71 protein-coding genes are annotated in these 56,568 nt (G+C 35.4%); 15 read left to right on the top strand and 56 right to left on the bottom strand.

Annotation, left to right across the window (positions count from 1 at the left end; all coding sequences use genetic code 11):
* Positions 1-369: 369 nt before the first annotated feature.
* Positions 370-825, top strand: coding sequence for a MerR family transcriptional regulator (locus tag A6755_RS05255; RefSeq protein WP_063589973.1), 456 nt, complete (start codon positions 370-372; stop codon positions 823-825).
* 344 nt (positions 826-1,169) lie between these two features.
* Here A6755_RS05255 and A6755_RS05250 read toward each other — a convergent pair whose 3' ends face one another.
* Genes A6755_RS05250 through A6755_RS05240 form a run of 3 tightly spaced genes read right to left on the bottom strand, consistent with a single transcriptional unit; the run spans position 1,170 to position 2,818 of the window.
* Positions 1,170-1,619, bottom strand: a complete 450-nt coding sequence (locus tag A6755_RS05250; protein ID WP_063589972.1) for a MarR family winged helix-turn-helix transcriptional regulator — start codon at positions 1,617-1,619, stop codon at positions 1,170-1,172.
* A gap of 44 nt (positions 1,620-1,663) precedes the next feature.
* The gene (locus tag A6755_RS05245; protein WP_063589971.1) at positions 1,664-2,431 is read right to left on the bottom strand and encodes a pirin family protein; all 768 of its coding nucleotides are present in this window, start codon (positions 2,429-2,431) and stop codon (positions 1,664-1,666) included.
* Between the two features lie 30 nt (positions 2,432-2,461).
* On the bottom strand, positions 2,462-2,818 hold the full coding sequence (locus tag A6755_RS05240) for a DoxX family protein (protein WP_063589970.1): 357 nt from the start codon (positions 2,816-2,818) through the stop codon (positions 2,462-2,464).
* Between the two features lie 540 nt (positions 2,819-3,358).
* Here A6755_RS05240 and A6755_RS05235 point away from each other — a divergent pair.
* On the top strand, positions 3,359-4,429 hold the full coding sequence (locus tag A6755_RS05235; protein ID WP_063589969.1) for an SDR family oxidoreductase: 1,071 nt from the start codon (positions 3,359-3,361) through the stop codon (positions 4,427-4,429).
* Positions 4,430-4,463: 34 nt separating this feature from the next.
* Here the strand turns inward: A6755_RS05235 and A6755_RS05230 are convergent, their stop codons facing one another.
* From A6755_RS05230 to yeiL, 8 genes are all read right to left on the bottom strand, one after another.
* Positions 4,464-4,844, bottom strand: coding sequence for a winged helix-turn-helix transcriptional regulator (locus A6755_RS05230; RefSeq protein ID WP_063592441.1), 381 nt, complete (start codon positions 4,842-4,844; stop codon positions 4,464-4,466).
* A gap of 185 nt (positions 4,845-5,029) precedes the next feature.
* Positions 5,030-5,179, bottom strand: coding sequence for a hypothetical protein (locus A6755_RS28200; protein WP_377307429.1), 150 nt, complete (start codon positions 5,177-5,179; stop codon positions 5,030-5,032).
* Between the two features lie 293 nt (positions 5,180-5,472).
* The gene (locus A6755_RS05225) at positions 5,473-6,702 is read right to left on the bottom strand and encodes an NAD(P)/FAD-dependent oxidoreductase (RefSeq protein ID WP_063589968.1); all 1,230 of its coding nucleotides are present in this window, start codon (positions 6,700-6,702) and stop codon (positions 5,473-5,475) included.
* A 478-nt stretch (positions 6,703-7,180) separates the two neighbouring features.
* Positions 7,181-8,173: an NADP-dependent oxidoreductase gene (locus A6755_RS05220; protein ID WP_063589967.1), complete on the bottom strand. Its 993-nt coding sequence runs from the start codon at positions 8,171-8,173 to the stop codon at positions 7,181-7,183.
* Between the two features lie 103 nt (positions 8,174-8,276).
* Positions 8,277-9,335 (bottom strand): alkene reductase, encoded by a 1,059-nt coding sequence (locus tag A6755_RS05215; RefSeq protein ID WP_063589966.1) that lies wholly within the window; start codon positions 9,333-9,335, stop codon positions 8,277-8,279.
* A gap of 14 nt (positions 9,336-9,349) precedes the next feature.
* Positions 9,350-10,198 carry an alpha/beta fold hydrolase gene (locus tag A6755_RS05210; RefSeq protein ID WP_063589965.1) on the bottom strand — a complete coding sequence of 283 codons (849 nt, stop codon included), beginning with the start codon at positions 10,196-10,198 and terminating at the stop codon, positions 9,350-9,352.
* A gap of 111 nt (positions 10,199-10,309) precedes the next feature.
* On the bottom strand, positions 10,310-10,885 hold the full coding sequence (locus tag A6755_RS05205) for a TetR/AcrR family transcriptional regulator (RefSeq protein ID WP_034310982.1): 576 nt from the start codon (positions 10,883-10,885) through the stop codon (positions 10,310-10,312).
* Between the two features lie 682 nt (positions 10,886-11,567).
* Entirely contained in the window at positions 11,568-12,239 is a 672-nt protein-coding gene (yeiL, locus tag A6755_RS05200; RefSeq protein ID WP_084737441.1) for a transcriptional regulator YeiL, read from the bottom strand.
* A 77-nt stretch (positions 12,240-12,316) separates the two neighbouring features.
* Here yeiL and A6755_RS05195 point away from each other — a divergent pair, with 77 nt between their 5' ends.
* Together A6755_RS05195 and A6755_RS05190 are read left to right on the top strand one after the other, a co-directional pair.
* Positions 12,317-13,012 carry a YjjG family noncanonical pyrimidine nucleotidase gene (locus tag A6755_RS05195; RefSeq protein ID WP_063589964.1) on the top strand — a complete coding sequence of 232 codons (696 nt, stop codon included), beginning with the start codon at positions 12,317-12,319 and terminating at the stop codon, positions 13,010-13,012.
* Between the two features lie 2 nt (positions 13,013-13,014).
* A complete protein-coding gene (locus tag A6755_RS05190; RefSeq protein ID WP_084737433.1) occupies positions 13,015-13,662 on the top strand; it encodes a YczE/YyaS/YitT family protein in 648 nt (215 codons plus the stop codon).
* A gap of 185 nt (positions 13,663-13,847) precedes the next feature.
* Here the strand turns inward: A6755_RS05190 and A6755_RS05185 are convergent, their stop codons facing one another.
* The 7 genes from A6755_RS05185 to A6755_RS05160 form a co-directional block, all read right to left on the bottom strand.
* Positions 13,848-14,336, bottom strand: coding sequence for a GNAT family N-acetyltransferase (locus A6755_RS05185; RefSeq protein ID WP_063589962.1), 489 nt, complete (start codon positions 14,334-14,336; stop codon positions 13,848-13,850).
* Between the two features lie 141 nt (positions 14,337-14,477).
* On the bottom strand, positions 14,478-14,786 hold the full coding sequence (locus A6755_RS05180; protein ID WP_063589961.1) for a hypothetical protein: 309 nt from the start codon (positions 14,784-14,786) through the stop codon (positions 14,478-14,480).
* Between the two features lie 175 nt (positions 14,787-14,961).
* On the bottom strand, positions 14,962-15,390 hold the full coding sequence (locus A6755_RS05175) for a hypothetical protein (protein ID WP_063589960.1): 429 nt from the start codon (positions 15,388-15,390) through the stop codon (positions 14,962-14,964).
* A gap of 196 nt (positions 15,391-15,586) precedes the next feature.
* The gene (locus tag A6755_RS27510; RefSeq protein WP_221408526.1) at positions 15,587-15,718 is read right to left on the bottom strand and encodes a DUF6254 family protein; all 132 of its coding nucleotides are present in this window, start codon (positions 15,716-15,718) and stop codon (positions 15,587-15,589) included.
* Positions 15,719-15,786: 68 nt separating this feature from the next.
* Entirely contained in the window at positions 15,787-15,969 is a 183-nt protein-coding gene (locus A6755_RS05170) for a hypothetical protein (protein WP_034310968.1), read from the bottom strand.
* Positions 15,970-16,268: 299 nt separating this feature from the next.
* Positions 16,269-16,787, bottom strand: coding sequence for a spermidine/spermine N(1)-acetyltransferase (gene paiA, locus A6755_RS05165; RefSeq protein ID WP_034310964.1), 519 nt, complete (start codon positions 16,785-16,787; stop codon positions 16,269-16,271).
* A gap of 26 nt (positions 16,788-16,813) precedes the next feature.
* Positions 16,814-17,266, bottom strand: a complete 453-nt coding sequence (locus A6755_RS05160; RefSeq protein ID WP_063589959.1) for a MarR family winged helix-turn-helix transcriptional regulator — start codon at positions 17,264-17,266, stop codon at positions 16,814-16,816.
* A 106-nt stretch (positions 17,267-17,372) separates the two neighbouring features.
* Between A6755_RS05160 and A6755_RS05155 the strand changes: the two genes are divergently transcribed.
* Positions 17,373-18,017, top strand: coding sequence for a YczE/YyaS/YitT family protein (locus A6755_RS05155; RefSeq protein WP_063589958.1), 645 nt, complete (start codon positions 17,373-17,375; stop codon positions 18,015-18,017).
* Between the two features lie 137 nt (positions 18,018-18,154).
* On the opposite strand, the gene A6755_RS05150 is transcribed toward A6755_RS05155, so the two are convergent.
* From A6755_RS05150 to A6755_RS05130, 5 genes are all read right to left on the bottom strand, one after another.
* Entirely contained in the window at positions 18,155-18,646 is a 492-nt protein-coding gene (locus A6755_RS05150) for a DUF6584 family protein (protein ID WP_063589957.1), read from the bottom strand.
* Positions 18,647-18,804: 158 nt separating this feature from the next.
* Positions 18,805-19,437 (bottom strand): DUF3885 domain-containing protein, encoded by a 633-nt coding sequence (locus A6755_RS05145; RefSeq protein ID WP_063589956.1) that lies wholly within the window; start codon positions 19,435-19,437, stop codon positions 18,805-18,807.
* Between the two features lie 36 nt (positions 19,438-19,473).
* Positions 19,474-19,635, bottom strand: a complete 162-nt coding sequence (locus A6755_RS05140) for a DUF3953 domain-containing protein (RefSeq protein WP_244889726.1) — start codon at positions 19,633-19,635, stop codon at positions 19,474-19,476.
* 238 nt (positions 19,636-19,873) lie between these two features.
* Positions 19,874-20,326, bottom strand: coding sequence for a hypothetical protein (locus A6755_RS05135; protein ID WP_063589955.1), 453 nt, complete (start codon positions 20,324-20,326; stop codon positions 19,874-19,876).
* A 64-nt stretch (positions 20,327-20,390) separates the two neighbouring features.
* Positions 20,391-21,065 (bottom strand): VOC family protein, encoded by a 675-nt coding sequence (locus A6755_RS05130; RefSeq protein WP_063589954.1) that lies wholly within the window; start codon positions 21,063-21,065, stop codon positions 20,391-20,393.
* 612 nt (positions 21,066-21,677) lie between these two features.
* On the opposite strand from A6755_RS05130, the gene A6755_RS26910 reads away from it, so the two are divergent.
* A complete protein-coding gene (locus tag A6755_RS26910; protein WP_164468811.1) occupies positions 21,678-21,836 on the top strand; it encodes a hypothetical protein in 159 nt (52 codons plus the stop codon).
* A gap of 159 nt (positions 21,837-21,995) precedes the next feature.
* Here the strand turns inward: A6755_RS26910 and A6755_RS05120 are convergent, their stop codons facing one another.
* The 4 genes from A6755_RS05120 to A6755_RS05105 all read right to left on the bottom strand — a co-directional run bounded on the left by A6755_RS05120 (position 21,996) and on the right by A6755_RS05105 (position 24,204).
* Positions 21,996-22,277 (bottom strand): hypothetical protein, encoded by a 282-nt coding sequence (locus tag A6755_RS05120; RefSeq protein WP_054399329.1) that lies wholly within the window; start codon positions 22,275-22,277, stop codon positions 21,996-21,998.
* 10 nt (positions 22,278-22,287) lie between these two features.
* Positions 22,288-22,677 (bottom strand): SHOCT-like domain-containing protein, encoded by a 390-nt coding sequence (locus A6755_RS05115; RefSeq protein ID WP_034310941.1) that lies wholly within the window; start codon positions 22,675-22,677, stop codon positions 22,288-22,290.
* A 13-nt stretch (positions 22,678-22,690) separates the two neighbouring features.
* Positions 22,691-23,056, bottom strand: a complete 366-nt coding sequence (locus A6755_RS05110; protein ID WP_034310939.1) for a DUF2089 domain-containing protein — start codon at positions 23,054-23,056, stop codon at positions 22,691-22,693.
* A 287-nt stretch (positions 23,057-23,343) separates the two neighbouring features.
* On the bottom strand, positions 23,344-24,204 hold the full coding sequence (locus A6755_RS05105) for a transporter substrate-binding domain-containing protein (RefSeq protein ID WP_057279067.1): 861 nt from the start codon (positions 24,202-24,204) through the stop codon (positions 23,344-23,346).
* Between the two features lie 210 nt (positions 24,205-24,414).
* On the opposite strand from A6755_RS05105, the gene A6755_RS26535 reads away from it, so the two are divergent.
* The gene (locus A6755_RS26535; RefSeq protein WP_134402085.1) at positions 24,415-24,612 is read left to right on the top strand and encodes a hypothetical protein; all 198 of its coding nucleotides are present in this window, start codon (positions 24,415-24,417) and stop codon (positions 24,610-24,612) included.
* 282 nt (positions 24,613-24,894) lie between these two features.
* Here the strand turns inward: A6755_RS26535 and A6755_RS05095 are convergent, their stop codons facing one another.
* Positions 24,895-25,281, bottom strand: a complete 387-nt coding sequence (locus A6755_RS05095) for a DUF1259 domain-containing protein (RefSeq protein ID WP_063589951.1) — start codon at positions 25,279-25,281, stop codon at positions 24,895-24,897.
* Positions 25,282-25,573: 292 nt separating this feature from the next.
* Here A6755_RS05095 and A6755_RS05090 point away from each other — a divergent pair, with 292 nt between their 5' ends.
* On the top strand, positions 25,574-25,819 hold the full coding sequence (locus A6755_RS05090; protein WP_063589950.1) for a hypothetical protein: 246 nt from the start codon (positions 25,574-25,576) through the stop codon (positions 25,817-25,819).
* A gap of 232 nt (positions 25,820-26,051) precedes the next feature.
* On the opposite strand, the gene A6755_RS05085 is transcribed toward A6755_RS05090, so the two are convergent.
* The 3 genes from A6755_RS05085 to A6755_RS05075 form a co-directional block, all read right to left on the bottom strand.
* Positions 26,052-26,471, bottom strand: a complete 420-nt coding sequence (locus A6755_RS05085) for a VOC family protein (RefSeq protein ID WP_063592439.1) — start codon at positions 26,469-26,471, stop codon at positions 26,052-26,054.
* Between the two features lie 115 nt (positions 26,472-26,586).
* Entirely contained in the window at positions 26,587-27,033 is a 447-nt protein-coding gene (locus tag A6755_RS05080) for a GyrI-like domain-containing protein (protein WP_063589949.1), read from the bottom strand.
* 236 nt (positions 27,034-27,269) lie between these two features.
* The gene (locus A6755_RS05075; RefSeq protein WP_063576585.1) at positions 27,270-27,680 is read right to left on the bottom strand and encodes an Lrp/AsnC family transcriptional regulator; all 411 of its coding nucleotides are present in this window, start codon (positions 27,678-27,680) and stop codon (positions 27,270-27,272) included.
* Positions 27,681-27,797: 117 nt separating this feature from the next.
* On the opposite strand from A6755_RS05075, the gene A6755_RS05070 reads away from it, so the two are divergent.
* From A6755_RS05070 to A6755_RS05060, 4 genes are all read left to right on the top strand, one after another.
* Entirely contained in the window at positions 27,798-28,559 is a 762-nt protein-coding gene (locus tag A6755_RS05070; protein WP_063589948.1) for an MBL fold metallo-hydrolase, read from the top strand.
* 48 nt (positions 28,560-28,607) lie between these two features.
* Complete coding sequence (locus A6755_RS27505) at positions 28,608-28,745, top strand: nuclear transport factor 2-like protein (protein WP_244889636.1); 138 nt, start codon at positions 28,608-28,610, stop codon at positions 28,743-28,745.
* A 53-nt stretch (positions 28,746-28,798) separates the two neighbouring features.
* A complete protein-coding gene (locus tag A6755_RS27500; RefSeq protein WP_244889635.1) occupies positions 28,799-29,011 on the top strand; it encodes an ester cyclase in 213 nt (70 codons plus the stop codon).
* A 434-nt stretch (positions 29,012-29,445) separates the two neighbouring features.
* Positions 29,446-29,760, top strand: coding sequence for a hypothetical protein (locus A6755_RS05060; protein ID WP_063589946.1), 315 nt, complete (start codon positions 29,446-29,448; stop codon positions 29,758-29,760).
* A gap of 218 nt (positions 29,761-29,978) precedes the next feature.
* Here A6755_RS05060 and A6755_RS05055 read toward each other — a convergent pair whose 3' ends face one another.
* The 18 genes from A6755_RS05055 to A6755_RS04965 form a co-directional block, all read right to left on the bottom strand.
* Positions 29,979-30,452 (bottom strand): DUF4367 domain-containing protein, encoded by a 474-nt coding sequence (locus tag A6755_RS05055; RefSeq protein WP_063589945.1) that lies wholly within the window; start codon positions 30,450-30,452, stop codon positions 29,979-29,981.
* Positions 30,453-30,636: 184 nt separating this feature from the next.
* Positions 30,637-30,993: a hypothetical protein gene (locus A6755_RS05050; RefSeq protein ID WP_134402084.1), complete on the bottom strand. Its 357-nt coding sequence runs from the start codon at positions 30,991-30,993 to the stop codon at positions 30,637-30,639.
* Between the two features lie 513 nt (positions 30,994-31,506).
* Positions 31,507-31,947 (bottom strand): cell wall hydrolase, encoded by a 441-nt coding sequence (locus A6755_RS05045; RefSeq protein ID WP_034310898.1) that lies wholly within the window; start codon positions 31,945-31,947, stop codon positions 31,507-31,509.
* 357 nt (positions 31,948-32,304) lie between these two features.
* Positions 32,305-32,919, bottom strand: a complete 615-nt coding sequence (locus A6755_RS05040) for an undecaprenyl-diphosphatase (RefSeq protein ID WP_034310895.1) — start codon at positions 32,917-32,919, stop codon at positions 32,305-32,307.
* 1,044 nt (positions 32,920-33,963) lie between these two features.
* A complete protein-coding gene (locus tag A6755_RS05030; RefSeq protein ID WP_034310892.1) occupies positions 33,964-34,632 on the bottom strand; it encodes a DNA alkylation repair protein in 669 nt (222 codons plus the stop codon).
* Between the two features lie 456 nt (positions 34,633-35,088).
* Positions 35,089-35,466: a hypothetical protein gene (locus A6755_RS05025; protein WP_063589943.1), complete on the bottom strand. Its 378-nt coding sequence runs from the start codon at positions 35,464-35,466 to the stop codon at positions 35,089-35,091.
* A gap of 326 nt (positions 35,467-35,792) precedes the next feature.
* Positions 35,793-36,548: an SDR family NAD(P)-dependent oxidoreductase gene (locus A6755_RS05020; RefSeq protein WP_063589942.1), complete on the bottom strand. Its 756-nt coding sequence runs from the start codon at positions 36,546-36,548 to the stop codon at positions 35,793-35,795.
* A gap of 54 nt (positions 36,549-36,602) precedes the next feature.
* On the bottom strand, positions 36,603-37,385 hold the full coding sequence (locus A6755_RS05015) for a MerR family transcriptional regulator (protein WP_053536470.1): 783 nt from the start codon (positions 37,383-37,385) through the stop codon (positions 36,603-36,605).
* A gap of 566 nt (positions 37,386-37,951) precedes the next feature.
* Positions 37,952-38,584: a type 1 glutamine amidotransferase family protein gene (locus A6755_RS05010; protein ID WP_053536498.1), complete on the bottom strand. Its 633-nt coding sequence runs from the start codon at positions 38,582-38,584 to the stop codon at positions 37,952-37,954.
* A gap of 214 nt (positions 38,585-38,798) precedes the next feature.
* Positions 38,799-39,083 (bottom strand): DUF3784 domain-containing protein, encoded by a 285-nt coding sequence (locus A6755_RS05005; RefSeq protein ID WP_034306279.1) that lies wholly within the window; start codon positions 39,081-39,083, stop codon positions 38,799-38,801.
* 178 nt (positions 39,084-39,261) lie between these two features.
* Positions 39,262-39,741: a VOC family protein gene (locus A6755_RS05000; protein ID WP_063589941.1), complete on the bottom strand. Its 480-nt coding sequence runs from the start codon at positions 39,739-39,741 to the stop codon at positions 39,262-39,264.
* A 167-nt stretch (positions 39,742-39,908) separates the two neighbouring features.
* Complete coding sequence (locus A6755_RS04995; RefSeq protein WP_063589940.1) at positions 39,909-40,118, bottom strand: hypothetical protein; 210 nt, start codon at positions 40,116-40,118, stop codon at positions 39,909-39,911.
* Between the two features lie 335 nt (positions 40,119-40,453).
* Positions 40,454-41,098 carry a YczE/YyaS/YitT family protein gene (locus A6755_RS04990; protein ID WP_063589939.1) on the bottom strand — a complete coding sequence of 215 codons (645 nt, stop codon included), beginning with the start codon at positions 41,096-41,098 and terminating at the stop codon, positions 40,454-40,456.
* 317 nt (positions 41,099-41,415) lie between these two features.
* The gene (locus A6755_RS04985) at positions 41,416-42,555 is read right to left on the bottom strand and encodes an FtsW/RodA/SpoVE family cell cycle protein (RefSeq protein ID WP_034310882.1); all 1,140 of its coding nucleotides are present in this window, start codon (positions 42,553-42,555) and stop codon (positions 41,416-41,418) included.
* Positions 42,556-42,806: 251 nt separating this feature from the next.
* Positions 42,807-43,514 carry a cytochrome c biogenesis CcdA family protein gene (locus tag A6755_RS04980; RefSeq protein ID WP_063589938.1) on the bottom strand — a complete coding sequence of 236 codons (708 nt, stop codon included), beginning with the start codon at positions 43,512-43,514 and terminating at the stop codon, positions 42,807-42,809.
* Between the two features lie 161 nt (positions 43,515-43,675).
* Complete coding sequence (locus tag A6755_RS04975) at positions 43,676-44,116, bottom strand: SRPBCC domain-containing protein (protein WP_063589937.1); 441 nt, start codon at positions 44,114-44,116, stop codon at positions 43,676-43,678.
* Positions 44,117-44,150: 34 nt separating this feature from the next.
* Positions 44,151-44,498 (bottom strand): VOC family protein, encoded by a 348-nt coding sequence (locus A6755_RS04970; protein WP_034310877.1) that lies wholly within the window; start codon positions 44,496-44,498, stop codon positions 44,151-44,153.
* 210 nt (positions 44,499-44,708) lie between these two features.
* Positions 44,709-46,283 (bottom strand): bifunctional metallophosphatase/5'-nucleotidase, encoded by a 1,575-nt coding sequence (locus A6755_RS04965; RefSeq protein ID WP_063589936.1) that lies wholly within the window; start codon positions 46,281-46,283, stop codon positions 44,709-44,711.
* 429 nt (positions 46,284-46,712) lie between these two features.
* On the opposite strand from A6755_RS04965, the gene A6755_RS04960 reads away from it, so the two are divergent.
* Positions 46,713-47,075, top strand: coding sequence for a hypothetical protein (locus A6755_RS04960; protein ID WP_063574941.1), 363 nt, complete (start codon positions 46,713-46,715; stop codon positions 47,073-47,075).
* 129 nt (positions 47,076-47,204) lie between these two features.
* On the opposite strand, the gene A6755_RS04955 is transcribed toward A6755_RS04960, so the two are convergent.
* Positions 47,205-47,390 (bottom strand): hypothetical protein, encoded by a 186-nt coding sequence (locus A6755_RS04955; protein WP_237752101.1) that lies wholly within the window; start codon positions 47,388-47,390, stop codon positions 47,205-47,207.
* 123 nt (positions 47,391-47,513) lie between these two features.
* Positions 47,514-47,957: a cell wall hydrolase gene (locus A6755_RS04950; protein ID WP_034310870.1), complete on the bottom strand. Its 444-nt coding sequence runs from the start codon at positions 47,955-47,957 to the stop codon at positions 47,514-47,516.
* A 400-nt stretch (positions 47,958-48,357) separates the two neighbouring features.
* Between A6755_RS04950 and A6755_RS04945 the strand changes: the two genes are divergently transcribed.
* Positions 48,358-49,539, top strand: coding sequence for a YhgE/Pip domain-containing protein (locus A6755_RS04945; protein ID WP_063589935.1), 1,182 nt, complete (start codon positions 48,358-48,360; stop codon positions 49,537-49,539).
* Positions 49,540-49,585: 46 nt separating this feature from the next.
* Positions 49,586-50,116 (top strand): PadR family transcriptional regulator, encoded by a 531-nt coding sequence (locus A6755_RS04940; protein WP_063589934.1) that lies wholly within the window; start codon positions 49,586-49,588, stop codon positions 50,114-50,116.
* Between the two features lie 582 nt (positions 50,117-50,698).
* Here the strand turns inward: A6755_RS04940 and A6755_RS04930 are convergent.
* The 5 genes from A6755_RS04930 to speB all read right to left on the bottom strand — a co-directional run bounded on the left by A6755_RS04930 (position 50,699) and on the right by speB (position 56,411).
* Positions 50,699-51,193, bottom strand: a complete 495-nt coding sequence (locus tag A6755_RS04930) for a DinB family protein (RefSeq protein WP_063589932.1) — start codon at positions 51,191-51,193, stop codon at positions 50,699-50,701.
* Positions 51,194-51,671: 478 nt separating this feature from the next.
* A complete protein-coding gene (locus A6755_RS04925) occupies positions 51,672-52,250 on the bottom strand; it encodes a TetR/AcrR family transcriptional regulator (protein WP_063589931.1) in 579 nt (192 codons plus the stop codon).
* Between the two features lie 111 nt (positions 52,251-52,361).
* The gene (locus tag A6755_RS04920) at positions 52,362-54,005 is read right to left on the bottom strand and encodes an amidohydrolase (RefSeq protein WP_063589930.1); all 1,644 of its coding nucleotides are present in this window, start codon (positions 54,003-54,005) and stop codon (positions 52,362-52,364) included.
* Between the two features lie 43 nt (positions 54,006-54,048).
* The gene (locus tag A6755_RS04915) at positions 54,049-55,416 is read right to left on the bottom strand and encodes an APC family permease (RefSeq protein WP_063589929.1); all 1,368 of its coding nucleotides are present in this window, start codon (positions 55,414-55,416) and stop codon (positions 54,049-54,051) included.
* A gap of 56 nt (positions 55,417-55,472) precedes the next feature.
* Positions 55,473-56,411, bottom strand: a complete 939-nt coding sequence (gene speB / locus A6755_RS04910; protein WP_054399163.1) for an agmatinase — start codon at positions 56,409-56,411, stop codon at positions 55,473-55,475.
* Between the last annotated feature and the right edge of the window lie 157 nt (positions 56,412-56,568).

Genomic DNA, 56,568 nt, shown 5'->3' with positions numbered 1-56,568 from the left:
CTTCCTCTGAGCTGAGAAGCTATGTTTCCACATGAAAACACAGCATCAATAAATACCACATTTAATGCCATGTCATTTTCCTTTAATTGGTATGGATATTTCAACGCCCTCATTTAAAATAACTTTTATATATGCAACCCTCCTTTTCATAGACCTCATTCCTGAAATTAAAGCCTTCTTGCTTTACAAATGATAAATATATAACCTTCGAGTAACACGAAGTCAATAGTTTAAAATCAATTTTTTTATGTTCTGCATTGATGTTTACAAATATAGGCAATTTAAAGTAAGATTAGAAAACCATGTTCGAGTAACACGAAGTTAATGATTTTATGTAAATTTATACAAAATAAAAAGAGGTGTGTTTACGTGTATACTGTGAAAGAAGTAGCTAAACTGCTTGATCTAACTGAACATACTGTTCGTTTCTATACTGATAAAGGATTAGTTCCAAATTTACAGCGTGATAAAAATAATAAACGTATCTTTAATGATGACTCCTTAAACTGGCTTAGGGGCGCAAAAAAATTAAAAAAATGTGGTATGTCAGTGGAAGATATAAAAAAATATGTAGACCTAAGTTTGGAAGGCCATCCAACAATTGAGGAACGTTATGAAATGATACTAAAACAAAAAGAATTGGTTCTAGCTCAATTAGAAGAAATGAAATTAATGGCAGAATATATTACTAATAAAGAAAAACACTACCGTGACATTAAAGATCAAATGATTCCGGATGATACTAATCCTGCCCATTGGAAAAATGGTGAAAATGTAAATTCTTCCTGCTCATTAGGAAAAGATATTGTGCCGATTTCTCATTAATTATTGCCAATTGAAATGGTTCACTATTATGATCCCTATGAAATTGTTCTTTCTCACTGAAGAAAAGTCGATGATCCTTATTGGAAGATCAGCTTTTTTAACTTTGTGAAGAAATATACTTAAACTACCTTGCCCCTTTAGTTCCATAAGAAAAAGCTGCCTTAAAGACAGCTCCGATCTTCAGCTAACGCACCGCTTAGTTGAAGTGCAATGTTTCACAATTTTTTATTATAGAGAGCATTCTGGAAATTGGTCTTATTTCGTTAAAATCAAAAAAACGAATATCAAACACTTTATTTTTAGTGTCTGATATTCGGATTACAGTATACTCTAATCATTTGTAATTATTTAATCTGAATAGCACCTAGTCCAAGCCTTTTGAGAAGATCCATTAATTGTATTTTTTCCTCATTACTTATAAAAGACAAATTTTCAGATATGACTTCAACGTGTTGAGGAAAGATTTCTTTAAATAAAATTTGACCTTTGTCAGTTAGAACTACATTTGAAGCACGACGGTCTGCTGGATTTGGTTCCCTCTTAACAAATTCTTTTTTCTCAAGTTTATCAACAACGTAAGTGATGCTTCCACTAGGAATAGATAATTTTTCACTAATTTTTTGAATGGAGTGGGGGCCCTTATTATAAAGAAGTTCCAGAATCATAAAATTCTCTGAACTAATTCCGTGTCTTTCAATATCTTTAACAACATGACCAAAAATAGTTTTACTTGCCTTAAGCCAGATGCGGAAAAGACGTAAATCAATCTGGCTTTGTTCATCTCCTTGATACATTCACCGAACCTCCTATTACGACTAACTTTTGAAATTACAATTGGTTATTTTGGTTTTCTGTATAAAGGATAATCAACTTCAGTCGGAACTTCAATTAGGAAGATTCTAAAGTCTTTATCTAATGCTTGAATTGTTACGTCTCCACCCTGTTCTGATTGAACGATGGAAAAATCTTTTTCTGCTAAACGAGTGGGTCCATTCGTGTCTAATGAAAAATCCCCATCGCCTCTGATGGCTAAACCGGCTAATGTACGATTCGATGAAAGGCTATGATTATATACCGTTCCCTTTGGAATGAGTACATCCCACATCTGAGCATCTGTCACGATTTTCATTGGTGAATCATTTCCTAGTATTGTTTTAATTTTCACACCATCTTCATACGTTAAAGAAAAATCATTGGAATCGTATTGTGAATAAGAGGGTGTACGTTTTACAGCTTGACTTAAATGTGGTTCAAACCAGATTTGAAAGATTTCCGATGGTTCTTTTAATGCTTCTGCATGATACACACCGGAGCCTGTTTGCATGAGCTGGACTCCCCCTTCTTCTACAACACTTTCCGTACCAAGTGTATCCCGATGATAAGCATTACCCTTTATCACATAGGTGATGATTTCAAAGCCTTGATGTGGATGCAGTCCAATTTCTGCTGGTTCCTGAGAATGACCCCAAGCCCAGTAAAATAATGGTCCTAGTCGATTTATTAGAGACCCTTCTCCAGAAAAGCCAATCGGTTTTTGCTCTTTAATTTTACCGTCATCAAACTGCCCGTTCGCTTGATACTGCGGTTTAATAATTTTAATTTCCATTTGTATCCCTCCCTATAGATAATTGTCTACTTATCCAAGCAAAGATCCGAAATTTATAAGTAATACTACTAATCCAAGAATTAATAAAATGATCGGCATCATCATTTGTTTTACATTATCTTTTATTTTAATATGAGTAAAAACGGCACCAACCATCGTTACTACAATGAATAAACCTCCCCATGCAGCTAACCTCTCGTTCCAAATACCTGCGATAACCAATACCGCTGAAACGACTTCTGCCAATCCTGTAAACACTCTAAACCATCCTGGGTACCCATAATGCTTAAACCCTTCCACCATTTGCTTTGATCCGAACTTCATAAATCCAAACATCAGGAATCCTAATCCTAATATAACTTGAAGAATAATTGATAAAACACCCATTAATTTTCTCTCCCTTTATTCTAATATTATTTATCCTAAGATGATATATCCTAACTTCAGGATAAATATATCCTAACATTAGGATATATTTTATGTCAACAAAAAACAACCCAATTTAGTTATTGAGTTGCTGTGTAGTTATTTACTATTCATGTTTATTCTTATTAAACTAAACAGCCCTGATAGTTTAAGTACATTTATTCAAAATCTCAAAACGTGCTTTTCAATTAAATGGCCCGATTGCGGAAGATTGAAAAATATGAAAGACCCGCAAAAATGGCTTCTAAGTTATTTTACTAACCTTCCCGTTAGCGCAAGAACGAATAAGAGAAGTGATAGGGTTATATAATAATTTAGTAAATTATCATTATTATAAAATGATGGCTTTTTTGATGTTATTCATACAAAATATTTGTCTTATAAGCACTCCTGGATTACAAAAAAGTGCTTATGGTACTTCAAAGTGCGTACTTCTCAAGTGTGGTTTTTTGACGCAAAATAACAGTGAACAAAGCACAAAACAGAAGGAGCTGAAACACTATAAATAATGAATCTCAACCAACACGCAAAGTCGCCTTGGTCGTAGGCGCAAATGGTGTTATCGGACGCAACCTTATTGATCACCTCATTACTCTCCCTGACTGGGACGTAATCGGCGTATCGCGTCGAGGCGGAGAATCTGTCGGCCGTGTCCGGTATGTGGCTGCGGATCTACTCAATATAGACGACACCCGCGAGAAGCTAAACAGTTTAACTGAGGTAACACACATCTTCTATGCCGCCTATCAGGACCGTCCAACTTGGGCCGAACTTGTTCCTCCCAACCTCGCCATGCTGGTGAATACCGTAGAAACGATAGAACCAATCGCGCCGGGTTTAAAACATGTCAGTTTGATGCAGGGATACAAGGTATACGGCGCACATCTCGGCCCGTTCAAGACCCCTGCCCGTGAGACAGACGCTAACCATATGCCACCCGAATTCAATATTGATCAGCAAGATTTCTTAGAACAAAGGCAAAAAGGAAAGGCTTGGACTTGGTCGGCGCTCCGTCCTTCTGTAGTCTGCGGTTTCTCGCTTGGAAATCCGATGAACCTCGCCATGGTTATTGCGATTTACGCCTCAATTTCGAAGGAGCTTGGAATTCCGCTACGGTTTCCGGGCAAACCAGGTGCCTATGACAGCCTCTTGGAGATGACAGATGCGGGGCTTCTCGCGAAGGCAACAGTATGGGCGGCGACTGAAGAGCGTTGTGCTAATCAGGCATTTAACATCACGAACGGCGATTTGTTCCGTTGGAATGAACTATGGCCGAAGATCGCTCACTACTTCGGCTTGGAGACGGCGCCTCCGCTGCAGATGTCACTGGACGTTGTCATGGCGGATAAGGAGCAACTCTGGAACAAAATGGTCAAGAACCATGGGCTTGCTCGGCACTCCTATCAAGACGTATCCTCCTGGCGATTCGGTGATTTCGTGTTCTCTTGGGATTACGATTTCTTCGCCGACGGAACTAAGGCCCGCCGCTTAGGTTTTCACGAATACGTCGATACCGAAGCGATGTTCATGAATATCTTCGACGACTTCCGCAAACGTAAAGTTATCCCATAAACAAAAAGCCGGCCTTGTATATTAGGTCGGCTCCTTATATGTTATGTACGTCTTCAAGCTGTGGATTGGCTAGGACGGTAGCTCTTCCCCCGTACTTTCTCTCTATATGCGAATCCCCCCACCTACACATCAGATGCAGGATCTCCTTTAGACTCCAGCCGTAGTCTGTTAACTCATATTCGACTTTTGGTGGAACCTGATTGTAAGAAATGCGCAGGATGACGCCTTCCTCTTCAAGCTCCCGAAGTTGCTGCGTTAACATTTTTTGAGTAATTGCGGGTATTAAGCTTTTCAATTCATTGTTACGTTTCTTTCCAAATGTTAGATGAAAGAGAATTACGGGTTTCCACTTTCCTCCAATCACCACCAAAGTTGCCTCTACCGCAGTGTTGTAAATCTTACTAGGATCCTCCATTACACACCTTACCTTCCTTTTAAGAATATTCCGACACAGGTAACTGGTATACATCATATGAATTGGAGCCATTAAATATCCGTTTTTGAACATTATAACTGCAAGCAAAATATTGCGCCATCCTGCTCCCGTAAAGGCTGCCACAGCAGCCTTCAAGGCCCGTTAGTTGAAGAACAAAGTATTAGTTATACAAAGTATACTAATCCAGAAATACCCAAACGGATTACAGCTATGAGACCTGAGATTAATGCTATTTTCGTTCTAAAGCTTCGATTTTTTGTCATTTCCGAATGAAAATTTGCTCTTTGTTGTTGTCCATCGGTCCATGCTCCGATAAAAACACCTAAATAACAATACTTACTATCCCAACAATAAGAAAAACGGAAACATTAATAACTCCCCCTTGTTAGGCTCTTATGTATTTACATTACATATTATACAGTGGGATTAATTCGGTTTATCATTGAAATTTCTTGCCCCGTTAGTTGCATAAACAAAAGAAGCTGCCCGATGTCAGCCGGATCATCAATTAAGCACCCGTTAGTAAAATAAGTACCTTATGGATTGCAATGCACCTATTTGTCATATTATTTTTGTACTTGAATCACTTTATTTCTAAAAATCATTGCTAGAACGACTGCATAATTCGTGCGATTTCTTTCTCTAAAACAACAGGCTCGTTTGCGTAATTGTAAATCCCTAAAAACTTCTCTATAGCCTCTGGATGGGAACTGATTAGCTTGTTGACAGCATCCTGTTGTTCAGATATGCGTTCATTCTTCGAAATTTGGCATCCCATGTGAAACCGAACCATAAACTCATCTTCTATTGCCTTTTGATATTCTTCAGACATTTGATTTGATTGATTGGATTGTCCCTTATACTTCAATAGAATATTGGATAATAACCGTGCTCCACATATAGCATCATGGATACCCTGCGCCATGCCAGGATCTTTAAAACAAACTGCATCCCCAACCAACGCCCATCCTTTTCCCATTCCTTTATACCAGTAATTATCATATCCTAGAATGCCTTTGACCGGTTCTACTAGGTCTGCATTTTTCAAGCGCGCCCCAATTGTTGTATTCGGAAAGTTATCCGTTAAGAAATTGCGTAGACAGCTCTCCGGATTTAATTTCAACCGTTCTATCAATTCCTTATTTTCTAATGGGAAAATGCCGACAATAACATATAAATCATCATTCGTCGGAAAGAGAATGGCTGTGTTATCTTTTATCTTGTATACTTCAAATTTAGGGACATTATCGTGGCGAAATCCAGAGAAATACCCGAAATAGATGCCGACTGGTGCCGGAATACTTATTTTGAGTTCACTTTTTACCAGCTTGCGAATAATAGAGGAACGGCCGTCTGCTCCGACTACCAGGCGAGCTAAAAATTCTAGTTTCTCGTTGTTGCCGCCTAAACCTTTCACGCCTATTACTGTTTCGTCATCACGAATGACATCCGTCACACGAAATCCTTCTAAAACGGTTACATTCATTTGAGATTTGGCTTTTTCAAGTAGGATATGATCGAGATAAGTTCTTCTAATACAATAACAACTGTTCTCTCCGTAGACCTCGGGGATGAGACCTTCTATCACGGTATCCTCAAATTGAAATTTAATATCCCGTACCGGTGGTGCTTTTGTTTCCAATAACTTGTCCATGACACCTATTTCTCGAAAAAGAGCGACAGTATTATTGAAAAAGGTATGGGTTGATAATGTGTCCCTTGGAAAAGTCGATCGGTCCACTAACAACACATGGAAACCTGACTTAGCAAGATAGATTGCCAGGGTAGAGCCGGCACATCTAGCACCGGTAATGATGACATCATAAGTCTTATTCATCGTATCACTCCATTTTTAAGTACAATTATTAACTTGCTTATCCATTACCAGACTTCTAAAGTTAATGCTCCTATGAATTAAAGTAATGAGGGAAATTGATAAGAATATACTACATATATAAATTATGGAAGTTAAAACCAAATAAGTAAAGAGAATTCCAACCCAAAAAGTCGATCTCCTCTACGTTAAGGAATCGACTTTTTTTACTTCTTCTTATAGAACTCCCTCAGTTAATTAAGTATTTCTTACGATTGCTCGCTTATTCTTTTTTCTTTTTATCCCCCTCTCACTAGAGAATCAAAAGGAAAGTAGTGAAATTATAGCATGACTTATTCAATCTGCCCGTTAGTTGCATAAGAAATGAGCTGCTGATCAGCTCCTGTTAAAGAAGTAAAGCACCCGTTAGTTATATAAGCAACCTCGATAAGTAAAAAACAAACACTTTCTACCTAAGGAAAGGTTTGTTAGATAAGACTGATTATTTCAATTTAAGTATTATTTTCCCTTTTGCTCTTCCCGTCTCTGCATACTCCATTGCTTTTTGGGCATCTTCGAAAATAAAAATTTTATCAAGTGTAGGCTCAATTACTTCTGACTCTAACATTTCTGTTAAAATTTCCAACTGCTCTCCACTATGCTTCATAAAAAGAAACGTGTATTGGACATTATGCTTTTTTTCTAACTTCGTAAGCTTATAACTTGCAATGGAAAATAAGGTTTTTTTAAATGAGCTAAATCCGTTTTCTTTAGCAAAGCGACCATTCGGGATTCCAGATATAGAAACAATCTTTCCTCCTTTTTTTAATGTTACAAATGATTTCTCTAATGTCGCCCCCCCAATGGTATCAAGAACTGCGTTGTAGTCACGAATCGAATGTTCGAACTTTTCCTTCTTGTAATTAATAACTTCGTCAGCGCCAAGAGATTTCACCAAATCAGTACCATCACTAGCTGTAGTTGCGACAAAAGCACCCATATGTTTTGCAAGTTGGATAGCAAATGTTCCTACTCCCCCTGAACCTGCATGTATTAATATTTTATGTCCTTTTTCAATTCGCAGAATATCATGTAAAGCTTGGTAGGATGTCAATCCGACTAGAGGGATGGAGGCGGCTTCTTCAAAACTTAAATTTTTAGGTTTTAATGCAATATCTTCTTGGTTAACAGAGAGATATTCAGTAAAAGTTCCCATTTTATTTGCTCTAGGTCGACCATATACCTCATCACCGACTTTAAACTTCGTGACACTAGTACCTACTTCAACAATTTTTCCAGAAAAATCGTTTCCTAAAATTAAAGGCATCTTATATTTCAATAATAATTTTAATTCACCCTTACGAATTTTTGTATCAAGAGGATTTATACTTGCCGCATATATCTCAACTAAGACCTCGTCATTATTTATTTTGGGCATAGGAAAGTCTAAAAAATTTGGATTTTTACCGTAGTTTTCAATTGCTAAAGCTTTCATTATAATCCTCCACATTTTTATTTAACGTACATGTATCTTTTCATAACGAACCTAAGAAAAAAGATTATGAATATCCCTAGATGGGATATTCATATTAAATAAATTATTTTAAGAAAGGATAATCTGTATAACCTTCTTTTCCTCCTGCATAGAGCGTGTTTTTATCAGGTTCGTTTAGGCGAGCACCTGATTGAATTCGTTCTGCAAAGTCTGGATTAGCTAGTACCCAAGTGCCTACTGTGACAACATCTGCAAGATTATTATCTACATCAGACGAAAGTTGATCTAGAGGACGACCTGGACGGTTAACAAGAAGTGATTGATCCCAAAGTTGACGCACATCTTTTAGGAATTGCTCGTTTCCAAAGTGCATTAAATGCAGATATGCAAGGTTAAGCTTATTTAATTCACTTATTAAATAACGATACATCTCAAGGCTATTTTCCCCCTCATCAATGCCTTGCAGTGTTCCTTGAGGAGAAAAACGGATGCCTGTTCTTTCTGCTCCTATTTCATCAACAACTGCTTTAGCTACTTCGATAGCGAATCGAGAACGCCCCTCAATCGTACCACCGTATGCATCTTGACGATGGTTGGAGTTTTCACTAAGGAATTGTTGGATCAGATAACCATTCGCTCCGTGAATTTCAACTCCGTCCGCACCAGCTTCAATTGCTGAACGTGCTGCTATACGAAACTCATGGATAACATCTTTTATCTCAAGCTTACTCAATTCTCTTGGTGTTGGAATTTCTTTCATTCCTTCTGCCGTGAAAATTTCTACACCAGGTGCAATAGCTGACGGTGCAACTGCTTGGCGGTGGTGAGGTGTGTTATCAGGGTGTGATACACGTCCCACATGCATAAGCTGAACAAAAATATGACCGCCTTCACCATGAACTTTAGAAGTTACTTTTTTCCACCCTTTAATATGATTTTCTGTATAAATACCAGGTGTATTAGTGTAACCTTGCCCATCATCTGAAGGTTGGGTTCCTTCGCTTATAATTAAACCGACTGAAGCACGCTGACCATAGTACTCTGCTAATAAATCGCTCGGTGTACCATCTGGTAAAGCTCTACTTCTAGTCATCGGAGCCATTCCTATACGATTTTTCAAGTCAATGTTTCCGATACGAACTGTTTCAAATAATCTGCTCATATGAATACTCCTTTTTAATAAGAATTAGAATCAAGGAATGAATTTACGTGTTCTGCAAATAGTTCTGGAAATTGAAACAGGTGCCCGTGACCAGAATCAGGATATATAATCAGCTGTGCTTTCGGTAATTTCTCTGTTAAGATATAACTGTTTTTAGTCGGTACCATCACATCATTGACACCATTAGTAACAAGTACAGGGTGTTTGATGTTTTGTAACCATTCATAATCATGATTGGACTTTTGTTTAGCCCATTTTGCAATGGCTTGTAATTGTGCCTCTTTTACTTGTTCCGAACTGTTTACTTTTTTCTGATTAAAAATTCTTTGTAGTGAAGCCATTCCTGCAGATTTACTTGTTTCGGTTTGTCCGTAGAAAAAGAACATAAAATCATTTATTCCATCTTCTTCCGTTCCGCCGTGACGATTCATTCTTTCAAAAATCTCCGGATTTGGATTAATACCAGATTCAGGCGAAGTACCTGCCATAATAATTTTTCTTACTAAATCTCCCTCTTGTAAAGCTAGCTCTTGTGCAACCATGCCACCAATGGAAAAACCAAGAATGTCAACTTGTTCTAATCCAAGAGCTTTTATAAATGTTGCTGTATCTTTTGCCATATCAGCAATTGTAGTAGGCGTTAGTCCATCGGTCTCACCGACCCCTTTATTGTCAAACAAGATTACTGGGCGTGTATTTGCAATAGGTTCAAGCATGTTTGGATCCCAGTTTTCCATCGTTCCTCTATAGTGAACAAGAAATACTACTGGTATACCATCTTGTGTACCAAATTTTCTATATGCGTAACGAGTTCCATCTGCTTCAATAAATTCTGATTCTGTTGGTATTTTAAAGTTAGTCATTATTGTGTTCCTCCTTAGAAATAAAAAACGGTTTTATAAGCATGCATGATGATGGTTTGTTTCATGTTCACTTTTTAGAATGAACGTTCTAGAAAGGGTAAAAAAAGAAAGCTAGTCCAACACTGAAAGTGCTAGAGTGATGATGCCTTCTAATTCTTTTTTATTGTAATTAGTTTTTATTAGTACTCTTATACCTACCAAATTGTTGTGTAAGAAACGGGATGTGTTATCAGAATCGATTTCTTTTGATAGCTCTCCACTAGTCTGGCCCCGTTTTATAAGGTTATTAAACATATCTTCAGTACGGTTAAACATTTTTGTAACTATGCGTCCAATTTCTTTGTCCAGTAAAGATAATTCTATGGCTGCATTTACTGATAGACAACCTTTTGGGTATTGTTCAATGGAATTCAGTACGAAAATAAAAACATCACGTATCGTCTGTTTAATGGATGGAGTGCTACTAATTATCCTTTCCATCTCATTGACGATGAGCTCTTCATAGTGATTAAGGGAAGCTAAAAACAATGAACGCTTGTCACCAAATGTATCATATATACTCCTGCGGTGTATTCCCATATGATCCACCAAATCTTGCATGGATGTTTTTTCATAACCCTGTTCCCAGAAAAGCTCCATTGCTTTTCTTAATACAGCTTTTTCGTCAAACTCTTTACTTCTAGCCATTTTATTTCTCCTTTAAAAAATCCATGAACCAATACTAACAAAAACAAACGTCATAATCCATTATAGAATGAACGTTCTAAAATAAACACATGAATTTCAAACCATGATTAAACAATACCCTTTTTAGAACGATTAGTAAAGAATTATAAATACCCAATAATCCCCAACACATTTGCTACATACCACAATGTTATCCTTTAACTTTCACCTAGGGGTACCGCCAAGCATTTCTTTATTCGTTTAGTTTCTTCAGGATTGTTTTCTTCCACTGTACAATTAATGGATCAAAATCTTTTACAGATGCACTCATACCAAATAAACAAGAAACAGCAATTAGAAAAAAACATCTGAGCCCTTACTCAACCAAACTGCCCTGTTAGTTACCAAAAGAATAAGCTGCCTTAAAGACAGCCCCGATCTTCAGCTAACGCGCTAGTTAGTTAAAGTGAGGGACATCACAAACAGAATATTAATTCATCTTATCAATATTTTATTTTATTAGGCTATGTTAAAAACTTTGGTTGAATAAAAAAATGCAAAAGATTTGGTTAATTTTAAATTTAAATGGTGGTAGTAAATATTCCATTAGCTATTTTTTAATTTGAAAACGAATACGGTATTCGTTTCTGTGATAAAAAGTGTAACAACTTGTTTATATTTCAAGTTATCAAATCATACTAAATTAATCCTTTTTTGAACTTAATCTTTCTAACTTTTCTTTATTAATGATATAATATCCTCTTCCTTTTTTTTCTAATAATCCTTCTTCTTGGAATTGGTTAAGTGTGTATAATAAATGTCGATAGCTTCCCCCCACGTATTCTGCTGTTTCGGTATGCTTCTCTTGAAAGCATCCATCGTTTTCTATTTGAAGAATATATTTGGCCAATCGATTTTTGAACTCATAATCCTGCATATCTGTGTAATGATCCGTTCTTTTAAGTAATTTATCACCTAAATATTTTGATAAATTATGGAGGAAACGATTGTCATTTAACAGATGCTTTTTCGATGAAGCCAGTGGAACCGCTAAGCAAGTGCAGTTATTTATAGCCACAACATCTTTTAAATTCTTTTCCACCTCAATCAAGGATAATTCACCAATAAAATCATCTTTCTTTAGAAACTGAATCAGCGCACGTTTTCCATTTTCGTGTACTATATATATTTTTGCCCGCCCATCCAATAATAAAAATAAGTACTGAATATCTTCATCAAAGCGCACTATATATTCATTAGAAGAAAACTTACAAATAAAAGCCTGATGTAAAACTGCTTTCGGAAAAGTTTCTTGAATATCATTATATATATCCACAAAATTTTCAGCGTAATCCTTCAAATTGATTTTTTCCATTTTACCACCTCAATATGAGATATCTCCTATTATTATATTGTTCCTTTCGATATATTACTACCAAGAGGTGGATTGGGATGAACAAATACAAACATATTATTTTTGACTTAGATGATACGATACTTGATTTTCAAGATTCAGAAGAAAAGGCTTTAAAACAAATTATTACGCTGTACGAGTTGCCCTATAACAAACAAACAATTGCATGTTATAAGCGCATTAATGATGGATTATGGCATCAATTAGAGGAAGGCTTGATTTCTCGTGAAGAAGTGCTGACAACGCGTTTTTCACTTTTTTTGAAGGAATTTCAAATAGATGAAAACGGAGCAAAAGTTGAAGCTATGTACCGTGAGCATTTAAACCAAGGACATAAGGCCATCACCCATGCACATGAATTATTAAATGCTTTAAGTAAGCAAGATTATAAATTATATATTGGAACAAACGGTGTAGGAAAGACTCAAAGAAAAAGATTATTAGGTGCCAAGCTACAAGGATATTTTGAACAACTTTTTATCTCCGAAGAAATTGGTTATGAAAAACCGAATCCCCATTTCTTTTACTATATTTTTGATGCCCTGCATACAAGCAGTAAAGAAGAATTTTTAATGATAGGTGATCGTTTAACATCGGATATTCAAGGAGCTATCAATGTCGGAATTGATTGTGTATGGTTTAACCCTAAGAGAAGCATGCCTAAATCATGTTCACCTAAGAGCACATATACGATACCAAATTTAATGCAAATAATGGACTTATTAGAGGAATAATCATGAAAAAAGTAATTCAATCGATTCTACTCTATATAGTAAGTGCTATTGGCATCAGTCTTACATTAAAAGCTGATGTTGGTGTCAGCAGTTTTAATGCGATGAATTTATCAATATCTGAATGGACTTCCATCAAAGTTGGCACAATTACATTCATTGCAAATCTCATTTTTCTATTCGGTTATATCTGCCTATGCGAAAAAAAGGATTTTAGAAAATTCACTTTGATGTTCATTTCCAGCTTGTTCTTTGGAATGGTTATTAATTTTTTCCTCTATACTATTTTCGGTACGATTTACGTAGAGAATTATTTAGTAAGAATCGGACTATTTATTTTCGGTGCGATACTAGCCGGTGGAACAACAGGCATTATTTTATCATTAGATATTATTCCTTTTCCTATTGAAAGTTTATGTTTACGAATAGCTGAATTAACAAAACGCCCTTTCTCTCAATACAGATATTGTGTCGATTTATTCTCCATAATTCTATCAATAACAATATCACTACTATACAATTTACCAATCAATATTCGTGAAGGAACGATTATCAGCTTCTTCTTATTGTCCGGCATTATTTCATATACACGATTGAAATTTAAAAACTATCAACAGAAACCACAAACCAAAAATAGCATAACTAAAAAATAACCTCTTACGGTGGAGAATTCAAAGAGGTTATTTTTATCAAACTTTAATAAAAATTTTCGAACTTGATTCTAAATGATAATCTTTTTTGTAACACTACATTACACTAACCTGCCCCTTTAGTTGCCAAAAGAAAATGCCTAAAAGACAGCTCTGATCTTCAGCCAACGCACCAGTTGTTTATCTGTTTAAATTTGAAAGGATTGAACCAAACATTCTTCATTATCGACAATTTGCTTTTTTTCTTCAAAATCTATACTTAGCTCACTGAAAATCTTTATCCAAAATATAACAGCAGGGATATTATTGGCTAATTGAACAACAAAGTAACTACCTTTTTTTTGTTTAAACAATTCCTTTAATAATGATATTGCAGTACCTTTTCTTCTATATTTTTTCAAAATGAAAATATCATTAACGCTGTAATCATAGTCCTTATTTAAAAATGGCCTTTCTAACAGTAATAAAAACCCTGCAATTTTCATATCTTTTTTCAAAAAGTATGGGGTTAATCCTTCCTCCTTCCAAATTAATTCAAATGAATCAAATTCAAATAAGCCATCTGTTGATATGTCTAAACCCTCGGTAAACTCCGAAAGGTCATGTAAATAAAGGGAATATAAATTCTGAAGAATATGCTTTTCATCTTTGGAAACGGGGTTGAATGAAACAGTCATCGTTATCCCTCTTTTACGATTTATTAAGCTCTTACTTCATTAATTTCGATATAAACTTCCATTTGTCCTTCATGAACTCCCCTGCCCCGTTAGTTGCATAAAGAAAAAGCTGCCTTTAAAGACAGCTCCGAGGAATAAGGGTTAATGATTTTTATTTGCATACATTCTTGCCATTGTCGAAGGTGAAAATTTAATTCTATATTTCCCTTCAAGTTCTTTCTTAATTTTATCCGTTAAAGTTAAGCCTTGTTTATTGTGTTCTTCTTCAAGTTCAATCCCATTAGGAAGCAATTTATCTTCATCCCATTCAATCAATTCATTTGTTAACGTATTTGAAATTAGACCTATATCCAAGTTACAACCACATTTATTGCACCATATAGGATCCGCCCCAATATCCCCTTCAACTTTCAACTCATATGTTTCTTTTTGTTCACAAAAACATTCCATATTATTTTCTGACTCCTCTACTACACGCTTTTTTATTATATTTTACATGACTTTTGTTAAAGTAACCTATCCTATTAGTCCAATAAGAAAAGCGATTCTTATTAAAGAATCGCTGAGTTTGTAGATAACTATCATCCGAAAAATTGAGGGAACCTCAGGCCTTATCCCTTATCCCTTATCCCTTATCCCTTATCCCTTTTCGATCATGTAAAATTTCTTGAATGATTTCAATATGAACAAAAGACCATGATCTTTCATGAAAGTGAAGAAACACACTAATCGAAAGAATGGAAATATATATTATACTAAAGACTACCCAAAGCAAACTCCCATCTTTAAAAAGGAAATCTTGCAATTGATTTGAAAACAGAAGAAAAAGCCAAGGCCCAGAGGATATTATAATAGGAATGATCCCCGATCCGTTTTTCTCTTTTATCATACAATAATAAACTTTTTTTAACGTATCGCTATCAATCGAACTATAAAAATTTTGAATTTCTTCCACTTCAATCAGTTTCTTCATCCCTTTGAAAGATCGGTCTTTGTATGAAGCTTTTTTTAATTGAAGATAAATTTTATGAGCATCTCCCCGTAATGAAAACATATATCTGATCTTTCCCCCCCTTCCAAAAAACTCCTTACTGAAAGGTTTTGTAATACTCCGCATTTTTATGTAGTCTTTGTCTTTTACAGTATCTACTTAAGGGGATGACACCCCATAAAAAAGCCAGCTCGTATATAACCAAAAAGACCATAATCATCGATGATTATGGCCTTTAAGTAACGAAAAGAGAACCGTTTTACTTAGTTTCAGATTCATTTTTGCCCGTATCTTCAGCTAATTGTTCAAATGAAGGGACCTTACCATGTGGATTCTGAGATTGTTTACGATCCTTCCATTGGCGTTCTTGTTGTCGCTTAGATTGAGTCATCTAAATAAGCTCCTTTACATAAAGTTAAGTAAAAAGTTTGAAGCACGATAAGCGTACTCGAGCAGGCATCAATGCATGCCTTTCCACTCACCTTGATTTTTAGATGCTTTTTCTTTTTTTGCTTTATTTTTATGTGCTTGATTGGCATTTGCACTGCCGAATTCTTTAGAGAATTCAGAATCGGTTTTGCTTGAATCAAACCCTTGTTTGTTTTTTTGATCTGCATCATTTTTCTTTGTTCGTTTTGCCATGTATACCCCTCCTTCTTATCTTTAGTATGAGATCTGAAAGAAGAAATATACTCCGAATAAAACCGGCAGTAGCATGTATCCGTCATGTAATTCGGGTAAATAATAAAGTGAATAATGCGTTCGAATTCGTATTTAACCGCTCGTGCAGTACCATCCAAAAATTATTGAATTTGAGGGTTAAATAATTTTGGGCTTATAGGTGGTTTTTTACTCTCTTTTCCATCATCAGCTCTGCCATTTGTTTCGAATTTGGATTTCCTTCATTTTGTATTTATGAATGATGTACCTTTCAAGATAAGTTATATGATTGTTTTGGTCATTATAAAGTCCGTTTGTTCTTCATCACCCATATAAAAAGAATGGGCTCCAGTTTGAACAAACCCAATTTTCTTATAAAAACCAATGGCGTTTTCATTTTTTTCCCATACGCCCAGCCAGATTTTCTTTTTATTACGTTCCATCGCCATGTCCATTGCTTTATTTAGCAGATATTTACCAAGCCCATGTTTTTGGTATTTGTTCTTTATATAAATCCGCTCGACTTCAAGTGAATCATCACCCATTTCTTCAGTCTGAGCATCATTGGTATTGACCTTTAAATATCCTGCGACTTCATTATTAAAATAAACAAAAAAGAATTGCGAAGAAATATTGGCTAATTCTTTTTCTAATTGGTTTAAGTTAAATGCCCTTTCCAAATAGGCATTCATATTTTCGGGTGAATTCTGATGCTTAAATGTCTCATTAAATGTTTCATAACTAATTTCTTGAAGAATGCGCGAATCGTCTAGGGTACACTTTTTAATATTTGTAGTCATTTAAATATGCCGCTCCTTTATAATAATCAATAATTTCTCTTGTTTCCCTTTTTTACAAATTCCCAGTCTTTCTCTACATTTTTTCTTACTCTTTGAAGAAGATCGGAAATGATTTCTACTTCTCTTTCCGAAAGTCCCTCTAATGCAACGGTATTGGAATAATCATTTTCTCTTTTTATAAAAGGATAAATACTTTTTCCTTTCTCCGTTGGAAAGAGCTTTTTAATTTTTTTGTTGTGTTTATCTTCTTTCTTTTCAATAAAGCCATTGATTTCAAGTTTTTTTATAGCACGAGCTGCTGTTGTTCGATCTACTTTTATCATCTCAGCTAACTTTTCCTGAATCATTCCTGGATTTTCACATATTCGCACAAGGTACAAATACTGCCCTTTTGTAAGGTTATGTTCTTTAAATTCGATATTGCTTATGGAATCTAATGCCCTTGCTATCATTCCAATTTCACGAAGAATTTCCTTCATAATGAACTCCTTAACACATATTTTTGTTGCAAATGCAATAAAAATAACCTATATTAAATTTAACGTAATTTTGTTGCGTTTGCAACAAAAAAAGGGGGGCGGTATAGTGAAATATGTTTTTTATGTATTAGGAATTTTAATATTAACCCTTGGTATTTCTTTCACTATACAATCAGATCTTGGGACTTCACCTTTTGATGCACTTTTGGTGGGACTATCCATAAATGCGGGGCTTACTGTGGGAAGTTGGGAAATCATAATAGCTTTGATCTTGATATGTTTTAATTCATTTTTAAAAAGGCAAAGACCAGAAGTTTTGGGGTTATTAACAGCATTTATAACGGGTATCGGGATTGATATGTGGCTTTTTTTATTGCACAATTTGATAACACCTGAACTATGGTACAGCAAAGTTATTTGTTTTGGAATCGGCTTGGTCGTTATAGGATTAGGAACGGCAACATATTTACACACAAATTTTGCACCGATTCCAGTTGACCGATTAACATTAATCATACAAGAATTAACGAAAACAAATATATTTTTTTCGAGAACAGCCATTTACCTCGCATTCTTGATAATGGCAATGATATCAAATGGACCAATTGGCGTTGGAACTTTATTAACCGTTTGTTTAGGTGGGCTAATACTCAATTACTTTATGCCATTTACTGAAAAAATATTAGACCGCATATTAACACACCCTAGTACATCACCGAATAATGATAAAGATAAAAAACATTCAATATAGAATGATTTTTATCTTTATTGCTCAATTAACCTGCCCCTATAAAGACTGCCAGCGATGGCAGCCAGATTTTAAAAGTAACGCACCCGTTAGGTAAAGAACAAGTACTATAAAACTCTTTTATAAAGCAAGATTACGGATCAAAAAATCCAGGTGAACAGAGCGTAAACTCCGATTAATGCAAAGAGAATTGTTAATATGATTATTGAGAAGCAACCCAAACTAACCAAATTATCTTTCAATACATCGTCAGGTTGTTCCAGCAGACTCTCTTTCACTTTATTTTGTATAGGTGAAATTACCTGATCCAATTCCAGTTCTATTAAAATTTCACTATCACCTTTAAATTTCAGAGCTCGTGCTATTCTGAAAGGATCGTTTCCCATAGATTTTTCGAACAAAATACACGCTTTTACCATCTCTGATGTCTTATTCTTCTCTAAATACCAGTAACGACCTGCCATTGAAGGGTATTTCAATGCAAAATAGATGTCCCCCAGCTTTCTGCGCAGTTCTAACTCATTAGGATAGGTCGAAATTAACCCGTGTAGCCTATCCCTTGCTTTCCCTAAATCATTTTTTTCAATGTCCTCTTCTATCTTCTTAATCGTGTTAACAGGTATCTTTTCTATATAAACACCCCATTATCTTTTCTTTATATTCTTTATTTCTAGATCGTTCAAAATAGTTCCTTCTCCAACATCCTGCCCCTTTCTGCCATAAGAAAAAGCTGCCTTAAAGACAGCTACGATCTTCAGCTAACGCACTGATATTTCACCAAAGACATCCATTATTTGAATATCTCTTCTATTTCATTTCTGTCGTAATCCAATATCCAATCGTTGTATTTGTCATAAACATCCCTTATTGTTTCGGGTGTGGTCGCCAATAAATCACAACCCCTGTCATCATAAACGTGAAATATAGTTTTCCTGTTGATGTTGATAAAATAGACTCTATTAAAAATACTTGGTTTTATACCCATATCATTATTGCAGATTGCTTTTAACATAGGAATGTATTTGAAGTCAGATGTTTTACATTTTAAAGTAAATCTATGTGTTTTATATGTTCCTTCATCATCGTCAGGAAAAATATAAGGAATTGTTTTTTGGTTTAACCCATATAAGACCGATTTCTCTTTAATATAACGAGGAAAAGTTTTTGATTTATGTTTATAACCATCTGCATGATCGTTTACGTCAATTACTATATACATATCATCGTTAAGAGAATGCAAGGACTTAAATAAAGTGATAGCCCTTTTATATACTCCTTGTATATATGGGCTATTTTCATAATCATTATCTCTATCATAGTCCACACCTAATTCAAATCGGATACCAATTTCCCAACTATAAAACAAGGCTGGCCTAAGTTCTAAGTTCGGGAAATTATCATTCATAAAGTCGTTTAAAAGCATTTTGCACCTCGTTATTTTCCTTCATTGTACCATTCCTTAAGGAACCAACCTGCCCCGATAGTTCAGTAAGAAACCCTGTATGGAAACAAAGAAAATAAATAAAGAGATAACAATGTTCATATATCCCCAAAAGCCTTTTCTGTCTTTTTGAAGTTCGGATAATCCTGTCACCAATATAAGTGCCCCTAGGAAAAACATATAATACGGCATTAACTCGGTTTCAGTTATTCGATTATATCCTGTTAGAACAATAACAACCATTGCTAATATAACTCAAACCATTTTCAAGAAAATATTTCCCCCTATTAAGTTCTGTACAATTTTATTGGCATACTAATTCTACTATCCTACCCCTCCATAAGAAAAAGCTACCTATTACCAGTTAATTTCATTCAATAAAAAGAAATAACATTCTGTTGACGAAATTGTTGTATGGTCAATGTTTTTGGTTCTCTTTATTAGATAGGTATTCCGCTACATTTTTTGGAACTTTAAAATACAAATCCAGTTTCTTGGTTCTAAGTTCGATATAAGGGCTTTCTTTATATGTAATAATTGTAGCGATTTGTTTAAGTCCCTTTTCATCTGTATTTGGCTCTCCAAGTTTGACTGTATCTTCTTGGTACATCTTATAAATATACCCTTTAGTTGAATTTGGAGGAGTATCTACAATTCGCCAATTATCAACTTCAAGTGTATTAACAAATTCACCTACTTCATCTTGATTGTCTATAACGCTTAAAACCAATTCTGGATTTTCTTCTGACGATACTTCTATCTTTTCGGATTCATAAAGCCCAGGGTCTTCTTTCAGATCTTGTTTTTCATTACTACACCCAAATAAAAGTACAGAAACAAATATAAGTAACATACAAACTTTTTTCATCATTGCCTTTCCCCCTATAAGAATCAAAACCATACACTCACTAAATCAAGAAAATTTTTCACCTGTCTCAATATATCTGAAATTCATTATCGGAATTGATGATTATTTTATTGTTATTTATTAATGTAATCTCAAGAGGATATATGGCAGATGTTTTATCAGAGAATATCCACCTTCTCCCAGTTTGGGCTAATATAATAAATACTCCATTCCTTCTTTCACCCATGAAATTAAGGGATTTTTTACTTATTGTATGATTGTCGCGCTCGTACACACCAATTTCCTTTAATTTTTCGCTCACACTTATAGTGTCTTCTACAATTAAACCTATTTCACTTATGTTTAAAATGCTTTTAACCGAAAAAGGCTCCATACTATCTTCAGCAATTTCATATCTTGAAATAAATTCTACTATATTACCAGAAGGATCATAGAAATATAGAGCATGGGCAGGTAAATGTGCAAAATCAGCTTCATCTTCCCCATCTTCAACAAGTAAACTCACTCTTTCTTTTGCCCATGATTTTGCCTCATTAAATTTGTTAGCCGGTATGTTAAAAGCAAAGTGATAATAGGGGTCACCTTTTACTTCTTTTGTTGTAAACTCCATTTCACCTGTACCAATACCCATTCGGAAGCTATTCTTATCTTCATTAATTAAAGAAAAACCTAACGTTCCAATATAGAAATTTTTCATTTGCATTAAATTTTCAGTCTGTAAAACAATCGATTTAATTTCCATTGAGAATAACACCTTCCTTGTATATCTAATTATTAAGTAAGTCATCTATAAAACGTACTGACATTCTGATTAAATCATAATTATCATTCCAAGTAAATTTATTCTATTTTTACCTACATATCCCAAACCAACTCACTTTTGCTTTTGCAATCTCGCTTATTGATTGTTTGCAGGCACTGCCCCTTTAGCTGCATACGAAAAGGAGCTGATGACAGCTCCTTTATAATGTAGTAAAGCATCTGTTAGTTCATTAAGAAAAGCATTTCTTATTAAGGAATTGCTGAGACTGTAGACAAATTTGAAGAAATCGAGTTTGCCTCCCGTTTTTTTTATGGCTTGTACAATTTGCAGCGGATTTCCGCTACAGGCACTCGCTTTCCGCGGGCGGTCAGGGAGCCTCCTCGGCTTCCGCCTGCGGGGTCCCCCTAGACTCGCTTTTCCCGCAGGAGTCTCGCACCTTTCTCTCCAATCAACTTTGTTAGAGCATTTATATAGAAACCATACCTGATGAGTTGAAGGTGTTAGTTTGGGAACTTCATTTAAAATCATTTAGTACTCTTGAACCTTTTTGTAAATGATAAGAGTGTTAAACATAAATTGAGGAGGAATTGTATGCAGCAGAATCAACCAGCTAAAGGGAACTCGGGCTCCATTATGAAACCGGAATTTGCCGGAACTGATGCACAAAAAGTAAAACAACAAATTCAAAAAGATGTAAGCGAAGGACAAGGTGCAATGACTTCCCGAGAGGCAGGAGCAATGCGCGATTAAAAAAGCGCCCGTCAACAATCGGGCGCAACAACATATTTTTAACCCCGTCCTATAGAACGGGGTTATGCTTGTTTAATCTTTTAAAATTAAATAACTTTGTGAGAAATTAGGATTTTCCTTCAAAATGCCAGGCAGTGGTCGGTGTATTCTATAATAAAATTATAGTCTAACCTTAACCTCAGTACCGTCCTTAGCTCTGACATCAACTAGCACGATCCCTTTATAATTTTTCAGTTCCTTGACGATAGGCTTTAGCATATTTTTGTCTATATGCGGAAAGGTAAAGTCCAGTTTTTTTCTTTCGAAGTGCTCTTTTGTCCATTTGTTTACATTTTGCTGAAGAAATTTTGAAGATAAAATGGAAATAACAATATTTAAAATGGCATATGGAACTGGGATGGTAAACCGAACGTCTTTTGCTTTCACTTTTACATGCATCATAAACAACTCACTAATCAATGATGACTGAAACGGTATCCCCGTTTGCCGATTTAATATCAACAATTTGGCCATCTAATTCGTTTTCGATTGCTTCCATAATAAGGCTTATGTCTACATCCTTAACGTATTTTTCCGATTGAGGAATACTCGCTGCGATGCTGTGTCCAGCCATTAATACTACCTTGACCAGTTTTATAGGCAAGTTGACCGTGACGTTATCATTTTCAGCTGATACAACACGAATTTTTAATGTTTTATCTAAATATTTTGTCGGTTTTTCCAAAAGCTTATTACCTGTCTCTTCTTTCTCTTTTAAGACTTGAATCAGTTCAGATCCCTTATCTGCGTCAATTTTCCCTTCTTGAACCATTGTTAACACTCTTGTAATTTCCTCTTTCATGATAAATTCCCCCCTATTCCTCTTTTAAGAGCTTAATGGCTTCTTCTGGTGTGATTTCGCCATTTTCCAACATGGTGACAACCTTTTTCTCGTCTACTTCATTTTTCTTCTTCTGCACATATCCAAGGGATGAAATGATGTCTGTTAGCTTGCCGCGAACCGTGGGATACGAAATCCCCAGCTCCTTTTCAACTTCTTTGATATTCCCTCTGCATGTTAAAAATACTTCCACAAAATGAAGCTGATCCTTCGATAAGGATGCCAGCTTAGATAATTCAAACTCATTTTCAATCGTAGTGTGGCAATGAGAGCACTGCAACTTTGTAATTTTCAATGTTTTACTGCAGACAGGACACTCTGTGATTACTTTATAAGCCATAATGGAATGCAATTCCTCCCTTTTAGTTGAATCGATTATATAACAATAAATCAAAAATATAAATACTAAAATTAAATTATTAAACCAAAAAAATCAATAATATTAATTTGTTATTTAACATTATTGATTTTATATATTCAACCCAAGTATTATATTTACCATAATGGTCAAATTGAACAAGCGTAACCCCGCCCAAAGTTTAAACGGGGTTACGCTTGTTTTCAAATGATGGCCTTTTTTAAGGTACTAACACAGGTGTTGCAATAAATGGGCAGCACCTCAATATTCTATTCCACCCACTTTTTGTAGAGGGCATCAAATTTACCCTGGAGCTTCATTTCATCCATCCACATTTCCAAGTAGCTTGCATAAATGAAATCACCTCTTGGGATCATATAACCTTTTTCACTGTTTGTGAAAGGCTTGTCGGTTTGAGCCGCATGCAATCTTGAATCAGCTTTTGCATACAGCATTGCTTCTACTGTGTCAGTGATCATAACATCATACGTACCTTCTGCTACAAGATGTGGGATATCAAGGTTGTTTTCTACAACCGTTATGTTAGCATCGCTTAGATACTGACGGACAAATTCTTCGTTTGTTCCGCCTGGGTTTACGCCAATGCGCACAGAAGGCTTGTTGATATCTTCAATGGTCAGATACTTGTCTTTATCTTCCTTGCGAATCAAAGGCACCTTACCGAATGAAAGGTAACCTTGGGACACATAAGCGCTTTTTTGTCTGGCAGTGTTGCGGGTCACACCGCCCACAGCGATATCAAATTTGTCCGCTTGCAGGTCTTTCATCATCGTAGGCCATGTGGTCGCGACAAATTTCACCTCTACACCAAGATCTTTGCCAAGCTCTTTGGCAGCGTCCGCGTCAAAGCCTTCATACTCATTCGTTTCCGGGTTCAAATAGGTAAATGGTTTGTAGTCCCCCGTCATTCCTACCCGGATGTATCCACGTTTGATAATTTCATCAAGCTGGGAAGACTCCGCTTTTTTCAAATGCCCTGGTGCATTATTAGCTGCCGGTTCAGCCGAGACGTTTTGCGAGGAGATCAGGTCATGACTGACATACCCAGTACCTAGCAAGGATAAGCTGATCACTCCAGCCATCAGTGTTTTTTTCCAATTGTTAAACATGTGATTTCCCTCCGTTTTTTTACTGTATTTTGAATGAACCTATCAATTAGTAAAAATACAACAAAATAAGAGAATCACCTTCAAAAAACAAACATTTTTCCACAATTGATAGAAAAAGGACTACACATATTAGTCATATCTAAAATGTGCAGTCCTCATTTAATGGTATCTAGTTATGGACCATAAAAAATCATAAATAGCATGAGAAATATGTTTAATGCTAACAAAATCTTACCAAAGAGATTTTTTATAGCTAAAACAGAAAATATAATAGAAATCAAGAATGAGAAAATGGCTATTTGGGGTGTAAAATACACAAAGTCTAAAATGCCTGACATAGAAAAAAACAAAAGAAAAATGCTAATAAATAGAAATATCATTGAAAATATTAATGCTATCGTGATATAAATAAAAATCCTGAGTTTTTTCAAATGTTGTTTCTCATAACTATTATCAACCATTTTTCCCTCCTGATATTAGGTTTGTTTAATCATTAAGATCAACCTTTACCGAATACTATTCTTTAGCTGATCAATAAATTCCTTCTTCCACTATCCTGCCCCGATGGTTCCATAACAAAAGGCTGTCTTAAGGACAGCCCCAGCCAGCAGCTAACGCACCCTTCGTTCAACAAAACTCGTTTATTACCGTGTTTATGCCAGCTCCAGTTTACCAATTTGGGGAAATACGTTAGTTCCGTAGCGCTTTTCTGACTTTCTTTGCAAAAACTAATGGATCATCAACAGCTTCGATATTAACGTAAACCAAATTCGGTTTATCGAAAAGCCACTCATTGTGTATGGATGAAACTATTATTCCTTGTTTAAGAATGGAAGCAACAAAATTCTCGACTTCTTTTTGCAAGAGTGCTACCCTGCCTAGGCACAATGCCCGTCCAGTATGATTATCTCTGGATTCAAATGAGAAAGAAGAAGTTACTCTAAAACGTTTCCCTAAAATTTTCACTTTGAGTTCATTTCGATTTATGGTTGCCACACATTTGCCACCCGCAAATCCTTCTTGGCCGCCGATAATCTTAGCAAACTTTTGACAAATCAATTCATCATTAGATGCCAATCTATTCATCTCCTCCCTAGTATTAATAGGATATGAACTAATGAATAGATCCGAAACGGATATATATCTATTTTGAAATAAGAATTATGCTGATTACTCATATCTTATTCAGACTATCCTGTAAGAAAAGGGCCGATCGTCACAGCTCACTAATTAACGAACACCCGTTAGTTCTATAAGACTTATCGCAGATTTGACACAGACTGTGAATAAAAATATTTAAATAAAACAGGAAAATCAACTGCCTTTTTGAATATAATCTTTGAACTATAATGAGTAGGGAGACGGTGCAGTGAGCGATATAGACAAACGAAACAGATTAAGTGAAGAACCATTTACTTATCGAATAACGAAAAATGGAACAGTAGTAATCTATTACAAAGGTAAACAAATTAAATTTTTAAAGGATAGTGAGGCACTGCGTCTTATAGAAAGAATCAATGAAGTTGAAGATAATATAACAGAACTACAGTTATTGTTAGCTAAAATTACGGGTAACTTTAAACGGGGTAACGAGAAGTTGGGTAAAAATAATTAAACTAAGCCCTTGGTAATTCGAGTACACAACGCTTATGGAACTAACCTACCCAGATAGTTGCATAAAAACAAGCTGCCTTAAGACAGCTCCGTTATTCAGCTAACGCACCCGTTAGTTTAAGTGAAATGTTTAACAGAATTATCTTTTAAATTTATCTTCAACTAATATAGGAATACCACCATAAAAAGAAAAAAATGCAATAATCTTTTTCGATTATTGCACCAAGATATTTTTATTGGTTAATTAAGAATTTGTCTTTGAAACTTGGACTTAATTCACTCCAAACATCGAATTTGTTTCCATCTAGATCGAAGAAAACAAAGTTCCTTCCTGAGTGTCCCCTATCTTCAATTTCTCCAACTCTCATTTCTTTATTAACAAATTCATTATGTAACGATTCTAATGCACTTAATCCATTAACTTCAAATGTCATCGAGAAACGTTCCTGACCATAAACATCATAGAAATTTGAGGTTTGGTCCATATTTGATTTAACTAAGAAGATGCTTTGATTTGCAAGGTTAAGAATAGCTTTATCATCATCCTTATAACTTAACTCAGCACCTAAATTAATTACATACCATTCTGTAGAAAGTTCAACATTGGTGACTGGGATATAAGTAGTTCCTACTCTTAATAGTTTTTCCCTCATCTTCAATAACTTTCAATATTCCTTTCTATACCTTATACATATTTCCCCTTTTTATTAATGTTACTTTATTCAACTAAACTCTCTGTATGTTGAAGAAGTTTTTGATTTATCACTTTTAAGCCTGAATTGGTAAGTAAATCTGTACCTCTTCTTCTCCTTCCACCATAGGGTGATAGGTCTCTATTATATAAGAATCAAGATCTCTTTGATAATCTTGTTCTTCTGCCCAATTCAATAAATTCAAATGAAGCACTCTCAAATTCGAAATATTTCCTCTTGTTGTTACGTAACTTTTAACCGTTTCAATATAATCCATTCCTGATGGTACTTCATTTAATTTCTCACTTACGACTAGCCCTATATAATAATGACCTATCCTATGTTCCTCATTCTTTTTAGGTTCAAATAATGCAATTTCAGTTTCTATTGAATTTAGGATTTCGTTTGAGCGACTTAAAAGTTGCTTTGCAAGCAATGGGACTTCATTACCAAAGTTAACAAACTCCCCACAACCTTTTAATCCAACAAGCTTAAATTCTTTCTTAACCTTCTTAAAGGACATTTTAATCCCTCCTACTCAATCATATAGAAATTCCATAATATTCTAATTTAATCATTCAACAAAAAACCCTTACTTCCTGCATAGAAGTAAGGATTTCATACTGGTTTATTCAACTGTTATTAAACTAAACTGCTCCGTTAATTGCATAAAGAAAAAGCTGCCTTAAAGACAGCTCCAATCTTCAGCTGACGCACCCGTTAGTTTAAGTATATTTGTTCACAAACTACCCATATACACTATTTATTAATAACAATCGATAATTTATAATTTACATGCTCGTTTAAGTCTTCCAAAAATTGATTTAGAAGTTCATTTGATGGAAATTTGCATTCAAGAAGATAACAGCCATCTCCACTGATTTTATAGTTATTTATGATGTATTGTTCTTGTGTTTTTACGAACGACAGATAAGGTTGGTGATAAGTGCTTTGTGTAATGATTGTAATAAAAGCATGGATAAAACAACCTAATTTAACTTGATTAACTTTAATGGAATACCCCTCAATCACTCCATTATCTTCTAATTTGGCAACTCTGGATGCAGCTGCTTGACCGGTCAAATGGACTTTCTCCCCCAATTCTTTCATCGTGATTCGACTGTTTTTAGATAGTTCATGTAAGATACCCATATCCGTATTATCTAACATTTATTCAAATCCTTTCATTTATCAAGTCAAATACCCGAAAGACTTGATTTTATCTATGTATTTGCTAATTGGCCATAGTATAAACTATACGTAGATTAAAGAAAAGGAGCGATAAAGATGAAAATCAAACAAATTCGAAATGCAACACTTGTTGTCGAATATGCAGGCAAAAAGTTTTTAATAGATCCCATGTTAGCTGAGAAAGGTACGTACCCACCGTTCCCAAATTCACCAAGACAAGATCAAAATAATCCTTTAGTTAGTTTACCAACATCGATTGAAAATATTATTCAGAATATAGATGCTGTTATTGTCACTCATCTACATTTAGACCACTTTGATGAGGCGGCCCAAAAAATATTGCCAAAAGAAATCAAAATGTTTGTACAAAATGAAGAAGACGCTACAGAAGTGGGAAACGTTGGTTTCCAAAATGTAGAAGTGCTACAGGAAGATACAGTCTTTGAAGGTATCCAATTAATTAAAACAAAAGGTGAACACGGAAGAGGAGAAATCTTAAAACTTGCTGGTTTAGTATGTGGCGTTGTCTTCAGACACCCAAGTGAAAAAACGTTATATGTAGCTGGTGATACGGTATGGTATGACGCGGTCCAAGAAGTGATCAGTACAAATAAACCAGAAATCATTGCTGTAAATGGTGGAGATAATCAATTCTTTGAAGGTGGTTCTCTTATCATGGGGAAAGAAGATATCTATGAAGTGTACAAGGCTGCCCCTAATGCAAAAATTATTGTGAGCCACATGGAAGCCGTCAATCACTGGAACTTATCAAAAAAAGAATTAAAAAGCTTTATTGATGAAAAAGAAATCTCCTCTACTGTTTTAGTGCCAGAGGATGGCGAATCATATACATTTTAAAACAGACAAAACATTTAGGTTTCATGTTGAACGAGAGGAGAGATCATCATGTCAGTTGAAACAAATAAAAAATTAATTCGTAGTTTTTATGAAGCAATTGAACAAGAGAACTATGAGGCACTTAAAGATTTCTGCCATCAAGACTTTGTATTTTATCCACAAGTTGATACGCGTTTTATGGCGTAAAAGGTCTTATCGAATCAGAAAAGAAAAACTTTGATGCTTTCCCAGGCTTCAAAATGCAGATTAACTCTATGGTGGCTGAAGGAGATCAAGTAGCCATTTATTTCACATTTGAAGGTACGCATACAGGTATTCCATTTCATGGTGCCTCCGCAACAGGAAAAAACGTTAAATTTTCTCTTATGATGCTTTTACGAATTGCTGACGGCAAAATCATTGAGAAAAGATCTGTTGATAAGCATGATATTCTCCGGCAACTTAACTCCTAACTCCTTAAAAGATAACTATGTGATAATTTCTTAATTAGTCAATTTAGCTAATCAGACCCTTTAAGGGTCTTTTTTATTATTCTGAAAGCTATCGATGTGGTAATTAAATAATAACTACCGTGTTAGTCCGTACTCTGTGTGTCCAGCCAGCCCTAATGTCGTTTTCTTTTTTGAATTATTTAAACATCAGTTTGTTTAATTTACTTGCAACAAAAAAGTGCACAATTCCTCCTTGAATCAGCCTACTTATTAATATATCTTATACTACTATTCTGCCCTGATAGTTGCATAAAGAAAAAGCTGCCTTTTAAAGACAGCTCCGATCTTGATCTAACGAACCAAGTTACTAAACTGTAAACGGATTGTTACGCAAATAGCATTGTTGGAGGAGACTTCAATATATATAATTAAGACTCGTTAAGGAGTGATGAAAGATGATAAACGTAACAGTTGATAAGTTAAAATTCAAGAAACAATTATCGGGAATTGAACAAATCACACTGAAAGATTTTCTGTATACCTGGGTAGGTAGCTCAAGCAAGGGATTTGATGATTTTTTTCACCTTGAGTACACAGTAGATGTATTTGCCAAAATGGAAAAAACGACGAATGACACCGATTTGTTGATTTCTGATGATGATTATTTCAGATACATAACATTGACGGAAGATAATCAAATTGTGATAGGTGTTTTAGATATGAATTCAGAATTAAAACATAGAATAATTTCACTAGATAAGATGAAATAATTCTTCGTTTTCTTTAACCCATACAAAAAGAGGCAGCGTGGTTCACTGTCTTTTTTTATTTGTACACTATATGTCTTATGCGACGTTACTGAATTATCCTGCCCCATCAGTGCCATTAGAAAAAGGCTGCCTCAGCAACCTCCCTTAATGAAGTAAAGCACCCGTTAGCTTAATAGGGTTTTCGTTTATGCAGTATCAATTGTTGAGGATAAATATTATTAATCTAATTGCTTACCTTCAGCTTTAATTGATTTTGCTATTTTTATAAGTTCCTCTTTAGGCAACGACTTTTCTCCAGTGTATTCAAGTCCCAATTCTAATTCCTCTTTTTCATCCTTCCAAAATAACAGTTGTTTTCCATCATTATTTTGGTAGTAATAATTCGTTCCCGGTACGATTGTATTTTTACCCCATTTTGGGTCATCAGCCCAACTTACATAATTCGTAGCGATGACGACTAATCTTTCTTTTGAACCTTCATAAATGATATTAAGGTTATCACATCTTTTCCCACACGAACGTATAGTTGCATAGCTTTCCTCATAATCGAAAGGTATGTGATTTGGTTCTGCTTTTATACCGACCATCATATCTGTCAAACTAACTGGATATTTAATCAAATCAGTATAAAAAAACAACCATATTAAAAGAACACCTACTCCTAAAAGAAGGTACTTCCACAATTTTTTCATAACTACCCTCTCAATAATCAAAAATTCGTTTCTACAAATTAAAATAACCTAAAAAATTAAGCCAATTTCCCATAACACTCCTTTTCAAAAGGTTCCCAAATCAATATGGTTTCATACCTTCTTCAACTATCCTGCCCCAATAGTTGCATAAAGAAAAAGCTGCCTAAAAAGAATACTTCTCTAATTAGAATGCGTACTTATAGAGACCAAAATACAATGGACCGAGTAAAAGTACAAATACTACAGCAATAATGATGTATTTGACTGGAGGTGAAACACCCTCGAACTCATCCCCGTAGTCAGCTAGGAAGAAGCTGTAGATTAAGTCCCAAAATAACGCCCCCAAAAACACGATTTGCCATAAAGAAGTATTTATTATTTGGATATTTGATACGTAACCAAAAAGTCCTATCCAGGTAATAATCGAGATTACAAAATCTAGTTTTGCTGGAAAAGTCTTATATTTCCCTTTAATAAGATATCCAATAGCAACAGCACCAAGTATTCCTAAATAAATTGTCCAAAACATATTAACAAACATAATCCATTTCCTCTTTCCTCTGTTTCCCTGAATCATTAATTCAAGATTAACCCCTATTTATTATAAAAATTATAATTCAACTTGATAAATTTTGAATACGGGGGTTTTCTTCCAAACATTTAACTCTACAGAAATTTGTATAGGACCGATCTTGAAAAAGGTGCATCTCACTTTATGAAATGCGCCTGATTGCGGAGATCAAGATAATGATTATTCAACAATATGGCCCAATTGTTGAAGATCAAACAGCACTCTTCAACTAACCTGCTTAAATACATAAAGAAAGAGCTGCCCTTAAAGACAGCTCTGATCCTCAGCTAACGCACCTGTTAGTCAGACATCGCTTCGGGGCTAGTAGCAATAAATGGTTCAAAGTCAAAAATGACAAAATAACCGTTTAGACCTGCAATAAGGAAGATAAAACCTTTACTTTTTTAGATAAAACTATTATTAAAAGTTTTATTTTGTATAAATATTTTAAATATGTAAAAAAAGCTTACTCAAAGAGTAAGCTTAACCTCTATAGACACTATCACATGTTCCAGGTTTTGGTTCATAAAAACAATGGTCTTTAAATTGACCAGTATGTGGTTGATCATACCATGTTGGAGGGCATGGAGCATATGGATTAAAATACCAAAGAGCATATCTAGCCGGATGCTGTCTCCAGTGCTTCAAATTTTGTTCTGCCAATCTTCTTTCAATACCTCTCGCTCTTTGATAAAATACATTCCCTTTTTGAACAGCTTCAAAAGAATAATTTCCTCCTTGTACTTGATAAATGACTTGTGGAATTGTTCTTAAACCTTTAAAGTCTAAACAATTAGCTACAAGACGATTCACAATTACATTTCCAACATATAACATTCCTTGTTTTCCTTCACCTTCGGCTTCTGCTCTCATCATCCTTGCCATTAAGTCAACGTCTGAACTTGTGTATTTTGCTCTTGTCATTTTTCCACCCCAAAAATATTGTATGAAAAATAGCCTACAGTCATGTCATTATTTATATAATATTAATGCTTAGTTATAATACAATGAAAACTATTGCATTCTTTTTTCCCTTTATTCAACTAACCTGCCCCTTTTGTGCCATAAGAAAAAGGCTGCCTTAGCAACCTTTTGTTATACTTTCGACCTTTTAGTTGAAAAATCGTTGTTTAAAACTTACTGTTTAATAATTATTACATTTCAAGAAGTAAATCAGCTTTTGATAATTACATATTTTTTGTCCTGCTCCGTTCGGTCTTGAAACAAGACTTAAACAACAAATGTAAGTGAAGCAATGACCGATTATTAATTAACCCTTTTTTAATAGTCCTTTGACTGACCTTTCTTTTGTTTGGATAGGGCAGATAGAATGGATTGTTCGCCCACCCCTTGATTTCTCAAAAATTTCTTGGTCAGACTTAACTTAAGAACAATTTTGTAAACGATCATCGCAGAAACGATACTGATGATGGCTCCGACAAGAACATCTGCTGGATAATGGACACCTACCCAAATTCGCGAAATGCCTACTAGAACAGCCAAAATTCCCCATAAAAATCCCCAACCCCTTTTGAACAACCAGAAGGTTATGCAAAATGAAAAAAATATGATCGTATGGTCACTTGGAAATGAATTATTGACTGCTTTTTCAACTAACTTATTAACGTTGGGCAACTCAGCAAAAGGTTGATAATTCGAGTGGAATTGCCCTGCTATTTTCGCCAATATTTCCGAGATAACTAATGCAATAAATGCACAGATTACCATGATTCTATTTTTATTACTTCGAGAAAACAAAAACATCAGGACTGCCAATACTAAGAAAAAAATCATGTACTCAGCGATGAATACAAAAAAAGGATTTAAATCCGTGTATTGTTTACCTAGATTATTAATCATTCTAAACAAATTACTATTCATTTCGGACAAAGCCATTGAAAAATTCCTCCTGATTGTATTATCACTTAAACCTTCATTATGCTCCATTATGTAAATCAGATGAACTTCAATTAAACCTATATTTTACATCTTTCAGACAGAAAGTCCATCATCAACGTGGCGGTTTTAATCCTCCATTTATATTAAAATATCTCACTCACACCTTAAACTATCTTAATGGAAATATTTAGAATATGGGCTCATGTTGAGTGCGGCGAACAGATGGGTAACTGAATTTGAAAATGAAGCAACCGGATTGGCAAAGGAAATGGGATCAATTTGTGCCTATGTTTATTATGACGGAAGTTGACATCGTCCTTTTGATATATCTAACAAGGGCAGAACCTTTTGGATACTTAAAATTACCAGGAGCTATATAGTTGTAAAAAAAGCCGCCAATTGGCAGCCTTTTATAGAACGAACACACCCGTTAGCTTAAGTACATTTATTCAAAAAATTCTTTCATTTTGCTATTTAAAGCATCATGATCTTCTTTTTTAAAAGATAAAGTTACTCTAGCCAGTCTTTCCGAATTTGGAAAGAGGTAAATTTGTTGATTGAATCTTATCCCTAATGGTCCAATTATTCGGTAAATCAGATTGAAAATATTAAAACAATCTAAGTCTACTCCATCTTTTAAATGGTTCTTTATACTAATAACCATTAAGTTATCGATAACTTCAAATTTAGGTTTCTGGGGGGGATATTGTTAATTTTACAAATCCTATTTACTACTTGTTTAAAAATATCTGAACTCCCGATATTATTCGTCAAAAAAAACACGCCTTATTTTTTAACTTTTCTACTTACGCGTACCATTTTAGGGATAATTTTTCACCACTCAAATTCTGGATTAAACTCTTCCGGATCCATCGTTGCTTTAGGTGACCGGTTTTCGTTTGGCAAAGTGATAGTTAATTCTGTTCTATCCTTTTTTAACTCTAAAGTTATAAATGAAGTCCAAACCTATTACAATTTTCATATTGAGGCTTTGAATTCCTTTATTTTTGCATTAAACCCTAATAAATTTTTCAGAGGTAACTAATTATTATGTCGTTTGTTAACTTCAATTGTAATGAACTCCGGCAAATAGCTGGGAGTGCATCCTTTTGCTACTATTTCATCTTTGTAAAGACCCGTTTTCTCACCAAGTTTAATACAACGTGCACGATTCTTTTCATCATAAACGCCTATCCAGCCTGCGGTGAAATTCATAGCCCATTGAACTTCCGGTTCTTCCTGCGTAATATTAGCTTCTAATGCAGATAGCAAGTATGCGGTGTTATCAGGCGGTGTTTGTCCAGTCCATCTCAATCGCCCCTGATAATACCAGAAAGCTCGCCTTTGAAGAGCAGAAGGACTATTTTCCCATGACTCCATCAATGCAATTTTCTTCTTGTCTTTGGTGAGCTGATTAGCCATTAACCAATCCATTAAGTTATTTCGCTCATCAAAAGTGTGAGTCTGCATATCCTTATCAAGCTTATTTAGCACATCTTGTGAAAGAAGTTTTTTGTCCATAATTAAGATTGCTAATAGTCTGGGCAAAAACTCTTCGGTTGACCAAAGTTCCATAGCTAGTTCGTGATCTTTTTTAATGTCCTTCGCGATTTTTCGTAAGTCACCTAGCTTAGTTTTACTATTGATCTGAGGTAGAATGTTTTCTGCTTTTGAAAAGCGTTTTATTTCTGTACCTTTATTTTCATTCATTTTATACAACTCCTTTATTAAAGAACTGTTTCATAATATGTCCTTGACGGGATATATCAAGAACTTAATTTCGTTATAAGTCTTATTGCAGTGGTGTGCCTCCAAAGTTAATATTGTAGTATATATCGTATTAAAGCTTTCTCCACCTATGATAGAAGAGCAACCATCTTTAAAATAATAATAACATTTACTTCCTTTTAATTGGATGCGAAAAGAGCATTCCTTTTTAAAGAAACGCACCCGGTAGTTCAACATCGAAAGTTATGAATAGCTTTCAGGATAGTACAATTTTTTTGACTTGTTCTTTCGTGGATAAATTAGAGTCATTTGTACCAACTAAAAAAGAATGTCCGTGTATAATCACTTCTGTTAGAGTATCGCCTGGACCTAATTCGAATAGAGGGCACTGTGCCGGAATTTTACCCTTTAATGTTTCTCTATCAATTTTCTTAAATCTTATTTCCTTTGACGAATTAGTAATAAAAAAAAGTCTTCCAAGGTTAATTTCCACCCAACATCGTCTAGTATATGTTTTAGTTCATCTATCGAATGAACCTCGTCAATTTGGTATCTATACACTTTATCATCGTTATCTAAATCATCCATTTCCCTTACAAAGTTATGGGGCCTTTTTTTGTTATACTTTTTTCCATATTCCACTAAACATGGTCTGCATTTGCTACGCGTACCGCCTAAACCTGCCTTTAAATTAGCGAAGTGTTCCAATTCCATCATTTGCCCACAACCACTACAACGCTTTGCGGTAATTCCACCATTAGCCTCGATATATTCAGTGCCTCTTCTATTTTTCTTTAAGGCTTGATTTTCATCCACTCCGACAATCTCTCCCTTACAGTTCTCGCCAATCCCAGAATGGTACGTCCTTGATTGGATTTAAAAATTTACGTGCCGCATCCTCACGCCTTTTGACGGTTATTTTCCACATATGTAAAGCCTGACGTTCTATTGATATAAATATACGGTCTACGTAGCGTTGCAGAAAGAAAAGCTGCCTAAAGACAGCTCTGATCCTAAGCTAAAGCACCCGTTAGTTCCATAAGAAAAGCGAACCTTATTAAATAATCGCTCCCGATTTCTCTAAATATAATTGAATTAAAAATTATGAGTATATAATGTTTCTTTTTATTCCCCTTACACAATTACAAATGACTTCCTCCGGTTAAGTCCATATTATGCCCCGTAATAAAACTTCCTTTTTCACTTGCTAGAAACGAAACGGCATTTGCAATTTCTTCGGGTTGACCCTCTCTTTTTAAAGCACTCATATTTTTTGCATTTTCTTGGCCTTCTTCAGTATGTAGCCAGTTAGCAGTTGAATCCGTGTCAATGATTCCTGGCATCACTGAATTAACCGTAATTCCTTTGGCTCCTAATTCTTTGGCAAGTGTAAATGTCATTGTATTAATGGCACCTTTTGTCATGCTGTATACCATCATATGGGGAAATGCAATCCGTGTCACACCGGATGATAGGTTAATTATTCTACCACTGAACTCTAAAAATTCGATTAATGATTGCGTAATAAAATATGGAGCTTTAACATTCGCATTAAATAGTCGATCGAACTCATTATAGTCCACTTCACCAAATGCATTTGACGTAGCATGTCCTGCATTATGAACGATTGTATGCAATGATACATCATTCTCTTCAATTAACATTTTTCTAGTTTTCTCTATAAATGCTTCAATTCCTTCACTGGAATTAAAATCACCTTGAATTAATTTCACTTGTCTGCCAATTAACTCAATTTCTTTTTTAAGCTTATTAGCTTTTTCAGTGTTTTGATTGTAGTGCAACAATATATTAAATCCATCAGTTGCAAGTTGGATTGCGACTGACTTACCTATTCCTCTAGATGCTCCCGTTACCAAAGCATATTTATTTTTCTGCATGTGCACTCCCTCCTTTTAAAGAGAGTGTAAAGGTTAACCTAGGGGTAAGGTCAATTATTTAGAAGGAAAAATAAATATCGAAAGACGCTTTGATGAATATAGATAATCGTCAGGGTTTAATATTCGTTCATAAATATAGGGTTCAGACAATTCAAATTGGTTATTTTCCATTATTTCTTTAATCTTTAGCGCTGACTCTTCTTGATAAGGGTTTACTTCGTAATAAAACTGCGTCGTATCAAAACCAAAATAGCTTGTGTTAACGAAGTAATTTAATTTCTGATTTTCTACTTGTAGAGCGATGCTAACAGGATATATTTGATCATCAATCAGTTTATATTTAATAATCTTATCTTTCACAATCACTTTCAGCCCTTTAATCATTTCATCTGAATTATTCAGCGCCACACATATATTTTTGTTTGGTTCTATATTGTATTCATATACAGTCACTGGTTCTATATACTCTTTTTTAACCTCATTATTTGATTTAGTAATCATATTACTTAGGATTTCTAATTGATTTATTGCTTGATTGGCAGCTTTTACTTTATTCATTTCCAAGTGAAGCTTTTCATCTATTAAATTATTTATCTCTTCATTTGACAATTTTTCATTAATGATTTCACGAATTTCATTCAATGTAAATCCAGCTTGTTTTAATAAATTTATTCGTTTAGCAGCTAGTAGCTGATTTTGATCATAATATCGATAATCATTATCTGGATGAATAAATATAGGGTTCAAAATATTATGTTTATCATAAATATACAAAGCTTTCCGTGATAAGCCAGTTAACTTGCTAAACTCTTTTATCCGAAGCAAATTATTATTCACTAATGAATCACACCTACTATCCATTCAATTTAAATTTTTCTTAGACAATTACTGGATTACCGCTAAACCATTCATTATTCGACGCGACTTTTTTCAATACAGTTCATCTTTGTTTTAAAGCAACAAATACTTAGCTTGTTGCTGTTAATAAAGCTGATAACAATAACGCAATTACACCTTTCGTATAAGTTCGATTTTCAGAAATATTCGCTTTAATCTCCATTTATATTCCTCTATTTCCTATGTCTATATTAGATAAATTATTCTAATTTTAAAATAGATATCCAATTATCCTTAGAGTGTTGTTTAACAATCTGGCCCAATTGTTGAACAAAGATCAAACAGCACTCTTCAACTATCCTGCCCCGATAGTTCCATAAGAAAAAGCTGCCTTAAAGACAGCTCCGATATTCAGCTAACGCACCCGTTAGTTTAAGTACAATCATTCACAATCTCTATTAACTTCTCTAAAATTTTTAAGTTATGTACTAAAACTATACTTTGGCATCGCATAAAGTATAGGGGTTATTTCAAGTAAAATAAAACTGCCAAGTTGATTTTTAAAATCACTTATTTATTGAGTTCATTAGTTGGAAGAAGTATTCAGGTTTGTGAGTCTTATTTAGGTTATACCACGAGTGTAATGTATCTGGTGCAAATACATCTAATTTTTTCAGTACTTCCATCGCAAATTCCAAAGGAGCTACTCCTGATGCAGTAACCAAATTTTCACCCGTTACTACAGGTTCCATCTCATAAAAATTTTCTCCTTTATAATTAGGACAGACCATTTTAATATACTCTAAGCTATTGCTTGTATGCTTTCTAGAATCTAGATATCCCATATTCGCTAGTCCCTCAGTAGCACCACAAATAGCAGCAACAATAGTGCCAAGCTTTAAAGCCTCGCCAATTTTTTTCAAGATAGGTTGATGAATAGCTTCTCCCCAAGTATTCCCTCCAGGTAGAATTACAAGATCTTTACTATCAAAGTTACATTCATCAAGAGAAATATCTGGTTTTATACTCAGTCCCCCCATCGTAGTAATAATTTCTTTATTCGCTCCTACTGTAATTACTTTTAAAGGTGCTAAATCTTTTTTGAAATATCTTCCTGAATTTAGTTCAGCAATTAAATATCCATATTCCCAGTCTGACATTGTATTAAATACATATAGATAAACTTTTTTTATTTTCATCTACTAACACTCCAATCATAATTTTCATAGTTTATTTTTTCCACATCAAAAGCTACTCCACCAAAAAAAGAACGTATGTTCCTTTTAATGCAATTATATTCCACAATTAACCAATAGTCAATTTCTTATGGAACTATCCTGCCCCGTTAGTTCCATAAGAAAAAGCTGCATTAAAGACAGCTCTGACCTTCAGCTAACGCAACCGTTAGTTGCATTAATCGAGTAATCTTCTATTGATAAAAACGTACGTAATTGTTAATAAAACCAACATAGCAATTATAAGAACCGTTCCTTCATAAGGATAGTCAATGAAACTATTGATAACTGCTAATAATCCAAAAGGAAGAAAAAAAACTCCTCCTGTTACTGTACCTAACAAAGACTTATTTTTAATCATTTTTTCATTAAATCCAGCTAACAACCAGGTTTGTTTTTTCACAGCTACTAAGTAAGAGGCAAGTAAAAGAGCTATACCAATAACCAATAATCCGTAATCCACCTTTACACCTCCCAAGGAAAACTTTGTTTCTTGCTATTTTCTATACGAATGGTAAAGGAAAAAGTTTCCTTCACTTCAACTAGCGTGCCCCGATAGTTCCATAAAGAAAAAAGCTGCATTAAAGACAGCTCCGATCTTCAGCTAACGCACCTGTTAGTTCATTAAGAAAAATAAATAATTATGCCTTCTCTTTTTTAAATTTACTTTTAGCTAATTCCTCCCAATCTTCAAAGGACAGCTTATCAGTAATATGTTTTAAAGCATTAGGAACTTCAACAGAACACATCATTTCCAAACTGTTACCATCAGGGTCTTCAAAGTAAACGGAAGCATTTTCTTGAGCTGGTCGAATAAATGGCTCAATAGATTTTCTACTACCAAATGGGACGACTTTAACTTGAATAGAATCTAACCATTTTAAAGATTCTTTTAAATTTTCATATGAAACTCGAAAAGCAATATGTCGTAAGGAAGGATGGTATGTTGTTTGATACTCATTTCCCTCCCACAAATCTAACCAACTTTTTCCTTTTCCAATCCAAAAAAAAGCAGTTTCTTCATCACGCCATGCAAATTCCAAACCCAGCTTTTTATAAAACTCCATTGAAACATCTAAATTTTTTACAGGCAAATATGCTTCAAATATTCCTTCTATCAAGTTCTCAACCCCTCTACAATTATGAATATATTACCAATTATAGATAAACACATGTTTTATACAACTAATCTGCCCCGATAGTTGCATAAAAAAAAGCTGCCAAAGCAACTCCCTTATTGAAGTATTTAATCCATCAATCTATAAAACAAAAAAAGATTAGCCATGAGCTAATCTTTTTTGTTCTTAATGATAAATTCTCCTAATTTTCCTAATAAATGTAATGTGTAAATAATCATTAAGGCTCTGGCTACTACAAAACCATCTATAGCTAAGTCATATCCACCTCGTAATAAGGCTGAATCCGAAAACCAAAAATAAATTGATATTGCCAGAGGTATTAAGAGAAAAATCAAAGCTAGTTGAGTTTTTTTATCCATAAGATCCCGCCTTATTATATGTATTTTACAAATAATAGCATTGTTTCCGGAAAGAAAAAACTTAAAAGTGGAAATGACTTACCACTTAAATGGCTCTGTAAGGCATTTTAGTGAGAGGTAATATAAATACGTCAGAGGATATAATTCTGCCAATAATGCACATCGCTTTTAGCATTTTACGATAGGTCTTATAATAGCACTCCTTATGGAACTATCCTGCCCCTTTAGTTGCATAAGAAAAAGCTGCCTTAAAGACAAGCTCTGATTTTCAGGTAAAGCACCGGTTAGTGGAATAGAGCAAGAAATGAGGTGACCAAAGGACATCCTCCTTCCAATTATAACGGAATCTCAAATTGATCCTTTCGCTTCTGCTCCAAACTAACGATAAAGGAACGCATCAGTTTCATGGAAAACTGAAAGACCGGGCTTTGAATAAAGGTATATGCAAACGTCATAATAAACACTGGACCTCCAAGGATGAACCCGATAATCAAGATGAGGCTCTCCACAACGATTCTTGCCCAGCTGACCGATAACCCGGTTTTTTCCGAAACGGAAAGCATGAAACCATCCCTGGGACCTGCCCCAATTCCCGCAGCCACATAAATTCCTCCGCCAATTCCGGTTATGATGATACCCGTCAACAATATGAGTATATTCAACCACCAATGCTCCGTTTCATGAGGAAGAATGTTGAGATGCAAAAAGAAATCCATGATCGGGCCAATTGACAAGGCATTTAGAAATGTACCAATATTAATATACTTCCTATCCACGACAAAGACGATCAACACAAGTACTAAACCACACATGACACTCCACGTTCCAATTGTGAAACCGAACCTCTCGAACAGGGCGACGTTTAAAACCTCCCAAGGATGGAGCCCCAAGGATTGAACATTCACCGCAATCGCATTCCCTAATCCAAAGAAAGTTAATCCAAGAAAAAAAATAAAATACCGTAATAACCGCAATGCCATCTCTTCACCTCTACACCTTTTATATCCATCTACTATAGATGAAGCAGGTTAAATGAACAAGATGATCTATCCAAATCAAAAGTTGTTACCAAATGATTAACAATGAAGTACAAAAAGACGTACCTATGGGTGGTAGGTACTCTAAATCCTATTTAGGTTTTTTAAGAAACTTGTTCAACTAACCTGTCCCATTAGCTGCATAAGACTTTATTGAGTTGACAAAGATTGAGACATAAAAAAAAGACGGTTTTACCGTCTAATAAATAGCTTTTTTAATAAAAACATACCTAGAATTAATCCTGGAATACTTAGCCATCTTAATCAAACATAAAGGTTTTTTTTCGATAGCTTATTGAAAAGACTAACCCCATCGCTAACATATTACCAATTAATGAGCTTCCTCCATAACTTATAAAAGGTAATGGTATTCCTGTTATGGGTACTAGGCCTATATTCATCCCGATATTCTCAAAAACATGGAAAAAAATCATGGAAGTAACACCGGTGCATATGTAAGATTCAAAACTATTTTTTACGTCTAGAGCCAACTTCACTATACTCGAAATAAGGAGAAAATAAATTGTTACTAAAATACTAGCTCCAAAGAAACCATATTTAGAAGAAATAACGCTAAATATAAAATCCGTATGTGCTTCTGGAACATATATACCCTTTTCCAGATAACCATATACCCCTCCTGAACCAATGGCTAATAATGCTTTGGTCAGGTTATAGCCTTCACCTGATGCATAAGATTCTGGATCGATCCAAGCATAAATTCTTCCTAATTGATAGGTTGCGAAACCCATTGATTGAAGCATTTCAGGGTTGAAAAAGACTAAGTATATAAGAATGCCAGAAATTAAGGAAATGATAATAAAAATAACACTGATAATTTTCCATGATATTCCCGAAATAATAAAAATCCCAGTAAAAATACATATTAATACTAAAGACGTACCTAAATCTGGTTGTCGCATAATTAAAAGTATAGGAAGAGCTGTAGCAGCTCCCATCTTAATTAGCAGTAACAAATCTGTTTTTAAAGTTTTATCCAAATATTTTTCATGATGTTTTTGCACTAAGAAACTTAAACAAATTATTAAAGATATTTTTGTGAATTCAGCTGGTTGTAGAGATCCGATTCCCGGAAGTTGAAACCAGCTTTTGGCTCCATTTATTTCACGAGCTATTGATTCAGGTGCCAAAATTAAGGCGATTAATAGAATGATGCTAAATGAGTATATAAACCAATTCAAGCGAAAGATCTGTTCAGAATCTAAATACATAATTCCTGCAATTATCCCGATCCCCACAATATACCAGGTTATTTGTCTAAATAAAAAATTCCCTTCATATTGACCAAAATCTTGAGCATTTAATATAGCTATACAACTTGTTATAAATAGTAAAAGTAAAAGTGTAATCAGGTTGTAATCCAACTTTGAATTTTTCATTTTTTCCCCTTGTAAATATTATCTTATAACTCAACTTAATTTTACTGAAAATGTAATTTTTTTAAATAAAAGCATGGAGGATAACCAATTAAAATAAGGCTTAAAATGTCATCTTTTTTTTATACGATTTTATTTTTTTCAGTATTATTTCCACATTTACATATTATTTCACAAAAAGTAATTAAAAGTATACAAATAATTCATTAGCAACCTCCCTTATTGAAGTAAAGTACTTGTTAGTTCTATAAGCATTAGAAACCCGTAAAGCCACCAAATACATTATTTGCTAAAAAAGTTGTAACCTTGGTCATCCAATCAAAAAATAAGACAATCCCCATAATAATTGTTATATAGCCACCAAATTGAGTAATTTTGTGGTTATATTTTTTTATCCATCCTGATTTCCCTATAAAAAATGACATTGTTAAGAAAGGTATGGAAAACCCAAGAATATAAGCAATCATATATAATAAACCCTGTCCAGTCGATAAACCAAGGGTTACGATGGCACCTAATATGGGGCCAATGCAAGGAGTCCAACCAGCAGCATATCCTATCCCAATTAAAATAGAACCTATATAACCAGATGGGCGATTTTTAAAATTTCTTTTTCTGTCCATCATCAAGAATTTAGGTTGAAAAACCCCAACAATCATTAAACCAAAAATAATTATCAAAATTGCCCCTACTTGTCTAATTAAATCAATGTATTCATAAAATAGATCGTAAATAACAGAAGTGGATAACCCTAATATTACAAAGATAATAGAAAAACCGATCAAAAAAAATAAGGTATGAAGCATTGGTTTGCGGTTTAATTTTTTATTATCTTCTTTTAATTCACTTATCGATAATCCTGTAATATAAGATAAAAACGCCGGGTATAAGGGTAAACAGCAAGGAGATATAAAAGATAGTATCCCTGCACCAAAAGATAAAAGAATATTTAAGTCTCCCAATCTTATTTCCTCCAATTTCCGCTTTCATTGTATAACTTTACCATATATGCCTACCTTTAGCTCCATAAGAAAAAGAGCTGCCTTAGCAACTCCTTATGAATTAAAGCGCCCGTGAGTTCATGAAGGAAATCCAGGTGTGCCTCAATCATTATAATAAATAATCAGCCAAGATTTTCGGATAACTTCTTAATTATTTGTTTAGAATCAGATGCAAATTCCACAGATGCATCATAATACATTTTTCCGTCTTTAATCAGGGAGAAATCACCAATCTCGATTCTTAGCAGAGTACTATCACCTTTTTCTTTTAATTGATAATTATATGCGACATCACCTTCATTCGGTTTTACTTCCCAATTTGAAACGTGCAAAGCGATTTTTAATTCTTTCTGTACAACTGCTCTAATGATTTTAGTGATTGACTGCCCACCATTAGGAAGCTCCCAAATCACCTTACTTCCCTCGGTCATATCTTCATTAGGATAATTTTCTGGTAGTTCATCCCATTCTGCAACGTATTTGGGTTTAGTAAGCACTTCCCAGACTTTCTGAGAATTCGCCTCAATGAGTATCTCATCTCTTACAATTAGCTGTTCGGTCATTTAGTAGAACTCCTTTCAAATGAATGACAACTCGTTATTTCTCCCAAAGCTCGATCAGACGACCTTCAGGATCTTCAATCCAAATGAACTTTCCAAATTCACTAATCTCTTTTTTCTTTGCAAGAGGTACACCAATATGTTCAAGATGCTTAATAGTCTCGTTTAGATTATGTACTTCGAAATTTAACATCACTTGTTGTTCTGTTGGAAAATAACTGTCATTCTCGGTAAAGAAAGAAAAGATCGTCTCATTTCCTAATTGCGGTTTTATCACAGTCCCATTCCAATTTTCTATTTCAAGCTTCAGCACTTCACTGTACCACTTTTTTACAGATTCAAGATTCTTAGTTCTCCAAAATATTCCTCCGAAACCTTTTATCATCGTATCTAACTCCTGTCCGTCATCCAATTTTCATCTATCCGATTACATTAGATATTCGAGATTTACATTTCAAGTTCCTTCTTCAACTATACTGCCCCTCTAGTTCATTACTATATTTCCCCTAGGATGAAGGCAAATTGGACTAACCTGCTTACATTAGGGAAAAGGCGTTCCTGCTTAATACAGAAACGCACCCGTTATGTTTCCCCTTCATTCTTTCAATGAATGGGAGGGATACTTCTGTTGGATATGACGTATAAGTGCAGTGACAACTTGCGGACCGGATTCTACGAGTCTGCCTTGTTCAAATGCAGTGAAGTTATCACCGCCTGAAGCTAAATAATTACTAACCGCTACTTCATATTCGTTGCTTGGCTGAATCTCTTGACCCTTCTTGTCTTTCAGCACAACGACGCGGCTGCCAATTGGAGCTTTGGCTTCCCAATCATACGTTAAGCCAACCGTTTGTAACCTATTTTCATGAGCTTTCGTCCACTGCTGCTCTAAAGCAAGTTTTATCTGGTCACCCGTTAAAATTAACTTACTGACATTATGCCCCATAGGCACGTTTGTATAAAGGTCTTCTACAGTGATCTTCCCTTTTTTTAAACTTTTCCGCATTTCGCCTTGATGGACAAAAGCTATATCTACCCCCATGGCTTCGCGCTCAGATTCTGCAATCATTTTCGCTAATGGGGATTCACCATTTGCATCTTGATTTCTTCTGATTTCTTCCGGCATTTCCCCTATTACCTGATTAAAATTGCTCCCTAATCTTTTTCTATATTTATTTAGAAGTGCGACCGTTTCTTCATCCGGTTTTATATGGTGATGTGAAGTGGCAATGATCTTTGCTTGTTTCTTAACAATCATTTTAGAATGCGGGTCAATTTCAAGCTTTACTTGAGAAAAGGCTTTCCCATTAGAATAGGCTTGAACGATCAGTTTACCGGCTGCAACCGTATTGGCATATTCATGGCTGTGACCCGTAAAAATGACATCGACCTCATCATCGATTTTTGGAGCCATCTCCACTAAAGCCCCAGTGGAATTTGCACCTGCCTTATCTGATTTAGCTGAATCATGTGCCAGTACAACAATCACTTCGATCCCTTTTTCCTTTAAAAGCTTTACGGTTCGGTTAATAGCTGAAACTTCATCCGTAATTTCTACCTCTTTTCGATTTTCAGGGGACACATACATGTTGGTCTCTTTTGTGACCACACCGATAAATCCAATATCAATTCCATCCATTTGTTTAATAACATACGGTGGTAATAAGGGAGTGCCTGACTTTCTGTCGATGATATTTGCAGAACTGTAAGCAGTATTGGCACCTTGAAAATACCCTGTTTTTTTATTGAATCCTCCATGAATAAGACGTTTCATTTCATTTACGCCTTCGTCCAATTCATGATTTCCAGGTGTCCCGACATCAAAATGCAGGAGGTTTAAAAATTCAATCGTGGGTTCGTCTTGAAATTGAGAAGAGATTGGAGGGCTTCCTCCTACCATATCGCCAGCATGAACGAGTAATGTATTTGTGTTTTCTTGTTTATATTTTTTTAAATAGGCAGCCAAGTATTCAGCACCGCCTGCCATGGTTCCTGAAAACATTTGATATTTATTTAGTTGGCCGTGAAAATCATTAACGCCTAATAATTGTAGTTGAATGTAGCGGTTGGATGTGGAATGATTGGATGAGAATGCTGTGATTTTATAAGATACGAAAATGATGATAAATACCAAGATGAACAAAGAAGTTATGGCCTGAAATTTTGACAACTTCGGATCCCTCCCTCTAGATGTAAATTAAGAATAACTCTAGAATTTTATATCCGCATAAAGGGACCGTGATTTTTTGTTATGTTTTATATAATAATTATTAAATGAACCCCGTACATGCATATCTTTTTAAAAAAAATCATACGGCTAAACATTTAGAAAGGCTCCCGGAACTGCTGCTCAGTTCCAGGTGTTCAAAGTAAAGTACGCTTTAGTTTAAGTAGAATACTTTAATTTGATAATAAGTATAGATTGGATATCTTGATATTGCAGTATAGGAAAAATGCTGAGGAGCCCTAATAAAAAGCTGGACAGTTCCTGGTTACAGGAAAGCAATACCGCTGTATGGATGTTTAAAAAATTGGCCCAGAGCACAATAATATAGGCAACGTATGTATGTCTTTATTCCGCCAAAGGAGGAGTATCCATTTGAAGATTTCTTCAATATCATTCATAGAACCTCCCGTTTATCATGAATTCCCTCCCCTCTATGAAGGTTTAGGGCTGCCTGAGTTATCTTCATTCATTCAGCAGCGATTTGAATTTGCATATACCTTGGGGAAAGCCGAAAGAACGGGGCTTGCTAGCATCCGCTTTTATAAACGCCAGGGGGATTTCGAAGTACATATACCTGATAAGATGCCAGGAGTGGGACCAATGAAGCTTCGGGAATTAAAGGGGTTGTTACTGGAGAAAGCCAAAGCAGCATTCATCGAAAATATTGAATCCGAACCAAAGAAAAGAAAGGTCTACTACGCCGAATTTCGTCGCCCTCGGAAAGATGCTGAATAAGTGTGCTATCCGACAAACTGGAGCCTGTTTGAGGAATATCATTGTTGTCTTGTTGAATTTGTATTATAAAAAGAGTTCGTACATTAACATCCCCTCTAAAAAAAGGTTGCCGCAGCAACCTCCCTTGTTTTAATAATCCTTCTTATTTTCATTATCCAAATCATCATCAAGAAAAGACTTTTTATCTTCCTTCATTCCATACTTTTTTTCAAGAAATTGACCAATATTTGAATGGTTAATTCCTCTTCTCACTGCTGTTTCAATAACTATATAGAGAATGAAACCCCCAACAATATAAAATATTATAGCCTTCACTAAAAATCCCCCAAACAACAACTCATTTCCCCCTTTATTTTACCAAAAAAACCTTGTTGGAGTGCCCGATTATTGCCTAAAAAAAAGGAGCTGCTAATCAGCTCCTTGAAATGAAATAACGGCCTAACCTCCTGTATAAACACTTTCACATGTTCCAGGTTTTGGTTCATAATAACAATGATTTTTAAATTGACCGGCAAAAGGTTGATCGTACCAAGTCGGTGGGCATGGAGCATATGGATTAAAATACCAAAGCGCATATTTCCCTGGGTGTTGCCTCCAATAATCCAAATTCTGTTTTGCTAATCTTTTTTCAGCAGTTCTCGCTCTTTGATAAAATACATTACCTTTTTGAACGGCTTCAAAAGAATAATTTCCTCCTTGTACATGAAAAATGACTTGTGGAATTGTTCTTAACTCTTTAAAGTCTAAACAATTTGCCTTAAGGCGATTAACAATTACATTTCCAACATACAACATTCCTTGCAGTCCTTCACCTTCGGCTTCAGCTCTCATCATCCTTGCCATTAAATCCACGTCTGAACTTCGATAACTTACTCTTGGCATTTTTCCACCCCAAATATATCGTATGAAAAACAGCCTGCACTAATGTCATCATTGTGAAAATGACACTCTCCTTCAGTAGAGGCTTTTGTCGAGGCCGTATTAAACTCGTTTAGTAACACCGAGAAAATGGGTGTCTTAATGGAATGAAATGAAATCAAGATTCTATATGCTAGCCAGAGAAGGATTTTTTTTGCACACAAGGTTGCGGAAGGAATCTAAATAACAAATTCCCCCCCAACAAAGTGTCGGGAGATTTTCTTTTGAATAAGGAAACATAAAATTTTTCGATTGACTTTATGTAAAAAATAAAATAAAATTCTAAGTACTTCTTTTAAATTACTATAACTTGAGTACTTAGAATTGAGTAATATACTTTAAAACAAAAGGATGGAATCAACATATGAAATTTACTGCATTCTTAAAAACAAGAGGTGCAACAGCAGCAATCTTTATGGGGATTTTCTATGCTGTTGCCATGCTAGGCATCTTCTTGCCTGGGTATACAGCCATTCCAGGAAATGTCGATAAATTACCTATCGCCATCATCAATGATGATGCTGGTAAAAATGGGGCAATGATCGCCGAAAATTTACAAGAAAATTTACCCTTTAAAGAAATCGAGACGGATATAACAAATAACCAAGCCTTAAAAGATTTGGAACACAATGATTTAGCATTAGTCGTACACATCCCAAAAACCTTCTCTGAAAATATTCAAAAAGGTGAAGCGTCATCAAGCATCGACTTTACAATCAATGAGGCAGGGGCAACAGTCGTTTCTTCTACCATGAATTCTGTCGTAACTGAAATTAACAATCAGTTAAGCACACAATTCTCGCAACAAACAGCTCAGGGTGTATTGGTGAATTTTAATGTACCAGAAAAGCAAGCCGCTGAATTAGCCGAAAAAATTGAGAAATCCTATGTAGGAAATGTCGTTACAATCAATGAAATACCCGATGGAATGAATCATAATATGCTGCCGATGTTCTTAACAATGGCCGGTTATGTAGGGGCGATGATCGGGGCCATGCAATTAGTAGGTGCATTTAGAGCCAGCCGGGGAAAAGCAAGCAAAACACGTTTATTCACTTATGTGCAAATGGCTGCATTATTGATTGCCGTGGTTTCATCAATCATCGCTGTAGGTGTAGCCTATTTAATTGATAAGCCGAGCGGTGACCTATTCTTCGGTATAGTAGGTCAACAAATACTGAACTATATGGTATGTTTTAATTTCACCGCGATTTTAATCTTCTTATTTGGTGAAGGCGGCATGATTTTAAACTTACCGATTTTATTAATGCAAACAATAGCGAATGGTGCCACCATCTCACGTGATATGATGCACGCACCATATGAATGGATGAGCCACATTTCACCGATGTATTACTCGGTGCAAGCATACTTTGCAAACCTATTTGGCAGCATCAGTCCAAGTCCGTATATTTGGTCAATGGCTGCGGTAGGTGCCGTTGCGATGTTAATTAACATGGCTATTGTCGCGTTTTTACACAATCCGATGCCAGTACAGGTTTCTGAAACAGAAGTTGAAAAGAAAGCGGCAGAAATCACAGCTTAGGTTTTGCTACAATAAGGAGATAATACTTCTTAAAGGAGCGTAGAAAATGTCTATTCAAATTTTTATATTGAGCAAGCTGATGGAGGATAAAAATTATCCTTATAAATTAAAAAAGCAGCTTTCAGAACCCATTCCATTGGATCGCCTGGGCGGATTAACGGAAAGTAAACTGTACTACCATTTTGAATCATTGGTGAAACAAGGTTTAGTCGAGCCGGTTGAAGTGATAAAAGAAGAACATCGGCCTGATAAACAGGTATTCGCGATTACGGATAAGGGTCGAGAAGAACTACCAAAAAAAATCTATAAATTATTTGAAAGTGCGGATGAAATCAAGGATATGATTGTTGGTTTAGCCAACATCAAGTATGTGGACCGGGATAAAGTAGTAGATATATTAGAAAGAAAAGTAAAGTCCATCAAGGCTATTTGGGAGCAGCTTGGGAATTTCGAGCCTGAACCTAAAGGCAACGAGAATATTCGTGAATTTTTGGAGGGTTATTTTTCGACCAGAACAGATCACACAATATCTTGGTTTGAAGAGTTAATCAAAAGGATTAAGACAAAGGAATTGTGAGTTTACTTTCAGGCAAATTCGAGTTGATTTCAGAAATCCGCCCTTTCCGCCGACTGTCTGCCAAGCCTCCTCGACGCAAGCGTCTGTGGGGTCTCGCATATTTCCTCCATCCAATAAGGAGTACAGGAGAAAAATTCAAAGAATAAACTAAACTTGGTTCGGAATAGACCAGCCCAGCCTGCAGTTTTTATTTTAAAAAACGTTCCAGTTGATTGGAACGTAAGGTACGAGACTCCTGCGGGAAAAGCGTGGCCAAGGGAGACCCCGCAGGCCTTGCCGAGGAGGCTCCCCGGACCGCCCGCGGAAAGCGAGTGCATGGAGTGGAAATCAACGATCTGGTTTACTAACCCTCAAAAACGTTCGAGTTGATTTCAGAAATCTGCTCCCTTTCCGCCGACTATCTGCCAAGCGTCTGTGGGGTCTCGGCTAGCCGGTTATTCGGCAGGAGTGTCGCATATGTCTTCCCCAATAAGGGTTTTTTTCTCTATAAGATAAAATACGGGAACGTCCGATTTGGACGTTCCCGTTCTTATTCATTAAAGCTCCCTATAATCGAATAACTGTAAAGCTAATGAAGCATTTTTAAAAGCTGCGTTTCTCTGGCCAAGCTCCTTGCATTTTACTAAGGAATACAATTTGCCCAATATGATATGCGTCGTGCATGGCTAAACTCTTCAGTTCAAGCACTAATGAATTATCTTCACCCGGGACCTGTCTATACAAATCTTCATGTTCTGACTTTGCTAGTACTTTTCCAAGTTCGCGATGAACATTAAAGTATTCTTGTTTTGTTTCTTTCCAATTTTCTAACGTCTCAGTTTGTAGTCGAAATGTAGATTGATTATTTTCTGCCTGTGGTTCATTCTCTGTTTCACCAAGAAACCTCATCAGAAATCTCTTTTCATAGAAAAGTAAATGACAAACTAATTCCCAAATGGAATTCATTGCCCCATCAGCTGGTTTCCATATTGCCTGTTCAAAAGTAATATCCTCTAGCACTTTTTCAAGTGGTGGAAACCAGTCTTCTTCATCTAAGCAGCTTGCCCATTGTTGTAATAAAAGGGTCTTTACATCCATTTTCCATTCCCTCCAATTTAATCCCTTTAATAGATAATCCCTTTGGTCAACATTCATTTGCGACGTGTTTTAGATAACTAACCAAGGTGTCATGCCAATTCCTTGTTCAATTAAATTGGCCCTTTAACGGAACAATGAATGTCCGTTATTCGGAAAATTCTGATAATATAAGTTTATCATAAGTTGTGTTGACTGAGAAAGAACAACTGATAATCGTAAAGTTATCTTTTATATGTTCGATGGGACTTTACCAATTTCAGGGTATTGGAAGAGACTTCGATTTTAGGCGCGAGACTCCTGCGGGAGAAGCGTGGGGGGAGACCCCACAGGCGCATAGTCGCCGAGGGCGGACCGCCCTCGGAAAGCGAGTGCCCTACGTTCCAATCAACGAATCACTGTACAGCCCACAGACTTAATCGGAATGAGCAGATAAATATTCCTATTTGATCGTTTTTAGAGCATGAACTTTTTGAACGTATCATCCACTTAGTCCATACCAAAAATTTTCCCATATATTCTGAATTCTAGGTTCCATATTCTCTTTACCATAATAAGAAAATTCCATGAATATCCCATCAATCAAACAGAAATAAGACATGATTAAGTTCTCGATTTTCCCTTGGCGTATTTCTTTTTTGTCTATTCCTTCGACAAAGATAGCATGTAAGATAGCGGAAAATGATTCTTCAGATCTAAGGAAACTTTCATTTAAGATGTGCTTCAAATGCTCCGGCGGGAAAATCATTGCCCTCTTTAAAAATGTTGCTTTATCTTCATGGTTTTTATAATAGTTACAAGTATCTAGAAGGATGTGCTTTAGCTTTTCTTCACAAGAGAGTGTATTTATCTCTTCGACAAATTGTTCGACCTGGTTTATATGCTCTTCCAGGATTTCTTCAAACAGACACAAGAAAAGGTCATCCTTATTTTTGAAATGGTTATAGATTGAGGGTTTTTGTATACCTACCCCCTTGGCAATTTCCGATAAAGCAGTTCCCTCGTATCCGTACTTGGTAAAAAGTGATAAGGAAATGTTTTTTATTTCATTTTTTGTCATAATGAGCCTCCAAACTATCCAACGTCAGTTAATTTCATTATAAACTCATTTCCTTTTTTAAACTAAATATTTAACACCTTGGAACATGGTTCTTTCTCTAAAAGATAAGATTTAGAATATGCTTGATAAAGAAGTTTCTTCGCTTTTATACACAACTTTCCCATCGTTTATTGTTAGTTCCACTTTAGTTTTTAGCACTTCACATTCTGGAATATCAAATAGATTTCTGTCTAATACCACAAGGTCAGCAAGTTTCCCCTCTTCTATTGTACCTAGCTCGTGCTCCCTGAAACATCCATGGGCTGAGCCATATGTATATGCTTGCAATGCCTCTGCCAAAGTGAGTTTTTGTTCAGGATGCCATGTGTTTTGTGAATCTCCGCTACTATCCACTCTAGTAATCGCAGTATATATTTGCCGCATTGGATTTAATGAGATGGATACCGGAAAGTCTGTTCCTAAAGCTAAAGATGTACCTGTATTTAATAGCGACTTCGTCAGGAAAACATTTTTTTCCCTTTCAGGACCTATTATTGAAGAATATACCTCTCTGGATGAAGCAGCCATGTGATCAGGCTGCATCGAGGCAATGACCCCCAGTTTTGAAAAACGTTCAATGTCATCCGAATCAATTACTTCAATATGCTCGATTGTATGCCTTGAGTCTCTTTTTCCATTCTTGCGTACAGCTTCTTCAAAAGCGTCTAAAGCTAAACGAATTGCCGCATCTCCAATAGCGTGAAACCTGATTCTAAATCCGAGTTCATCCGCTTTAACAACTCGATCGATCAATACTTCTGGATCAAGAGCTGGATGACCGCAAATATCCAATTGATCGGAGTAAGGTTTCAGGAAGTAAGCGGTATGACCCGTGACTGTTCCATCAACGAATTGCTTTAATCCCGAGAATTGCAGTTTCTTTGATACATATTTATTTCTAAGTATTTGAGCTTTGTCCAAATTGCCATCCAATTCAGGAGTGATATGAAATCTAGTCGTTAATTCTCCTTGCTTATCCAATTTCTCAAAAAGATCATAGTCTTGAAGGAAGTCATCTATTGGCGCAAACAAATCGTTTACAGAAGTAATTCCATATTGCGATAACAATCGTAAAAACTCTTTTAATATCGTTTCTTTTTTATTTTGTGTTAACCGTAATGCCTCTTTTAAAACGATTTGCTGGGCTTCTTCATATAAAATTCCAGTAAGTAAACCATTCTTATCTCTTTCATAGCGACCAAAATCCGGATCACGTATTTCCTCAGTAACTCCTGCTAATTCCATGGCCTTACTGTTCACCCATGTATAATGACCTTCAGCATGAAAAAGAACGACAGGACGATCTCGAATGACAGCGTCAAGAATTCTATAATGGGGCTCTTGTTTATCATGCCAATAACCTGCATCCCATTGCATGCCGATAATCCATCCTTCCTCAGGACATTCTTTAGAAAATTCCAGTACTTTTGCAGCCACTTCTTGAGCTGACCTGGCTTCAAATAAATTAATACTAGTTAAACTTAGTGCACTGAACATGATGTGGAGATGAAAATCATGAAATCCAGGCATAATCAATTGATTGCCATAGTTAAATACTTTTGTCCCACTTCCTATAAATTGTTCAATCTCTGCTTTTGATCCTACACTCAAAATTTTGTCACCTAAGATAGCTATTGCCCCAGACGTTGGCTCAAGTGTAAGCCCTGTGAAAATAGCATCACTGGAAAGGACAATATCCGCTTTTTTAATAGTCATGGAGTTTACCTCTTTTCATTCAAAATAATAAAACAGTAACTGATCATTGCACGAGTTTCACATCGAATTCTTCTTTTTGCTCTGCAAAATTCAGTTCAGGAGGACGTTCCTTAAACATTTTTGTTAAGTACAATAAGTAAATGAACCCTACTGTCATCCATGTGATTCCTAATACTAATGAATGGATATCCAACTTTGTCATAAACAATATAGTTATGCCGGTGCCTATTAAGGGAAGAAGGAAATATAAAATGATACTCTTAGGAGATCTCTGCTTCTGTCTCACAAAATAATGGATAAACACTGCAAGATTAACGAAAGTAAAAGCAAACAATGCTCCAAAATTAATGAAAGAAGTAGCCGTTGCGATATCCAAAAATACGGCGCTCATTGCAACACAAGCAATGATCAAGATATTGAATATGGGCGTTTGAAATTTTGGAGAAACATATCCGAAAATCCGCTTAGGCAGAACATTATCTCTCCCCATTGCATACAAAATCCGGGCTCCGCTGCCTCCTGAAGCTATCGCAGAAGAAGTAGCGGATGTCACTACGACAGCAACAAACAAACTATTCAGAAAATTACCCCCGGTATAAATCATGATATCGACTATAGCTGTATCAGGGTTCTTAAAAGCATTGAAATTCGGGAAAATTGATTGTAAAAAATAGGTAGCTGCAACAAATAATAACCCTCCAATCAATGTCGTAGCATAAATAGCTTTAGGAAGTGTTTTTTTCGGATTTTTGGTCTCTTCTGCAAGTGTAGTAACCGCATCAAACCCAAGAAAACTAAAACATAATAAAGGTACAATCGAAAGCAGATTATTAATATTCACGTCTGGACTAAAAAAAGGATCTTTAGAAAATAACTCCCCGGTGCCTTTTCCTGCTAAAAGTCCATTTATGCAAAGCAGGCTGAAGATCATGATAAAAAGAAATTGAAATATCACCAAAAAGGTATTCACATTTGCAGCGACCTTAATTCCAAAAATATTAATCGCTGTCACAGCAATGATAAAAGAAATGATAACGGCAACGATAGGAATACCAGGGAAGTAAGCATTCACCATAATCCCAAAAAGTAAAGCGCTGATCATAGGACTGAAAAGATAATCCAATAAAATCACCCATCCTACCAGGAAACCAAGGTGTGAATTAATTCCTTTCTGCACAAAGGTATAAGCTGACCCGGTAGTGGGATATACCTGAACCATTTTTGCGTAACTATATGAAGTGAATAGCATGACAATTAACGCGATTATGTATGCTGTCGGAATCATTCCATGGGTACGATCAATAGCGATGCCATATGTGCTAAAGACTGTCACTGGCGCCATAAAGGAAAGTCCAAATACAATTACATATCTTGTATTCAGTGAACGCTTAAGCTCGGGGAATCCTTTCATCGCAAAGAGCTGCCTCCTTTATTAAATAAATGGGCTGTTTTTAAGTTAAAGTGATTTTAATTATCTTCTTTCGCACCTAATGCTGCCAGGCTGGCAAATTCATGTACAAGTGTTGCCGCTAAAAGTGAAGTGATTTGACTTGGATCATATGAAGGCAGCACTTCAACCACGTCATATCCTATAAAGTTAAATTCAGTTAGAGAACGTATCATTTTTAATGTATCATAGCTGCTAAAACCACCAATTTCAGGTGTACCTGTTCCTGGGGCAAAAGAAGGATCAACGAAATCTATATCAAATGTCAAGAAACAAGGGGTGTTACCAATCGTTTTTCTAATCTCTTTCAAAACATCTTCAAATCCACGATTGGAAAGTTCACCAGTTGTAATCAGGCGATAGCCTAAATCAAGGCTTGCCTGTAAATCTCCAGAGTGGTTTAGCGTGCCGCGGATTCCTATTTGAAACACTTTATCTTCCTGCAGTAAACCTTCTTCGTGGGCACGAATGAAAGGAGATCCATGCCAATATTTTTCCTCATAATATGTATCCCAGGTATCTGTATGGGAATCAAAATGAATCATGGCTACTGGTCCATATACCTTTGCCGCAGCTCGTAAACTAGCTAAAGTAACAGAATGGTCTCCCCCTAATCCAATCGGTATGACCCCTTTGGACATCAATTCATGAATGGATTCCTTCATTAGCTCATAGCTTCGATGAATATTATGGGGAATAACAGGGATATCGCCAATATCAATGGCGTTCATTTGTTCAAAAGGATATACATTATGAATCGGATGATAAGGAAACAGGGTCATGGATGATTGGCGAATGGCTTGGGGAGCAAACCTGGCTCCTACCCGAAAAGATGCTGCTGTATCAAAAGGCATACCTACAATTGCCAGCTTTGCATCATGCTTTTGAGAAGGTAAACGCATAAAAGTTCCTGTTGTACAAAACTCTGGCTTTACATCTGGTGTAAGTGGATATTTCATAATTATCATCTCCTGGTTTTAAAAGTCTACTGATATGATTTACAAATACAATGTGTAATCGCTTACAAAGTATGATTCATTGAATTACTTTTTATGTCTAACACCTACTTTTTTGCACTATATTAACTAACGGTAGTTAGTATTAAACCAAATATAA

It is taken from the genome of Peribacillus frigoritolerans, from assembly GCF_001636405.1.
In the GTDB taxonomy this organism is placed as follows: domain Bacteria; phylum Bacillota; class Bacilli; order Bacillales; family DSM-1321; genus Peribacillus; species Peribacillus frigoritolerans.
Note: the sequence above shows the minus strand (reverse complement) of the source record. Positions and strands in the feature narration are given on the sequence as shown.

Coding starts and splice junctions, on each gene's coding strand:
- A6755_RS05250 (WP_063589972.1), bottom strand. CDS start 1,619: ATGTATCAAGGAGATGAACAAAGCCAGATTGATTTACGTCTTTTCCGC.
- A6755_RS05245 (WP_063589971.1), bottom strand. CDS start 2,431: ATGGAAATTAAAATTATTAAACCGCAGTATCAAGCGAACGGGCAGTTT.
- A6755_RS05240 (WP_063589970.1), bottom strand. CDS start 2,818: ATGGGTGTTTTATCAATTATTCTTCAAGTTATATTAGGATTAGGATTC.
- A6755_RS05230 (WP_063592441.1), bottom strand. CDS start 4,844: ATGGAGGATCCTAGTAAGATTTACAACACTGCGGTAGAGGCAACTTTG.
- A6755_RS05225 (WP_063589968.1), bottom strand. CDS start 6,702: ATGAATAAGACTTATGATGTCATCATTACCGGTGCTAGATGTGCCGGC.
- A6755_RS05220 (WP_063589967.1), bottom strand. CDS start 8,173: ATGAAAGCTTTAGCAATTGAAAACTACGGTAAAAATCCAAATTTTTTA.
- A6755_RS05215 (WP_063589966.1), bottom strand. CDS start 9,335: ATGAGCAGATTATTTGAAACAGTTCGTATCGGAAACATTGACTTGAAA.
- A6755_RS05210 (WP_063589965.1), bottom strand. CDS start 10,198: ATGACTAACTTTAAAATACCAACAGAATCAGAATTTATTGAAGCAGAT.
- A6755_RS05205 (WP_034310982.1), bottom strand. CDS start 10,885: ATGGCTAGAAGTAAAGAGTTTGACGAAAAAGCTGTATTAAGAAAAGCA.
- yeiL (WP_084737441.1), bottom strand. CDS start 12,239: ATGGAAAAAATCAATTTGAAGGATTACGCTGAAAATTTTGTGGATATA.
- A6755_RS05195 (WP_063589964.1), top strand. CDS start 12,317: ATGAACAAATACAAACATATTATTTTTGACTTAGATGATACGATACTT.
- A6755_RS05190 (WP_084737433.1), top strand. CDS start 13,015: ATGAAAAAAGTAATTCAATCGATTCTACTCTATATAGTAAGTGCTATT.
- A6755_RS05185 (WP_063589962.1), bottom strand. CDS start 14,336: ATGACTGTTTCATTCAACCCCGTTTCCAAAGATGAAAAGCATATTCTT.
- A6755_RS05180 (WP_063589961.1), bottom strand. CDS start 14,786: ATGGAATGTTTTTGTGAACAAAAAGAAACATATGAGTTGAAAGTTGAA.
- A6755_RS05175 (WP_063589960.1), bottom strand. CDS start 15,390: ATGTTTTCATTACGGGGAGATGCTCATAAAATTTATCTTCAATTAAAA.
- A6755_RS27510 (WP_221408526.1), bottom strand. CDS start 15,718: ATGACTCAATCTAAGCGACAACAAGAACGCCAATGGAAGGATCGTAAA.
- A6755_RS05170 (WP_034310968.1), bottom strand. CDS start 15,969: ATGGCAAAACGAACAAAGAAAAATGATGCAGATCAAAAAAACAAACAA.
- paiA (WP_034310964.1), bottom strand. CDS start 16,787: ATGACTACAAATATTAAAAAGTGTACCCTAGACGATTCGCGCATTCTT.
- A6755_RS05160 (WP_063589959.1), bottom strand. CDS start 17,266: ATGAAGGAAATTCTTCGTGAAATTGGAATGATAGCAAGGGCATTAGAT.
- A6755_RS05145 (WP_063589956.1), bottom strand. CDS start 19,437: ATGCTTTTAAACGACTTTATGAATGATAATTTCCCGAACTTAGAACTT.
- A6755_RS05140 (WP_244889726.1), bottom strand. CDS start 19,635: ATGTTTTTCCTAGGGGCACTTATATTGGTGACAGGATTATCCGAACTT.
- A6755_RS05135 (WP_063589955.1), bottom strand. CDS start 20,326: ATGATGAAAAAAGTTTGTATGTTACTTATATTTGTTTCTGTACTTTTA.
- A6755_RS05130 (WP_063589954.1), bottom strand. CDS start 21,065: ATGGAAATTAAATCGATTGTTTTACAGACTGAAAATTTAATGCAAATG.
- A6755_RS26910 (WP_164468811.1), top strand. CDS start 21,678: ATGCAGCAGAATCAACCAGCTAAAGGGAACTCGGGCTCCATTATGAAA.
- A6755_RS05120 (WP_054399329.1), bottom strand. CDS start 22,277: ATGATGCATGTAAAAGTGAAAGCAAAAGACGTTCGGTTTACCATCCCA.
- A6755_RS05115 (WP_034310941.1), bottom strand. CDS start 22,677: ATGAAAGAGGAAATTACAAGAGTGTTAACAATGGTTCAAGAAGGGAAA.
- A6755_RS05110 (WP_034310939.1), bottom strand. CDS start 23,056: ATGGCTTATAAAGTAATCACAGAGTGTCCTGTCTGCAGTAAAACATTG.
- A6755_RS05105 (WP_057279067.1), bottom strand. CDS start 24,204: ATGTTTAACAATTGGAAAAAAACACTGATGGCTGGAGTGATCAGCTTA.
- A6755_RS26535 (WP_134402085.1), top strand. CDS start 24,415: ATGTTTAATGCTAACAAAATCTTACCAAAGAGATTTTTTATAGCTAAA.
- A6755_RS05085 (WP_063592439.1), bottom strand. CDS start 26,471: ATGAGGGAAAAACTATTAAGAGTAGGAACTACTTATATCCCAGTCACC.
- A6755_RS05080 (WP_063589949.1), bottom strand. CDS start 27,033: ATGTCCTTTAAGAAGGTTAAGAAAGAATTTAAGCTTGTTGGATTAAAA.
- A6755_RS05075 (WP_063576585.1), bottom strand. CDS start 27,680: ATGTTAGATAATACGGATATGGGTATCTTACATGAACTATCTAAAAAC.
- A6755_RS05070 (WP_063589948.1), top strand. CDS start 27,798: ATGAAAATCAAACAAATTCGAAATGCAACACTTGTTGTCGAATATGCA.
- A6755_RS27505 (WP_244889636.1), top strand. CDS start 28,608: ATGTCAGTTGAAACAAATAAAAAATTAATTCGTAGTTTTTATGAAGCA.
- A6755_RS27500 (WP_244889635.1), top strand. CDS start 28,799: ATGCAGATTAACTCTATGGTGGCTGAAGGAGATCAAGTAGCCATTTAT.
- A6755_RS05060 (WP_063589946.1), top strand. CDS start 29,446: ATGATAAACGTAACAGTTGATAAGTTAAAATTCAAGAAACAATTATCG.
- A6755_RS05055 (WP_063589945.1), bottom strand. CDS start 30,452: ATGAAAAAATTGTGGAAGTACCTTCTTTTAGGAGTAGGTGTTCTTTTA.
- A6755_RS05050 (WP_134402084.1), bottom strand. CDS start 30,993: ATGTTTGTTAATATGTTTTGGACAATTTATTTAGGAATACTTGGTGCT.
- A6755_RS05045 (WP_034310898.1), bottom strand. CDS start 31,947: ATGACAAGAGCAAAATACACAAGTTCAGACGTTGACTTAATGGCAAGG.
- A6755_RS05040 (WP_034310895.1), bottom strand. CDS start 32,919: ATGGCTTTGTCCGAAATGAATAGTAATTTGTTTAGAATGATTAATAAT.
- A6755_RS05030 (WP_034310892.1), bottom strand. CDS start 34,632: ATGAATGAAAATAAAGGTACAGAAATAAAACGCTTTTCAAAAGCAGAA.
- A6755_RS05020 (WP_063589942.1), bottom strand. CDS start 36,548: ATGCAGAAAAATAAATATGCTTTGGTAACGGGAGCATCTAGAGGAATA.
- A6755_RS05010 (WP_053536498.1), bottom strand. CDS start 38,584: ATGAAAATAAAAAAAGTTTATCTATATGTATTTAATACAATGTCAGAC.
- A6755_RS04995 (WP_063589940.1), bottom strand. CDS start 40,118: ATGGATAAAAAAACTCAACTAGCTTTGATTTTTCTCTTAATACCTCTG.
- A6755_RS04990 (WP_063589939.1), bottom strand. CDS start 41,098: ATGGCATTGCGGTTATTACGGTATTTTATTTTTTTTCTTGGATTAACT.
- A6755_RS04985 (WP_034310882.1), bottom strand. CDS start 42,555: ATGAAAAATTCAAAGTTGGATTACAACCTGATTACACTTTTACTTTTA.
- A6755_RS04975 (WP_063589937.1), bottom strand. CDS start 44,116: ATGACCGAACAGCTAATTGTAAGAGATGAGATACTCATTGAGGCGAAT.
- A6755_RS04970 (WP_034310877.1), bottom strand. CDS start 44,498: ATGATAAAAGGTTTCGGAGGAATATTTTGGAGAACTAAGAATCTTGAA.
- A6755_RS04950 (WP_034310870.1), bottom strand. CDS start 47,957: ATGCCAAGAGTAAGTTATCGAAGTTCAGACGTGGATTTAATGGCAAGG.
- A6755_RS04945 (WP_063589935.1), top strand. CDS start 48,358: ATGAAATTTACTGCATTCTTAAAAACAAGAGGTGCAACAGCAGCAATC.
- A6755_RS04940 (WP_063589934.1), top strand. CDS start 49,586: ATGTCTATTCAAATTTTTATATTGAGCAAGCTGATGGAGGATAAAAAT.
- A6755_RS04930 (WP_063589932.1), bottom strand. CDS start 51,193: ATGGATGTAAAGACCCTTTTATTACAACAATGGGCAAGCTGCTTAGAT.
- A6755_RS04925 (WP_063589931.1), bottom strand. CDS start 52,250: ATGACAAAAAATGAAATAAAAAACATTTCCTTATCACTTTTTACCAAG.
- A6755_RS04920 (WP_063589930.1), bottom strand. CDS start 54,005: ATGACTATTAAAAAAGCGGATATTGTCCTTTCCAGTGATGCTATTTTC.
- A6755_RS04915 (WP_063589929.1), bottom strand. CDS start 55,416: ATGAAAGGATTCCCCGAGCTTAAGCGTTCACTGAATACAAGATATGTA.
- speB (WP_054399163.1), bottom strand. CDS start 56,411: ATGAAATATCCACTTACACCAGATGTAAAGCCAGAGTTTTGTACAACA.